Raw genomic sequence first — 57,671 nt, forward strand, 5'->3', positions numbered from 1 at the left:
AGAAACATTTAGGTCACCAGCTGGTTTAGTTAAGAAAATAGACATCCTGCCAAGTCCTGCTGCCCCTGCGGTAAAAGCAAACGATATAACAAATACCGTGACGGGAATAGCAAAGACCATGGAGTTCAGCAAGGATGGCGGGACAACATGGGCGAAGTATGCAAGTGCTGCTAGCTTGGGTGATATGAATGGAAACATTACGTTGTTGGTCAGAAAATCTGGAGTCCGTGTGACGATGCCCGGTGCCATAACAACACTTGAATTTACGGAACTGGAAGTTAATGCGGATTTGAATAAAGCATTAGGTGAGGCCCGAGGTAGCTCGGATACTTGATCGTCTTTTCACATGAATTTCTGGTTTCTCAAATGTGGCAGCAGAAGACGGTAAAATCGTCAGGTTAGTGAACTTACAGGGGAATAACACGCAACTAAGGCACCCAATCGGGTGCCTTTTGGTTTCGCTCTAAATACGTTACGGTGAGCCTTACCATAAGTAAGGCGAGATTTTTATAATGAAAACCCTTATTTGGTGCGAATGACTCATAGAGATGAAGCAGGAAAGAAACGGTGCTTAAACTAGCTAAACGATTCCACCAACGCTTCAACTCTGGGCATTGCTCCAGCACATTTAAGATGATCTGCAACGCTTAGAGCAAGACGATGAACTTCTTACTATCACACAGATGTTAGCCAAAAAAGAAAGCCCCCGATGGAATCGGAGGCTGACAGGCGGGCTATTCCCAGATAATGAGTTCGTCTGTAATAAATTCCTCAGATAAGAACGTCACTTTAATTTTAGTTCTGCCCGGTTTAAGCGCCGTAAGATAACCATTGGCATCAATTGTGGCCAAGTCCGGATCTTCAATTTCAAACGTCGCCCAAGCGGTCGCCCCTTCCGCTAAGTCGTCGTCAAAGAACGCCGTGACTGTGACGTTAGCTATCATCCCTACTGCTAGTGAGACTGATGACAACGAGGCGGAGATGGACTCCAATTGACGCGCTGCTATTACCATTACAGGCACATTCTTTGTTATGCCGTCATAGGTGACGACGATGTTCGTGGTTCCGTTTGCGACTGCCGTAACGACGCCCGAATTACTGACCGTCGCGATCCTCGTGTCGTTGCTCTCATATTGCGCCTCTGCGGTTACATTGATCGATGTGTCATCATCGAAGCCCGCTGTAATGACGAGCGACGCTGTCGCACCGACTTCCGTCAACATTACATTGGCCGGATTAGATGTCAGAAGCGTCAAGGTCGGAACTAGCGGCGTGATCGTCACCGTATATTGCATAGACGCTGTTGCCGGAGTTGTTGCCGAGTCAGTGGCGCGAATCGTAAAGCTATACGTACCGCTCTCGCTTGGAGTTCCAGTAATCGCACCCGTACTTGGATTCAAAGTAAGTCCCGCAGGGAGTGTTCCATTCGTCACTGCATAACTAACGGCTCCTGTTCCTCCAGACAGCTTCGCTACGCTGCCGGTATAGGCTTGTCCCACAATCAAAAGCGAATCGGATTGTACTGACTCTGGCAACTCTATTGGCAACGTGACTGTATATTCGTATCTCGCAACTGAGCTACTCGTCCAGCCAGCCTTAACAGCGATGGCTTTGATCGTCATTGCATTCGTAATCGTGATGGGGGAGCTGTAAACCGTGCTGCTGGTGCTTGGCGTGGTGCCGTCCGTCGTGTAATAGATCGTTGCCCCTTGCGTCGCGTTAATTAACGATACGCTCGTGCCTACCGGTACAGCTCCGCTTGGTAAACTAACTGTCGGTGTCGCCACCACGCTCGGCGGAGTGACTACCGGCGGCACAACCTCAGAAGCTCCAACCGTAACAATTTTAGTAGCAGTAACTCCGCTAGGCACGTGTATTACAGTAATGGAAATTCGATCACCTTGGATTCTTGACCAGGGATCCGCTATGACAGCCATGCGATTAATGTCAATATAAGCAGGAACCGTAGCTTGGACTTCGAATTTAGAGAAATCATCGACCGCTTCACCAAACTGATTGGTAGCCTTAAACGGGATAACGGCCGGTTTCAAGGCGACAACCGTGTCGGACGCAGAAGTAAATTCAATCTTGGTGACTGTCTCGGCAGTCGCAGTTACGGTGGCGGTTGTGTTGCCCACTTCCGCGGCATTAAGACCGGTTAAGGTAATGACGTAACTTGCTTCCTCCAAATTTTTCGCGAAGGTCAAAGTTGCGCTTTTATTATCAGCAGCCCATTTGACTTGCGCACCTTCGGCATTTGCAATTGATAGACCAGCCTTCGTTGAATCGACGGGCTTATTAAAGGTCACGTTGATCTTCTTCATGCCTACTTGCTTCGCTTCCAAGATAGACACTTTCCCGGGAGAAACGTACTGTGCTTTGGCTTCGTATGCGCCTGTAAGGAGCAGATCGCGGGTTGCGTTGGCTTGTCCGCCGAACTTTCCGTCCGCTCCATTGTCCAACAACTTCAGGTCCAACGCCAAAGCAACATACCCACTCGCCCAGTCGGAAACAGTAGAGTCTTTTACGCCTGGCTCTGCCTTAGCGTCTTCGTCCTTGCCGAGTCCGCGAACGAGGAACGTCGCGAGCTGCTCCTTCGTCACCTGACCGGCGGGATTGAAATTATCATTGCCAACGCCATCCGTAATCCCTGCTTTTTTCACCGCCTCGATGTAATCTATCGCCCAGTGATCGGCTTTGACGTCATTGAATGAAGACGTCGGAAGGCTGTCGTCTGCTTTTAAACCGAAAATCAACGCTGCAACCTTAGCGAATTGCGCCCTGTTCATCTCTTCCTTAAGACCGAATTTTCCCTCGGCCACACCTTCGAATATACCAGCGGAGATCAGCGAGTCGAACTTGGCTTTCGTTGCAGCATCCAGATCCTTTAAGTCCGTAAAGTCAGCTGAAGTCTTCGTAGCTGCTGTTGCGCTATCAGCAAAGCAGATGGCAGAATTTAAGCACAGCAACACTGCCATCAATAATCGGACAATTTTCTTCGTCATCGTTCATTCCCCTTGGTATGATTTTTAAGAAAATTCGCTTCGTTATAACCTAACCAAACTTAACAAACCCTCAGGGCTTTACTCAATTAATTAATAGCTTAAGCATGAGGGCATTTATCATATTAGCATAGTAGATTAGCCCACGTATGAAACATAAAGAAAACTTTAAGTTCGCGATCTGAATGGTACTTATGCAGCTAGCGAGATCGATACAGAAGCGCAAGAACCGTATCGCAGCTTCTGGATCAAGCGAAGGGCCGAAGGCGTTCGTTGCCGTCCAAGCGGTAGCAAGTGTCATATCCCGCGCTGCGTGGTCTCCTAGTTTTGCCTGACCTATATAGGTTGGGGACTACTTGCGAGTAATCTAGTAAGCGCTAACCAAGTTTTCAAAATCAAGTGACTTTATTCGGCTTTGCTTGCTATAGTGAATATGATTATGTCGAAAAAAGTCGTTTATCCCAACATAGGTGAGGTTATTCATCGTGAAATGGTTTAAAAAATATTGGAATGGTATCCGACTCCCACACAAGCTAGTGCTCGTGTACATGCCGCTCATCGTTATTCCGACGCTGCTTGGCTCCTTAATGCTGATGCATAGCTATACCGCTTCAAGTAAGGAAGCTTCCCGGGACTATGCCGCCGATTTGGTCGGATTGATGGTCGAGCAGATGGACTACCGGTTGTCTTCCATCGAAGAGCTTGGCAAACAGATGATTACCGATAGCGAACTGCTTGACCTCGTGTCGCGCACAGACGTGACGACGTTCGAGCAGCTCGACAAGACGACGGCGATCAAGAACTGGATGAACCATTACTGGCTCAACAACAACATGAATGAATTCATTGTTGCGATGGTGCTCGACACGGGCAGCGAGATTTACCTTTACAACGAGAACGAAGTGAGCCAGTATCGCATACGCAACCCGGAATATAAGCAGGCCGTCCGTAACAATCGGGGCGGCGCCGTCTGGTTCGAGCCAGCCAGTTTTTCGAACAGCTTCCAAAAGTTCGAAGCCTTTCGGGTAGGCAGATTGGTGCGGGACAGCAAGTTGAATGAGGTCGGAATTCTGACGATTGTCATTGACGTCGAGGCCATTCGCTCGATTTTTAACCAGACGAAGTTGGATGAGAACGCGCTGATTCGGCTACAGACGGCGGAAGGTCGCATTCTTGTCGACAACGGCAACGAGGGTGGGGATGCGGGCAACTATCAGGACCTTCATCTCGATTATTCCGACATCCGGGAAGACTGGGCGCTGTCCGCTTCCTTGAAGATGGACGACCTGTACGCCCAGATCAACCGGATGATCCGTCTGACGATCCTCATCATCTCGGTTGTGTTCGTCTTTGGGCTTGTCGTCACCCGCTATCTCGCGATCGACGTTGTGAATCCGATCCGCAAGCTCATGAATAATATGATGTCCGGCGTTCAGTCCGCCAGTCCCCGCAAGCTAGTGAAGTTCAAGGGAGCAATTGAAATTCGGGAAATGAACGATATTTTTGTCTCGGTCATGTACGAGATCGAACAGCTGATCCAGCAGACTGTCAGCCAAGAGCAGAAGAAGCGGGCCGCGGAGATCGAAGCGCTGCGCAAGCAGTTGTCTCCGCATTTTCTGTATAACACGCTTAATTCGATCCGCTGGCTCGCCATCCTGCAAAAGCAACACAACATTAAAGCGCTCGTGGAATCCTTGTCCAGCTTGCTGAACTATACGCTCAGAGACGCCAACGAGTTCGTGAGCCTTCGAGAAGACGCGGAGAAGCTTGAGGATTACATCTCTATTCAGAAGATCCGGTACCGGCAGTTCGCGTATGCTACGGATATCGAGGAGCGAACGTTAAACGCCTCTGTGCCGAAGTTCATCATCCAGCCCCTTGTTGAGAACGCGCTCATTCATGGCTTAGAGCCGGTCGACCGGATGGGGCAGATAACGGTCCGCGCGTCGATTCGCGGAAGCGTGCTGAAGCTGACTGTTGAAGACAATGGCATCGGCATCGCCCCGGACAAGCTGGCCGAAATCCGGCAGCAGCTGAGTGGCTCGGCGCCGCAGGGAACGACGAAGCATATTGGCATTTTGAACGTGCATGAACGCATTGTCGCGCATTACGGTTATCCTTACGGCATGTCGATCGACAGTGAATCTGGCCAAGGGACGACGATTGAAGTAACTCTTAAATACGAGGAGCGATCGGAAGATGAATACTATCATCATCGTAGATGACGAATCATTGGTGCGGGTCGGCTTGCAGTCGATTATCCCGTGGGAGGAATACGGTTATACCGTAACGGGGGCTTACCATAATGGGCGGGAAGCACTCGATGCTTGCATGCGTTCGATGCCCGACGCGATCTTGACCGATATTCGCATGCCGGTCATGGACGGTCTGGAGTTCATCAAGAACGTGCGGAGCTTGTCGCCCCGCGTTCCAATCGTCATCCTGAGCAGTTACGACGATTTCGAATATACGCGTACGGCTATCCAGCTGGGCGTGCAAGATTACATTCAGAAGCACCGGTTGGAGCCTGAGGAATTGATCAAGATGCTCGACGGGCTGAAAATCGAGAAGAACGGAAACGGCGAGGAGGAGGCCCGGCAGCAAATCCAGCGGTTGAAGAAAGAAAAAGAGGAGCTGCTTGCCGCAGCATCGCGAGCGGAATCGGCAGGAAATCGGCGCTCTGAGCCTGTCCCGTCGGGAGTGTTTCCTGAATTAGAGAAGCGTATCGCCGAGCTCGGACCGTATGCCTGCTGGATGATGATTGTGCCGAATAGTCCATCCTGGCGGGAGGAAAGCCATCCGCTGTCGTATTCATTCCTCGTGCAAGAGGAACTGGAGCGTTATCGGCATACCGATTACCTTGGAGCGAGAGGCTCTGTCGTCCATGCGCTGTTTTACGCCGGGGAAGAGCTACCGGAGCAGGAAGCGCTGCGGGAGCATGTCTTGCCGTTCTGCGAGAACCTGTTGGAATCGTTGCGGCAAAAGTGCAATACGGAATTTGCGATCGGTATCGGCGGGCCGTCGTTGTTCGCAAATTACGAAGGCATGTACCGCGGGGCGAGTAGCGCGCTGGCTTCTTTGTTTTACGGGGAGAACGCCATTGTGTTCGAGACTGGCGGGGCCGAATGGACCAAATATACAGAAGAACAATGGATTGAAATCTATAAAACGCTGAAAAAACACATTCAGCAAGAAAGGTTCGATGAGCTGGTCGCCTGGTTAGATGGACCTTCTACGGAAGCGGGGGTTATCCAGCCAAAGGATTGGCTCCGAATTGGCGGCATGCTGGCGACACAGGTGACTGACTTCCTGATTGAGCATTACGCCTTGGATGTAGAGAAGATCAAGCAGCATTTCGGAGATCTTTGGCCGTTAGAACGGTTTATCGATCGGCCGCAACGCAAAACCGACTGGATCACGGCGATCCGGCTTGTTTTCGAGCGGACGAACGCGTTGATCGTTTCCGTGCGAGCGAACAAAACGTGGCTTATCAAGATCAAGGCTTATGTGAACGAACGTTACGCCGAGCCTATCCGCCTGGAAGATGCGGCTGCTCATGTCTATTGGAGCGAAAATTATTTCAGCCAGCGGTTCAGTCAGGAAACGGGGATGACGTTCTCGGAATACGTCGCGAGCGTCCGCATCGCGGCAGCCAAGGAACTGCTGAGAAACGGCGACCGTTCGACTGAGGATATTGCTGCTTTGGTTGGTTACGTAAACGCCAACTATTTTGTGAAAGTGTTCAAGAAAACCACGGGACTGACGGTCTCGGAATTCAAAAGCCAGCATAAATCGTAAATTTGTGCACGTAATCAGAAGATCGGGAATCGGCCGGGTGAAGGAGCGGAACATCTGGCATCAAAGCGAGGGGACTGTGCATGGAACAATACACGGATCGAACTTACAATCAAAGACATCGGGGAGCAAAAGAAATGTGGTGGTCTATGTACGTTTCGTTTAACAAGCGCTTACATGCTGCGGTAATCCTACTGCTGGTCGTTGTTCTAGCGGCCGGGTGCTCGAAGGTAGATACCTTGCGGTCCGGAGAGCAGGAGGCAAAGCCGAAAGTCGATAGCCGCCAGGTCCAGCTGCAAGTATGGGGAGACCTAGGCAACCAGTTTGCGCTGGAAGCTTCGTTCAGACGCATTAACGAGAACTTTATGAAACTTCATCCGAACATCCGCATTAACTACAAATTTGTTCAAACACCCGAAAGCCTCGATTTTGGCGTACTGTCCAATGAGCTGCCCGACATCTTCTATGTGCAAGGGAACAAGACAACCAAGATGAGAGAACTCGCCTTGAATGGGTACTTGCTGCCCCTTGATGATTACGGGTTCGACTTGCGGAGATATCCGGAAGGCGCCGTTCAGTACGGTACGATCGAAGGCAAGCTTTACTCCTCGTTGCCGGCTTTCATGGATACTCAACTTGTATATTACAATGAGGACATTTTCAAACGCTACAAACTTGATCCGCCTCGTACATGGGATGAATTCGTCAAGCTGCTCGACGTTCTCGTGTCCAAAGGCGTCACTCCGATTTCTATGCCCGGCACGGAGTACAAGGAACGTTCGTGGCTCAGCTACGTCTTCATGGCGCTGTTCGCCTCCGAGAAATCGGAAGCGCTTATGAACGATAAACCCGGCGTCCGCTTGACGGATCCCGAGTTCGTTCAAGGACTGCAGGCGTTCCGTGATTTTGCGGAAAAGAACTACTTTGGCCGCGACTACGTGACCCAGGACAGAGTCGAATGGCAGCTCTCGTTCACGAATGGCGCCGCCGCGATGATTGTGGATGGCAGCTGGAACAACCTGTTGTACGAAAACAGTGGAGTAAACGTGGGGAAATTTTACGTACCGGATTCGGAAGGCAAACGCATCGCCCCGATCAGCTACAACAACTGGACGACGTATTCGATATCCCGGAACACCAAGTACCCCGAGCAAGCCGTAGAGTATCTGAAATACTTGAATTCCAGCGAAGCGCAGCAGCTGTTGGGGGATGCGACAGGGATGATTCCGATACTCGAAGATATCGAACCGCAGGAAGCAATTCAGGATTTGATGAACTATGACAGGGCTGTCGATAACTTCACGACGATCATGGCTCATCTTTCTAAGAGAGACATGGACGCGCCCGCGCTTTACCGGCAGACCGTGCTGGCAAAGCTGCTGACCTCGAAGCTGAATGGTCAGGAAGCGGCCGAACTGCTGGAGACGGGAATCAATTATATCGACGATCCGGACAAGACTAACGATGTGACTAATCAGGGAGGTTCTAATTAATGAAAAAGAAAAAAATATTCGCTCTTGCCCTCTTAACCGCATTATCTCTTACCGTCAGCGCATGCGGAGGAGCAGACAAAGCACCAGCTTCAAGCGGAGGCTCGAACCAGGCATCGTCCGAGAAGGGCGATACAAAGGTGGAAATCAAATTTTTCGGCATGAACATGGCATACACTTCGATGGAAGAGATGGGCGCCGAGCTGCAGAAAAAAATGCCGAAATACGATATCGAGCTGCTGAAGGTTGATACCGGAACGATCGATGCATCGATTCGGACTGGCGTTGCTGGCGGAAGCCCGGCTGACATCTACTTCTACTGGCCGCAAAACATGGGCAACCTCGTTAAGGACGGACTGGCGCTTGATCTGACGCCGTATCTCGAAGCAAACAACGGCGAATGGAAAAACACGTTCACGCCGGAATTGCTAGACCTTGGTAAGATAGACGGCAAGTATTACAACGTGCCATTTGGAAGCGCTTACCCAGTGCTTATCGTAAACAACGAAATTTTCAAGCAAGCGGGCGTAGAGCCGAAGCAAGAAATGACTTGGCAAGAATTTATGGATATCAACGAGCAGATCAAGACGAAGACGGATGCGGCGCCATTCGCTGTGAGCTCCGAGCCTGACCGTCAAAGCTGGTTGATCCGTCAAGGCGTCATGAGTCTCGCGAACGGCGACGGCAAACTCGAAGCACTAGCTACCGGTGAAGTTGCTGCTGACAGCGGCTACTACGAAACGGCGCTGAACAACATCCAAGATTTATATAAAAAGAACTACTGGTATCCAGGTGAAGGCGCCCTGAATATTACGAGAGACGAGATCAATGCCGCTTTCCTGCAAGGCAAAGTCGGCATGTTGGCTGAAGTAGCCGGAGCGGCGCTGTCGATCTCCGAACAAGCCGAATTCGACGTAACAGTCGTGAAGTGGCCGGCGATGGGTCCAGAGACGGTCTTGCTGGGCGGAGCCAACGGTTATTTCATTCCAGCTAACGCGAGCAACCCGGACGCAGCTGTCGAAGTTCTGAAGACGCTGCTCGGTTCGGATATTCAATCGATTCACTTGGCGCATGGCTATCCGCCGGCGAACCAAACGATTAAGGTTGAGAACCCAGTGCTGCAGCAGATCATGACGTTCACCGAGGATCTGTATCCGTTCGAGTTCCATACGAAAGAAGCGAAGATGAAAAGCTACTATGAAGGCGAAATGGTTCCCAACTTCTTAATGGGAGCAAAAATAAAAGACGTGCTCGGCCAATTGGATACACTGCGCCAGAACGCCTTTAAGTAAGGAGAATGCGGAATGGCTCAACATCCGACGAGACGCAACCTTCTATTCGGCATCTTGTTATTAACTCCGGCGGCTGCAGCCATTATCGCGACGACGCTGCTGCCGGCTCTGTCCAACCTATTTATCGCTTTTCAGGATTGGAATGGCTTTGCAGCCGCGAAGTGGATCGGGTTTGACAACTTTAAAACCGCTTTTGCGGATGATTATTTTTGGAAAAGCATGAAAGCTTCATTCTTTATCGGGATTATCTCCACGTTGGGCGCCGTACCTCTCGGCGTCCTTCTCGCAGCCTGTGTCTTCAAAGTCGGCAAGATCGAAGGCTCGGCGTATCGGGTCGTCCTGTTCGTGCCGGTCATGATCCCGCTGGCGATTATCGGGCTGCTGTTCACGTTTATGCTGAACCCGGAGATGGGCTTGATCAATAAAATACTGGAGCTCATCGGCCTAGAGAACTTGCAGCGCGCATGGCTCTCCAATCCGGATACGGTGATGTGGGTTATCTCTCTCATCGGTGCATGGAGAATGGCTGGGCTGACGATGATGCTTAGCTTCGCCTCGATGATCTCGATTCCGACGGAATTATTCGAATCCAGCAAGCTGGATGGAGCGGGCTATCCTCGTCAGTTTTTCTCGATTATGCTGCCGCTCATTCGCCCGTCGCTGCAAGTATCCACAGTATTCTCGTTTATCGTGCTCGTGTCGACTTACGATTTGGTCTACATTATGACGCGGGGCGGACCGGGAACGGTGTCGCAGACCGTACCGATTTATATGATGAAAACGGCGTTTACGTACAGCAATTTCGGCTACTCAGCAACAATCGGACTATTGTTCTCCGTGGCGGGCATTCTGGTCATCTTCTTGCTGCAACGCCTCTTTAAGGGGGAGAACCATGAAATTTAGCCGAAATTCCGAGCGTATCGAAAGCTGGATTACGCGAATTATTTTACTCTTTTTCGTGGCGATTACAGTCTATCCGATTGTGTTCGTGGCGATTAACTCGCTGAAAAGCACGAGTGATTTCTATGCCAACGTATGGGCGCTTCCGAGCACGATTCACTGGAGCAACTATTCATCAGCTTGGTTTGACGCACAGATTGGAGAATATTTTACGAACAGCGCGATCATCGTTGTCAGCGCCGTGCTTGTCATTGCGGTATTCGGGGTCATGGCGGGATATGCGCTTGGCCGCTTGAATCTTCCGTATGCTGAAATGATTTTAATGTTCTTCCTAGCGATGAAAATGATTCCGCATGAATCGCTCATCATGCCGCTTTATCTGATGTTAAGCAAGATGGGCATCATCGGTGATCATATATCACTCATTCTGCCTTATGCCGGATGGGGATTGCCAATTGCCATCTATATTCTTAAAAACTATTTCCAGACGATTCCGAATTCGCTGCTGGAAGCCGCTCGGATCGACGGCGCTTCGGAATGGCTTACGTTCCGGAAAATCATGGTGCCGCTGGCGATGCCGGCAATTGCGACCGTCATTATTTTCAACTTTGTCTCGCTGTGGGGCGAGCTGTTATGGGCAACCGTAGCGTTGTCGACAGCAAAGCTGAAGACGCTGCCGCTTGGCATCATCGTGTTCCAATCTGAATTTGCAACCGATTGGGGACCGCTGTCGGCGGCGATCTGCATGGTTATGCTGCCGCTCGTCATTGTGTTTCTGTTCATGCAGAAATATTTCGTACAAGGCATTACCGCCGGCGCCAATAAAGGCTGATCCGGGGAGAGAGAAGGGAGAGAGGAACGTTGACCGACCGTATATATGAGCTTTTCTTGCAGCCTCCCAACGAATACCGGGGCAAACCGTTTTGGAGCTGGAATGGCAAGTTAGAGAAAGAAGAATTGCTAAGGCAAATTCACGTATTTCACCAAATGGGATTGGGCGGCTTCTTCATCCACTCCCGGACGGGACTTGTGACCGAGTATTTGGGAGAAGAATGGTTCGAATTTGTAGAAGCTTGCACGGAAGAGGCCGAGAAGCTTGGCATGGAAGTGTGGATCTACGACGAAGACCGCTGGCCAAGCGGCACGGCTGGCGGTATGGTCACGGAGGAGCCTCGGTTCCGCTTGAAGTTCATCGAACTGCGGGTTGTGCCCGCGGCCGAGTTCGATTGGCCGGAATCGGATGATTATATCGCGGTGTACGCGTGCCGTCTCGAGGGCGTTGCTTATTATGACGCCGTTCAGTTGATGCGCGGAGAGCTGCCTATTGCGGGTACATCGGTACTTGTATTCGCTATCGTTGAGATGAACAAGGATAGCTTCTACAACGGATATACGTACGTGGATACGATGAACCGCGATGCGACGGACCGTTACCTCGAAATTACGCATGACCGTTACAAAGAGCGTGTCGGCAAGCATTTCGGGCGCACGATCAAAGGCGTGTTTACGGATGAACCGCATCGCGGGGCTCTTATGGACGGCTTCGGCATCACGAATGAACATCGGCTGTGGAGCGCGCCGTGGACGTATACGCTGTTCGAAGATTTCGAACAGGCTTTCGGCTACGACCTGCGGGGCCGGTTGCCGGAATTGTTCCTGAAGCCGGAGGGCAGGCTCGTCTCTCAGGTGAAATGGCATTATGTCGAGCTGACGCAACGTCTCTTCATCGAGCATTACTTGAAACCGATGCAGGCATGGACCCGCGAGAACGGACTGCGCCTGACCGGCCATATGCTGCATGAAGATACGCTGACCGCTCAGACGGCCTACCTCGGATCGGCGATGCGCTTTTACGAGTATCAGGATGATCCTGGCGTTGATGTGCTGCGAGAAGGCAACCGTAACTATTGGCTCGTAAAGCAGCTGTCTTCGGCAGCCAGACAACTCGGGCAGAAGTGGCTGCTCTCGGAGCTGTACGGCTGCACGGGTTGGCAAATGTCATTCGAGTCGCATAAAGCGGTAGGGGATTGGCAGACACTATTTGGCATTAACGTCCGCAATCACCATCTGTCATGGTATACGATGGAGGGAGAATCAAAGCGGGATTACCCGGCGAGTATCTCCTTTCAATCGGCCTGGTGGGATGATTACGAATTCGTAGAGACGTATTTCTCCCGGTTTGGCTTGGTATTGTCACAGGGCAAGCGCAAATGCGACGTGCTTGTGCTGAATCCGGTCGAAAGCGTCTGGTGCCAAGTGTATCCGGGCTGGTCGATCGATATGAAGACGCAGTCCCAAGACGTGCAGAAGCTGGAGGACCAGTACCGGGATACATTCCACTGGCTGTCCGGGGCGCAGATCGACTTCGACTACGCCGATGAGGAAATGCTTGGACGGTTGCATGCCATTGAAGACGCGGTTAAGGGAGATCCTCTTTTCTGGGTCGGAGAAGCAGCGTACCGCGTTGTGCTTGTCGCCGGAATGATCACGATTCGCGAAAGCACGGTTACCGCGCTAGAGAAGTTCGCTGCAGCAGGAGGTAAAATCGTCTTCGCAGGCGAGGTTCCCCAGTACGTCGATGCAATGCCTTCTGACCGTTGCGTGCGTTTGGCGGAGCAGGCTGTTTCCGTTCCGTTCGACGGACCAGGTATCGTCGACACTTGCCGCGCCGGCCAGAGTGTCCCTATGCAGGTGATTGACGTTGCAACGGGACTTCCAGCGGCTGAGGTTTTCTGCCGGTTGAATGAGGATGAGGACGGACGCTTCTATTTCGCGCTGCTCAACGTCAATCCGGTTAACGCTTATGACATTCGGATAGAACTCGGCATTACTGGTGCCATCGAAGAGTGGGATTGCAAGAACGGCGACAAGAAAGCCGTCGCTAGTGAGGCGGGCGACGGAAAGCTAAGCTGGAACGTTCGTTTCCATCCGTCCGAGGAACATCTGTATGTTATTGATAGCGTCGCGCCTGCGGCAGAGCTGGCGGCTCCGATCTTGGAATCGTCAGCTTCAAATCGTCTAAACGAAGCTTATCCTTATCGCCTGAGCGAGAGCAATGTCTGCGTCCTGGATATGGCGAGCTACCGAATCGGCGATGGGGAATGGAGCAGGCAAGCCGAAATTTTGCAGGCAGACCGTAGCATCCGGACCGAATTGGAGCTACCGCTAAGAGGCGGACGAATGATTCAACCCTGGTATGCGGCGCTCTATCATCAAGAGCTTAATGCCTTGGCAACGCCGCTTGTTTTGGGATTTGCGTTTTCGGTGGCTGTCTTGCCGGACAGCGATTTGCATATCGCAATCGAGAGTCCAGACTTGTTCGAGATCGCCGTTAACGGCATTTCCTTTGATCGTTCGGACATGGACGGTTGGTGGGTCGATCCTTGCTTCAAGAAGATCAAGCTTCCGCGGGCTTTGCTGCGGACGGGTGAGAACGTATTGGAGCTGCGGACTGATTTCCGGAACGAAACCAACTTGGAGGCCGTCTATTTGCTCGGTGATTTCGGCGTTCGGTTGGACGGGGTACGTAGAACGCTCGTCGCCTTGCCTGAAACCGTCTCGTTTGGCGATTTGACCGAGCAAGGCTTCCCGTTCTATGGGGGCAAAATTCGCTATCTCATCGCCTCCGCCGCTTTCGGCTCGTTGCCGGAAGATGGTGAGGGAGCGACGCTGACATTGCCGGCGTTCGAAGCCGCGTGCGTGAAAGTGGGTGCCGCATTCGGGGGCGAGACGAAGATGATCGCTTGGCAGCCGTATGAAGCAGATATTACGGAGGAGCTTCGTAAGGGCGAACCGATTGGCGTGGAAGTCGTGCTGACGCGGAGGAATACGTTTGGTCCGCTGCATCTCGTGCCAACGCGAATTCCTGAATACAGGCCATTCCATTTTCTAACGCAAGGGGAGTCGTATTCCGAAGCGTATGGTTTGATTCCTTCCGGCATTCTCGGCGTGCCCGAAGTTTCGGTGCGTTACTCGAAGTAAACGGAAGCAAGGCTGCCCGGCCTGAATCGGCCGGGCGGCCTTTTTTGTTCAAAATTGAAAGGGGGATTCTCGATTATGAAATGGTTGATGGCGCCCGATTCTTATAAAGGAAGCCTCAGCGCTGTGCAGGTGGCGGAGGTGATGGTCCAAGCCGTGCGAGACGAACTACCAGGCGCGGAAGCGATTGGTTTGCCGCTCGCGGACGGGGGAGAGGGTACGGTGGACGCGCTCGTCACGGCGGGTGGGGGGGAGAAGCGGTTCGTGGAAGTGACGGGGCCGCTCGGCTTGCCCGTGCGATCGTACTACGGAACGATCGGACGAACCGCCGTGCTGGAAGCGGCAAACCTGTTTGGCCTGCCGATGGTGCCGGAGGCGGATCGCGATCCGCTGTGCACAACTTCGGCCGGCCTGGGGGATGCGATCCGGGCGGCTCTGGATGCCGACTTCGCGGAGTTCATCATCGGATTAGGCGGGAGCTCGACCAACGACGGCGGAATTGGGATGCTTAGGGCGCTTGGCGTGATCTTCCTCGATCACTCGGGCAATCCGCTGCACGGTTATGGCGCGGACTTGGCCGAGATTGCGTCCGTCGATTTCACCGGACTTGACCCGCGGCTCGCCGCCGCACGCATTACGGTTGCGTGCGATGTTATCAATCCGCTGCTCGGCGAAGCCGGGGCTACGTTCGTCTATGGCCCGCAGAAAGGGGCTTCGCCGGAATTATGCCGCCGGCTTGACGAAGCGATGGCGGCTTACGCGGACAAGGTCGAGGAGGGGCGCGCTTCGATGCGGAACGAGCCCGGCGCAGGAGCGGCGGGCGGCCTTGGCTTCGCGCTCCTAACGCTCGGGGCGAAGCTTATGCCCGGCGCGGAAGTGCTTGAAGCTTATGTCGGGCTGCGGGAGAAAATCCGCGACGCGGACTGGGTGATCACGGGCGAGGGGCGGAGCGATGGGCAAACGTTGTACGGCAAGCTTCCGCTCCACATCGCCCAGCTGGCCCGCGAATCGGGGACGAAAGCCATTCTGCTGTCCGGCAGTCTTGGACCGGACAGCGAGCGGCTTGCGCCGTATTTCGCAGGTTGCTTCTCCATTGCCGAAGGCCCGGCGACGTTGGCCGAATGCATGGAGAATGCCGAAGCCGCGCTATACCGATCGACCCGCCATCTGGCGCGGTTGATCGCCACGGCAAGCGGCTAAGAAGGGAATAAATCATACAAAAGGCACTCTCGGGGATGTAGGAGTGCTTTTTGTATGTCTTTTAAATTTCGCCTTACTTATGGTGCGTTGAAACTGTACATATTTTTGATGATATTTTGTTTACAAGATAAGTTGGTTCATTTCTCATTAACACACAGCTCATTCCAGTCAGCCACTATTGCTTTATCCCCGCGTAAGAGTCGAGTTTCCTTAAAAACGCAGCCCTCTGCCGTTCGTGGGATAGAATTCGCGGGAAATCAAGTTCGACATTGTGCTTCACTTTCGCTGTTCTCTTGTCATAATTATCAATGAGTCTACATATACCCCGGGGGAATCGAAGGAGCACCTTCAACATTTCGTAGTCCTCTCGCTTCAGCTTGAAGATAGTCTGATAGCCATCCAAAAATGATTGAGCGACGGAAAAGCGCCAGTTGTGGCACTGACAAAAGTTGTAAATAGCACGATTTAGATCATACGCACGCAGATCCAGTCTCAACGTCTCAAAATCGATCAAACTGTTACCTTTTCTCGTTCTGATCACATTGGTTGGTCCGAAGTCTCCGTGGCATAAAGTTGGCCTCGTTTTTCGACATATCGAACGGTAGCGGCTCACTTGTAATTGCCGCATAGAAGTTCCCGCCATGTTCAATAGTTCGCTGCCATGCTTTTGGAGCAAGCGGTCAAGCGGACTATTAAAGCCGTTTCTTCTTGCCTTCCGGATGTTGACGAGCAGCTTTCTCTGTTCAATGCGAAGCAAGCTGGGCCATGATCCCAACATATTTTGCTTTCCGAGAGCTGGAATGCTAATCTGAGCACCATTCTGATGAAACTTAGCAAGCAATATGCCGCATTCACTCATTTGCTTCCTCGAAGCCGATGAGGGCCAGGGACCTTTCAGCCATGGGGTAAGAATAAAAGTTGGACTTTTTCGTTTTAACTTGGCGAACAAACGTTGGCCCGGATTTTTGCGAAGGTTGCGCCAGCCGAGTTGAATTGACCCTTTGCGTCGTATCTGCTGCAGTGTCTTGTCAATCCAGCGAAGTTGATTGGGGGAATTAGGCATTTTCTTTAAACAATAATCTGCTCCACCCGCAGCCGTTATTCGATAAACGCCTTTTTTAATAACTTCCGTTCGTTTCGCTCGAATTCCGAATTTTTCAGAAAGCCGTTCGACTCCTAGATTAGTGCGCATGGTCGATCGAGCCTCTCTTATCGGAGGTGTTACTACCCTGGAGTTGTCGGAATAGGTGCTTGTACCGGTTGGCAGCCTGCGGCCATTGATAATGTGCCGCTAGCCGCCTACCAGCGGCAACCCGCTTGTCAGTGAGCTTTTTGTTGCTCCACATTGCTTTAATAGATGCAGCAATTGCTGTACCGTCCGCTCGGGGTATCGTTTGGGCTACGCTGCTGTTCACAAAATCGGCAAGTCCTCCAGCCCGGGTCGATACTAATGGAATTCCGCTGGCCAGCGCCTCAAGCGCGACCAATCCGAATGATTCCTCGGAACTGGGCATCACCACTGCACCATAAGTAGCATACATTTTCTGCACCTGGCTTTGACTGCGGAACCCAAACCAACGCACCTCGGACGATATGCCGAGCTTTCTGGCAAGAGCCTTTAGTTGGTGTACATAACGCTTAGAACCTGTTCCGATCAAATCTAGCCAAACCTTATTTCCATCTTGTTTCAATTTTGAAATAGCTTTCAGTAGAGGTTCTATCCCTTTTAACGGAACGAGCCTGCCAACGTATAAAAGGTGTCGCCGTGATAAACGCGTCTGTGATTTGTGCAAGACTACGCCATGGCTGACGACAGAGGCTTTTCCTGCGACGAAGGGATATAGCTTCTTCAACTTGTAGAGTTCCGATCGGCTTGGAATGGTGATCTTACTTGTCTTCTTAAACAGTAAGGCCTGTTGATCAATCCTTATCTGTTTTTTCTTACTTAGGGGACCCTTTTCTCGAGTAACCAGAGAGTGACTAGTATATATAATCGGAATCTGATATTTCGATTTATAATATTCCGATAAATTGGCGAATTGCAGGCTGTGAATGTGAATTCCGTTTGGTTTCTGGAACCCTTGATGCTTAATCCATCGCTCTATAGCGGCGGGATTAAACTGTTGTGTCTTCATTGAGTAGTAGGGTGCTCTTGTCGGGAAGCGCACGATATACAGCCGCCCGCTTTTGACAATACTGATTGAGGAATTACTGCTCAGGCTAAGGACGGTGGTATGAACGCCGCTACGCACATACGCCTCTGTCAAACTAGTAACTGCTGTCCCTAAACCCCCAATAATATATGGATGGTATTCATTCGTTAGAATCCACAGTCGTCGAGGTTGTCTCAAGATCATTCCTCCCTTATAAAAAACGGTTTATTCCGTTTTTTCTCCTTGCAATCATAACTGACACAATAGAATAGAATATGATGCGTTGAGACATTTGCTTGGACAGAAGACTAGAGGGGGAAATTAACTGTAGCAGTACAGGAAGTCGCTTCACAGTTTTAACGTTTTATCCTCCAATAGTGATTTTAAGCCAAAAGAGTTGTCCTTAAAAATTTCGTCCTACAAGCTCAAGTGCTCACCGTTCTTCTGAACTGCCCTTAATGACTCTTCGGATGCGGCGAATTATGTGAATCGGTCATATAGGTCGAGACGAGACCTTGATCAGGAATAGTTCTCCATCATTTGATATAAATAATTTCGAAAGTCTTCAACATAGGTTTTGGGCTCTACAACTACTAGATGGATGCCGAAGCTTGCTAATAATTGAAATCCCATACGATTTTGAGGGACATAAAGGGTTGCTAATAGAAATCCAGAACTATGGTCTTCAATACTTCTTCGTCCATACCTTTCGATGATTTGATCTTTTATGCTGGGCGATATCCGTGCCTTAATCGTGACGAATTGCGGTACATAACTTGCTTCGTTTCTTTGCTCGGGCCAATCGTCTCTCGGATGAAACGCGCTTTCATCCATAGTAATAGGATCGATCCGAGATAACTTGAATGTCCGATATCCCTGTCGATGTAAACAGAATCCTTTCAAGTACCAACTCGATTCGCTAAAATGAAGCTCATAGGGCTCGACCATTCTGTTCGTTACAGCCCCATCTTTATCTGTATAATCAAATGAAACCAGTCTTTTCCTTAAAATGGATTCTTGACATGTCTTTAAGGTTTCAAGAATCTCGGACCGACCTTCCCAATCATAAAACGACAGTTGAATGGTACGATTCAGAGACAATGGACTAACCATTGCCTCTATTTTTTTAATCGTTCTTTCAACTTCTTCAGTAAGGAGAATTTGTTCCAATCCGCCGAGTGCAGTTAATATATTCTGTAAATCGGAGCTGCTTAAAAGGCGTTTATCAACCTTGTATTCATCCATTATGCCGTAGCCGCCTTTGACCCCGGTGACAGAGTAGATCGGGATGTTCGATAAGCTCAATGTTTCCATATCCCGAAGGATCGTTCTTTTGGAAACATTGAATAGTTGCGAGAATTGCTTTGTAGAAACAACCTCTTTTTTCAGCAATATCATGATAATCGAAATGAGTCTCTCCACTTTGTCCATAATTACCCTCTTTTTTTCTACATGACTTCAGAATGGTGACAATAGGATGTCACCTTTTGTCCATTATACTACATGTATCACAAGAAGGAGGTTATATTCAATGTTTAATCCAACCGATTTTCCCAAGCCCACCTATATTTCAGTCAACGGTGTGGAACTCGAAGTCTTTGAAGCAGGCCGACAAAATGCCGGAAAACCCATTGTCCTCTGTCACGGCTGGCCAGAGCATGCCTTTTCTTGGCGTCATCAAGTGGCCGCCCTTGCCGCAGCGGGCTACCATGTCATCGTCCCAAACCAGCGGGGTTACGGCAACTCATCCCGTCCGACCGAAGTAACAGACTATGACATTGAACACTTGTCGGGTGATCTCATCGCACTTCTCGATCACTACGGATACGAAGACGCCATCTTTGTCGGTCATGATTGGGGTGCAATGGTCGTTTGGGGACTGACCTTATTGCATCCAAACCGTGTAAACAAAGTGATAAATCTGAGCTTGCCTTACCAAGAGCGCGGAGAAAAACCCTGGATCGAGTTCATGGAAGAAATACTTGGCGGCGACTTCTATTTCGTCCACTTCAATCGACAGCCAGGCGTCGCGGACGCCGTATTCAAAGGTAATACGTTCCGGTTCCTTCGCAACCTGTATAGGAAGAACGAGCCCTCCACAGAGCCTCAGCCAGGTATGGCGTTAATCAATCTCGCCAGAGCAGAAACACCACGGGGTGAGCCCTTGATGAGCGACAGCGAGCTGGCCGTTCTCGTCTCCGCTTTTGAAACATCAGGGTTCACGGGCAGTATAAATTGGTACAGGAACCTTGACCGCAACTGGCGCTTATTGGCGGAGGTGAACCCAACTATCCAACAGCCGACCCTCATGATCTACGGCGACCGGGATGCGGTTCAAAAGTCTGAAAACCTGACAAAGTTCGTGCCCAATGTGAAAGTGGTGAATCTGGATTGCGGTCATTGGATCCAGCAAGAAAAGCCGGAAGAAACAAACCAAGCGATTTTGAGATGGCTGGAACAGCAGGATGCCAAGGATTAGGACGCGTCTCCTAAAGGCGCGGACTTCGGTGTATGGGAACTATACATGGAATAGCCCGACCATCTTCACCACGGTCCCCACACGCTCCACCAAGCCAACACAAAGGAGAACGTCCATCATAGGCGTTCTCCTTTTGCACTTCGTCATGGAGGGAAATGAAATGGATAGTCTATCTAATACCTATTAAAATTTAATTAAGGGTGAATCATTCCTCTTACTTCAGCGAGATGAAGCCAACCTTGATCACGATCAAATCCTGCAATTCATTAAGAATCTATTAAGAAAAGCACATCTATTTTTTTAATACCTTTAAGTTCTTTGTCAGATACCAATCTTTCCTTGAAACTCATTTGATCGCCCCCTAAAAGTTGCATCCCTGATAAGGACGGTTCGGTAAAAGAACTGGGCTATCAAGGGGAGAGAGCAGTGAGTCCGGTGCTAATCAATAGGGTTGTCAATGTGGTCCCGATAGTAGTCAAAGTACAACTGGTTTTGCGTACCTCTCACGGCATAGAACACTTCGGATACGGATTTGTTCCGCTGCCGCAGCAACTGCTCCAGCCATTGGGTGGTCAGCCCGTTGTGAGCGAGATTGTCTTTCATAATTATACCGTCCATAATCAACTCGACAGGGAACGACTGAACGGCCGCGGCGTGTAGCTTCAAATCTTTGCGCGTCACCCACTCATACTCACTTTTCTTCTTCACGGACAGCTTCCCGTGATCCTCCATGCAAGCGTACTCGACCTCCGCCATATTGAAAATATTTTTTTCACGCAAAGATTGGGCTAGAGAGTCCAACGTGTAGCGGATTTTTCGCATGTTGTCCTCGAGAATTTTGCCGTTCTCGATGATGACGGTTGGAGTGCCGGATACCAGCCGATTCCATGCCCGGCTATTGAGCGCAATCTTGGACACGAGGAAAGAGATGCCGAAGAATATCAGCAGCGATACGACGATGAGCCAATGGTTAAGCTTCACATTTAACGCCAAATTCGACGCAATGGCGCCCAGCGTAATGCCGCTTACGAAGTCATGGAAGGTCATGTTGGATATCGTCTGCTTGCCAAGAATCCTCGACGTAATCATGAGGAGTGTAAAAGCGGCGATCGTTCGAATAATAACTTCCACGTATGCTTGCAATGGGCAGACTCCTTGTTTCAATTTGTGGGGGCTGTCGTACGGTCCGATAATAACAATATTGACGGTTGGAGCCGGTATTATAACTCTTTCGCTTTGCGGTAAGCTCTTTTCTCAGTTTTCGCTGATAGACCTGTTAAGCTGAACCCTATCATAAGTAGGGCGAAATAAAATTGAAGTTAAAACAGCACCATTCCAAATCAACTGGAATGGTGCTGTTTTTATGAGATAAACATTCCCTGAAGTAAAATCTCTAAATAATCAATCTCTAATTTCATTGTATTTAAATTTAATTAATCAATAGATAATTCTTACAATTTAAATGGATATCGTTTAATTTAAGTGATAAAATACGGAGATTATACAAATTAATTATCAAGATAAGTATAGAGCGCCTGTTTAAAAGTATTGAAGAGTTCCGAAAAAATAGTTTCTACTTTATACAAGTTGTTGAATCGACAGATTGGTGGGAATACAACAGATGCCTCGTATTTTTTATAAAATGATATATAAAATAGCAATTGCTTGTAAGAAGTTGCTAATACTGTTCATCCCACTGCATATAAGAAATAAGGTGAAACAAGTGGTGCTAGCTAAAGGGTATACTCAGGAAAGTGAGCAAGCCCTCAGCAAGCAATTCTATACGGAAAAGATAACTGGCGTAAACCTAATTGGGTACTCGCGTGCTGAGATGGGACTAGGTGAGTCATGTAGAATTGCTGCAAGAAGTCTGGAGAACTCGAAGCTACCCTACGATATTATTAGCTACATCGGGACAAGCACGGCAAGAATGTCCGATTTATCTTGGCAGCACAAAGAAGTGGATCAACCGAAGTACAACATTAATATATTTCATATTAATGCTGAGCAAATGCTAGAAACCTATATTCAATATGGAACTAGGTTGTTTGAAGGACGTTATAACATTGGGTATTGGCATTGGGAGCTTCCTGAATTCCCTGAGGATTGGATGGACGGCTTCAAATTTGTACACGAAGTGTGGGTACCCTCTAACTTCGTTGCACAATCTATCTCTATGAAAAGTCCAGTACCTGTCGTGAGGATTCCACACGGGATTGAAGTTAAAATCGATGAATATCGGACTCGAGCCTATTATCAGCTACCAGAGCTCGCATTTCTATTCTTGACTATGTATGACGTCAATAGCTATCAAGAACGGAAAAATCCGATTGCATCCATACATGCATTTAAGCAATCATTTCAGCCTAACGATATGACAGTTGGCTTGGTAATCAAAGTAAACAATGTTCATGCAAATAGAGAAGAAATAAAATTACTCCATGAACATATACAAGGCTACAATAATATCTACATAATTACACAAATATTAAGCAGAAACGATACAAATGCATTAATACAATGTACGGATAGCTATATCTCTTTACATAGAGGAGAAGGTTTTGGACTTGTCATGGCGGAAGCAATGTATCTCAGAAAGCCGGTTGTTGCAACCAATTGGTCTTCTAATACGGATTTTATGAACGAGAAAAACTCTTGCCTAGTGGATTATGAGCTAATACCTATTGGGAAAGATTATGGCCCATATCAAGCCTTTCAGAAATGGGCTAATCCTAATGTAGAGCACGCCAGTTCTCATATGAAGAGACTTGTGAATGATGCTGAGTTTTACAATAGAATTGCTTTAAAAGGACAACAAACGATTAAAAATGATTACTCTCCAAGTGTCATTGGCAAGATGATTGAGGAAAGATTGAACTATATTCAAATCAACTTAGGAGGATAAAATGACAATCGTCAGTTTAATATTAGCTGGAGGCAAAGGAGAACGGTTTTGGCCTAAAAGTCGTACAAATTTTCCGAAACAGTTTTTGAATATATCAGGTCAGAAATCAATGATTCAGCAAACAGTAGCACGATTGGAACGACTAATGAGTATAGATCAAGTGTTTATCATAACGAATGAAATGTATGCTGAACTTATTCGTATGCAGATTCCACACTTAAAGCAGGAGAATATACTTATCGAGCCTGTTGGTCGAAATACTGCACCTTGCATTGGACTTGCCGCAATTCAGATTGAGCGTAAGTTCCCGAATAGTACGATGATTGTATTGCCATCTGATCATATTATAAAAGATGAAGATGAGTTTTTGCGAATCATTCCAGTTGCAATCAAAGTAGCGTCTTATAATGATAATATTGTCACGCTCGGTATAACTCCACATTATCCTGAGACAGGATATGGTTACTTGGAAAGTATGGGTGAACACGAGAAAATTGATGACATGGATGTTCACCGTGTCCGTAGATTTATTGAGAAACCTACCTTAGAGGATGCTCAGCGCTACATACAAGCCGGAAGATTCTACTGGAACAGTGGAATATTTGTTTGGAAAACCAATACCGTTTTTAAAAATATTAAAAGGCATTTACCAGAAGTACATGATATCCTATCAAACATACAGCTAGTTCTAGGAGAGCCTAATGAGAAAGATGTCATTGGATCTGAGTTCTATAAAATGCCTGAAGAGTCAATAGATTATGGTATTATGGAGAAGGCGGATGACATTTATGTCATTCCTTGCCGATTAGGTTGGGATGATGTTGGAAGTTGGACGGTGCTAGATCGGATAAACGAACGTGATAAAGATGGGAATGTCACGATTGGCAATACGCTGGTTATTGACACGAAGCGAAGTATTATTGAGAGTAATAGCCACAAGCTAATTGCCACATTAGGTATAGAGGATCTTATTATTATAGATACGGATGACGTGACACTGATTTGTACGAAGGATAAGGCACAAGAAGTCAAAAGGTTGCTTAAGGAGCTTCGTTCTCAGCAACTTGAAGAATATTTATAATTTAAATGAGGTTGGGGAACGATAATGGGAAAAAGTACATTAGTAACAGGCATTACTGGGCAGGATGGTTCCTACTTAGCTGAGCTATTATTAGATAAGGGATATAAGGTGTATGGACTACGTCGTCGAACGAGTATGCCTATGATGGAGAATATAGGTCACATAGCAAAAGAAATTGAGTTCATTGATGGCGATTTAATGGATAAAGGCTCCTTAGATTATGCAGTTAAAGTATCTCGACCAGATGAGGTATATAATTTGGCAGCTCAATCTTTCGTGGGCTCCTCTTGGGATCAGCCCGCGCTAACTGGACAAATAACTGCAATTGGTGTAACGAATATATTAGAGGCTGTACGTTTGAATAAGCCAGATGCAAGATTCTATCAAGCATCTAGCAGTGAAATGTTTGGCAAGGCAGTCGAAACCCCACAAAAAGAAACAACGCCATTCTATCCACGTAGTCCTTATGGCGTTGCTAAAGTATATGGCCATTGGATTACCGTGAACTATCGTGAGAGTTATAATATGTTTGCATGTTCCGGAATTCTATTTAATCATGAATCTCCTCGTCGTGGACTGGAGTTCGTTACACGAAAGGTGACGAATGCGGCTGCTCGAATTAAGTTAGGCTTACAGGATGAATTGCGAATGGGTAATCTAGATGCGAAGCGTGATTGGGGCTTTGCTGGTGATTACGTTAAGGCGATGTGGCTCATGCTTCAACAAGAGCAACCAGAAGATTTTGTTGTTTCCACCGGTGAGACACATACGGTAGAGACTTTGATAGAGATTGCGTTTAGTCATGTTAATTTGAATTGGAGAGACTATGTGGTCATAGATCCTAAGTTTGTTCGTCCTGCTGAGGTAGATTTACTATTAGGAGATAGTACAAAAGCAAAGGAAAAGCTCGGTTGGAAGTTAGAGGTAGGATTTGAAGAAATGATTCGGATGATGGTCGAAAATGATCTGAGATTGAATCGTTAGTAGCAGCAGGTTCACTAGTTATATAAAGGCAAGTTTACTACAAGAAACTGTATCATATGTGAAGTATAGCGAGGAACCGCGTAATGTCGCGGTTCTTTTCATTTTTGCAGTATACTGGAAACATGTTCTATGTAATTGAAACAGCTGACATTGTAAGCATTGCTTGAAAAGATGGTGAAGCCAAGGTCAGAAAAAGTGCCATACTGCTCGGGATGATAGGCCTGTTCGCCATCGTTACGATCGTGAATACGACCGTCTGAAAGACGGATGAGGGGTTAGCACGTATCAAACACTATTAGGCTATTGAGGTGATTAGTTAATGAGTAATCTAAAATTTGATGTTGAAGATATTCGAAGAAATATGTTCTACGTTAAGAATAAGAACAGAGTAAATAAACAGATCGAGGACCAAGGCAGTAGTCAACATGATAAAACAAATCAGTTAATCGTTGAGCTTGGTTTGGTCAATCGATTATGGAATGTGAATCCGGAGCATGAGATAACATCTCATCGGCAAGTAGTCGGCAAATTTATTGTGTTTGGAAAAAAAGTCATGCGAAAAGTATTACGTTGGTATGTATCTAACACTTTTCATAAACAACGGGAGTTTAATGCTAGCGTTACTAGGACGTTAAATTTATTATATGGAAGATTAAATGAGTATAGCGAGAAGTTTCATGTCATGGATGAAGAAATCTCGCTGTTACAAGAGCGTATTCTGCAATTAGAAGCGGAACTTAATCGGCAATTAGCTGCTGAAGCAGATAGAAAAGCGAAGATTGAGGAAAATCGAATGGATTATGTAAAATTCGAAGATCAATTTCGAGGTACGAGAGCTTCTATCATTGAACGCCAACGGCAATATCTCCCGTATTTTATAGATAAAAAGAATGTACTTGACATTGGTTGCGGCAGAGGGGAATTTATACAGTTACTTCAGAGCGAAGGCATTTCCGCATGCGGTATCGACTTGAATGCGGATATGGTGAGATATTGCAAGAACAAAGGTTATGATGTGCATCAAGCCAATGCAATCGAATATTTGGCTACGGTAGACGACGAAACTTACGATGGGATTTTTATGGCGCAAGTAATTGAGCATATATCCTATGAGGAATATGTACCGCTTCTCAAAGAGATTTTCCGAGTATTGAAACCTAAAGGTGTTGTTGTTGTTGAGACAATTAACGTTGAAACGATTGTTGCCGTGACCCACTCTTACTATTTGGACCCTTCTCATGTGAATTTAGTACACCCTGAATTACTTCGATTCATTATGAAAGAGATAGGATATTCAGATATTGAACGTAGAGATTCGGCTCCAGTTGAATTCCGTCCACCGGTACTAACTTCTAATAGTGAAGATTCGCAATTGTTGCAAGCTTATTTCGAGCAGGTACATTCACTGCTCTATGGAAATAGGGATTATGCTATTGTTGCCACTAAATAATGGAATGAAGGGAAGCTTATTGTGAAAAAAAATAAAAAAGTTGCGATATGTCATGCACAAGTCCCCTTTGTGAGAGGCGGCGCCGAATTGCTCGTCGAGTCTCTGCGTAGCGAGCTGATTAAGCGTAATTATGATTCAGAAATTATTGCATTACCATTCAAGTGGTATCCTGATCAGCAGCTTGTTCAAAGTATGTTGAACTGGAGATTCGTTGATTTAAGTGAAAGTAATGGGGAACCGATCGATCTAGTGATTGCTACAAAGTTTCCTTCATACGGAATAACACATCCTAATAAAGTGACATGGTTAGTTCATCAGTTCCGACAGGCGTATGAATTGGTTGGCACGGAGTATAGCGCATTTGACCATTCGGCCGAAAGTTTAGCACTAAAAGAATTAATCATGCGATACGATACGAATACGTTGATGGAGTCGAAGAAAATATTTACGATAGCACATAATGTAACGGATCGTTTATGCAAGTTTAACCAGATCGAGGCAGATACGTTATACCATCCGCCCAAGCATGTTGGTAACTACTATTGTTCGCAGTTCGATAAATATATTTTGTCGGTTGGAAGATTGGATACGATTAAGAGAGTAGATCTTCTTATTAAAGCACTAAAAACGACGGATTCTAGCGTGAAGTGCGTGATTGTTGGAAAAGGGGCTGAAAGAGAAAATCTAGAGCGTTTAGTTGCGAGTCTGAAGCTCGAGAATAGAGTGAAGTTTCTTGGTTTTGTAGAAGATAAGCAATTATTGGAGTTATACGCGAATTGTACAGCCGTATATTTCGCTCCTTATGATGAGGACTACGGTTATGTGACACTAGAAGCATTCTTATCCGGTAAACCGGTGATTACATTAGCGGATTCGGGTGGCGTGCTTGAGTTTGTAAAACATGAACATTCCGGTATTGTAGCTAATTCCGTAAATGATATATCAGAGGCAATTAATAAGTTGAGTCGGAGTGCCGTGGCTGCTCAAGAACTCGGCCATAATGGCAAACTCGCCGTTCAACACTTTTCGTGGGATCATGTAATCGATCAATTAACAGCTACTTTAAGGTAGGTGAAACTTTTGAAAAAAGTCGCGTTTTTTTCCCCCCTCAACCCTATTCGATCGGGAATATCGGACTACAGTGAAGACATTCTTCCTTATTTGGAAAGAAACTTCGGAATTGATCTATATGTTTCTACGGGTTTTTCGATCGAAAATGAGAGTATTAAGAGTAAGTTTCCGGTGCGGTATTTTTCGGATTTTGAGAGAATCTACCGTAACCAAGGATATGATGCACTTATCTATCATCTGGGGAACAACGATGAAGCACATCATGAGATTTATGAGATGTTTCTTCGTTATCCGGGTATCGTTGTTCTTCATGATTATTCGCTCCATCATTTTTTTGCCGGGAAAACAATAGGTCAAGGGCACAACGAACAATATTGCGATGAAATGTCGTATAACTATGGGGACAATGGATTAGAAAAAGCACGACAAGTTTTGTCTAAAGAAATTCCTCCGTTATGGGAAACCTCATCTTTGACTTACCCGTTGAATCTAAGAATTCTTAATCGCGCCCTGGCGGTAATCGTGCATTCGGAATTCTCGGCTAAACTTCTAAGAGATCAGGTTTCTTATGTGCCGATTTCCTTGATTCCAATGCCGAGTCCGCATATAAGCAGACTAGAAGATTTACAACAGGAGAAGGAGACAGCTAGACAGGCACTAGGTATAGCAGACGATGACATTGTGATTGCGTCAGTGGGATTTGTAAATCCAACAAAGAGAATACACAAAGTAATCGAAGCATTGGGTTATCTAAAGAAAAACAAACAATTGCAGCGTTTCAAATACTACATTGTTGGGGAAGTGTCAACGTCTTACCATCTAAGAGAAATGGTAAAGAAGCACGGCCTTCAAGAGCATGTCGTTATTACTGGATATGTAAGGTTAGATGAGTTTGATACGTATATCGCAGCTTCAGATATTTGTGTTAACCTTCGTTACCCTACGCAAGGAGAGAGTTCGGCGAGCTTGTTGAAGATACTTGGGTATGGCAAGTCCGTTATTGCGACAAATATCGGTTCTTTTAGCGAGTTTCCGGACGAGATTGTACACAAAGTTGGTTATGACGATAGCGAAGTAAGCGATATCGCGAAGTCTATTGTACAAATTTGCGGTTCCGACCCATACGATACTCAGAGACGAGTACTAGAGTTTGTTAATCTTCATCATACATTACAAATATGCGCGGACCATTATGCTAAGTTGGTTGATGAAATAATCGAAGATAGGCAAGTGAACGTTTTTATTAGTTTGGAGAAAGTAATAGAAAACTACACAAAGAAGGTTATGGAATTCGAGACAGGGCAGACTTCCTTAGAAGAAAGTCTGCAACGATTCGCAAATGAAGTTGTTGATGTTTTTAATCGAGAGCATCCATAACTGTTCGAACTAGAAGTCATTTAATCATATTACAGGGGGGGATATTCATGAATGCCTTTTTTGATCCATTTTCCAGGTTCGCAGACTTAGATACAAAACTTCTAATAAGCTCTCCTTATTTTAAAGGGCAATACGGAGGCCTATTTGTTGTCGATTTTGCGCTGAAAAACATTAGCAAACTTGCATCAGCAGATTGCCGAGGGATTGCTAGAGATGATCAGTATTATTATGTTGCTACAAACTCGCACGGTATATTAAAATTCGATCACGAATTGAATAAAGTCGGTGTCTATAATAGCTCTGAGCTTGATTATCATGGCATGGCAATCGCACCAGATGGGTTGATTTACGTTGTCGAGACGGCACGTAACACAATTGCTATTCATGAATCGACTTCATTCCGTAAGGTAGACGAGATTGTCATTAATAAGAATCAAAATATGGACATCAATCATATTAACGACCTTAGTATTGTGGGAAACCGACTTTTTCTCTCAATGTTTTCGATGGATAACAATTGGGGAGAGAGTAGAGAATATTCCAAAGGTGTCATAGCAGAGTATGATCTGATTACAAATGAATTTGTTAAAACGCATGTTGAAAATTTGCTTATGCCGCATAGCGTTAAGATTATTGAAGATGAAGTCTTCTACTGTAATTCATTGGGGCTCAGCTTGAATAACGGGAATCATACTATTGCAAGGTTAGGAGGATTTACGCGAGGATTAACATATGACAGTTGGAATTATTATGTAGGCCAAAGCGAGATGAGGCACATCAGTCGTGCGTTGAAACATTTACCGAATTTTTCAGTAGACTGCGGAATTCATATTATTGATAAAACTAATAAATCGTCTCGATTTCTGCATATGCCGGCGGTCGGAGTATATGACATTGTTGTACTTGGTGAGAGTAGTTTCCCTGATTCTGTAGATCCGAGAAACGATAATGTAATGAAGATGTTCGTCTCGCTCAGCGATTGGCATTTTGTTGAGGATACACATGTATGGACGGCATCTAAGCAAGCAACAGTTAAACTCCATAAGCACCGTGGACGTGACCAGTTGATTCTGGATTTGCGGAATGGATACCCGGGCGAACTGGATTGCGATATATTAGTTAATTCTAAATTAATTGGAACCGTGAAGTTCACGGAGCTAGGGGATCAACAATTGCAATTTGCTCTTGACTCTGTTAATCCAGGACCGGTAGCAATAACGTTATCCGTATCGCGCTTATGGTCGCCGGTTGATGTCTTTGAGAGTACAGATAATCGAATACTTGGTGTTGCAGTTAAGTCAATTGAGATTAAATAAACAATGAGGTGGTGAATTATGGGGTCATCATACTTTAATGAAGTAGTAAATGGATTGATAACAGCTTTTTACGAGAAAGTTCTTAAAAGAAAGCCAGAACAAAGCGAAGTTGCTTATTGGGAAGAGTATATAGAACAGAATGGAAGCAATGTCGAAGCTATTCAGTCAGTGCTCGGGCATTTTTTATATTCAAGGGAATTTAAGGTGCATGCAATTAATAATCTTACTAGTCTTGAAAGCATGATAAATAAAACAGAGAGTAAAAAGAAGGTAGCTATTTGGGGTTCGGGAGAAGAAAGCAGAATCATTAAGGCAATAATTGAACACACATGTCAATCTATTTTTGAAATCAGTTATTTCATTGATGATGATTTCAAAAGAAAAGTTTGTGGCCTGCCCGTAAAAAAAATAAGGGAAATCGATAAAACAACCGATTTTATTATTATTTCAAAAACCGTAAGCGAAAAAGATAAAATTTTTGAACACGATAATCTCTTACGTTTATCTAGCATGCTTAGAAGTTTCGATAGCGATCGTTATTATTTGACTTTGCCAAACCCTGTAGACGGTAGAATAGATTCTATTAAATTAAGCGATCTGCTGAATGAAAATGTAGTTATTTACGCCGGTGGCGCAACAGGGGAGAAATTCGTTCAATTAATGAACGAACTAAATAATGTCTATCAACGTGTTTTTGATCAAACAATTAACATAGATAGAATTGTAGGTTCATCAAAGCCATCTTTATTAACATATAAAGCAGCAGGGCCCAATGTTAATAATAAAATATTAATTGCACAAGACGAACATTTTGAAACAGTAAATATGCTATTAGAAACTGGTGTTTCTATACATAATATTCACTTGATTAGATATTCCGACTTGAAGGCAAATCTAAGCGACGTGTATTTTAGAGATGAAAGTATTTTGGTTTATACAAAGACAAAAGTAGGAACCAGCAGTTTTTCGAACTCTTTAAATCATTATGGATTACCCAACCTCGTGACCCATTATATTATAGAAGATCCTTTTATGTATATGAAACAAGCATTTGATACAGTAAATAAGGGGTATAGAAATAGAGGTAATTTATTAGAGTATTTAAAAACAAATTGGTATGTGCTTTCCAATACGGTATATATTAACGAATATTTGCAACGGAACTTGCATAAGAAAAAAATCAGTGTTATTACCGGTGTCAGAAATCCGTTGGATCAGATGATTTCGTTTTTTTTTCAATGTTTCGATTCAGAGTGTTCTAGAGGACTTAGACAATACCCCGACAATTTGGATAGCGTAAAAGAAGAGCTTAAGGAATCTATATATACTCAGTTTCTAAATGAAGATTGGTTTATTCATGAGTTCAAAAAAAACTTGGATGTGAACGTGTACGATTATTCTTTTGATTGCTCAAAAGGATATCAAATAATAGAGGACAAAAATGTATGTACGTTAATTATACGGGTAGAGGATATGGATAGGGTTTGGAGTAAAGCCGTTACAGAATGGTTAGGGGAAGAACGGCTAAAAGATATTCCTGTGAAGTTGCACAAGGGAAATGAAGCGTCCCAAAAATCCATTGCCGACATCTACAAGAAAGTAAAATCTACCATTCAGTTTGATGCGGAACTGATCGAGGGGATTTATTCAACGCAGCATGCCAAACATTTTTATACGGATGAAGAGCTATCTCGGTTTAAACAGTATTGGTTAAACCGATAGATAAAAAATCGCCGCTCACTCCCTCATGGGAAACGAGCGGCGATTTTCTGTTAGTGTTCTATCGTTTCCGATGAAATTATCTAGGAGTTTTTAGTTAATTTAATATTATATAAATAAGAGTCTTGGGGGATTTTCGCGTTAATTCCATCGATGAAGAATCGTAATGTAGCATTCTTTATATTCTCGCTATCTGAGCTGAATTCAAAGGAAAAGTCATTAAACTGATCTGTCAGACCCCCATTATTGAATTGAGGCAGATCATCTGGATATAGATCCATTCTGAGTGTATGAAAACCTTTCGCTGTGTAAGAAAGCGTATAGCTTTGATTCGGTTCTAAATGTAAAGGTGTAGTACTTGTTAAATAGACTGTGGCACTACCGTCTGCTCCCTTATTTATGCGATATCCTTGTGTACCACCAATATCGATTTGATCGACATATTGCGTATTGGTTTGGAATTCAATGTTCTGGGGAGAAATTAAGGAAGCAGCATCATCAATAAAATCATATCTAGATAAATCTCCAATTAGCGCCTCGTTGACCTCTTTGATAATAATATCGTGATTGAGCACTTCTTTATTCCAGTCAATATGTTTTGGAATACCTAGGTCTTTGAAATCAGGTATACCGTTGGTATACTGTCGATGAGTGCTATAGTAATAGTATAGATCCAACGTTGAGAAGAAGTTATTTTCATTAAGTAATTGAATTAATTGAAAAGAGAAACTGCCACTTTCAATAGCAATCGAAGGTCGTGATGGGCTATCTTCCTTATCTATATCAATAATAGGTTGGGGAACAGTGTAATTCACAGGTGGTTTCCACAGATTCAGTAAATCTGCCAGGTCTCGATCAAATCCTGTCGGAACAACATAATCGATTGATTTTAGATTAAGTTCAGGTAGTGATAACGATGGGCTCAATTCGTTTATTTGTTCCGTTAATTTTTGAAGCGTAAAAAAAGCACCTGCAAGATTCCAATGAATGCCTCCTTTAGGGAAAATAGGGGTATCTCGCTTATTCTCCATAGAAATACGATGACCGTCGATATAGTTGATATGATACTTCTCAAGAAGAGGCAGGAGTAAATCATAATTTCTTGGTTCAGAGGATGAGGAGCGACTCGGTAGAAACTCTGGGTAAACGGCTGCTTTACTTGGCGTTATTAAAAAAACGAATGTTTTGCCGAGTCGGGTCACTTCGTCCTGTACAATTTTCATCTTTTGAACTTTGTTCTCTAAGATAGACTGATCCAGAAGTGGCGTCTGATGATTAAACTCGTGAATATATACGCTTTCAAATAATTGGTTTGATTTCCCTTCTACAATTGTACTATTGGGCGAGGCTTGACTAAATAACGAATAGTACAATTGGTTGTTCGTTTTTACTACAATATTCTTTATACTATTATGCTGATCTAACCAATTTTCCGTTTGTTGCTGTGCTTGACCTGACCAAAATGATTGTAGAGTAAAGGTTGGTTTTACTGCAGATTCGGTTACTCCAGTAAGCGAAACATCAGGGAAGATGTGAAATTTATATTGAATAATTGGAAACATAAAAATGATCACGACTAAAAGCAAAAAAACAAATCGAAAAGTATATTTTTTTTCGATCAAAACGACTCCTCCTACTAAAACCTAAAATAGATAAATGGACTGTAAGTAGATGATATACACCTAACCATGGAGACGATCAGTAACAGTAAAATGAGAGCGACTTTAAATGTTTCATTTTGAATAATGGCTGTTACCCTAAGGGAAAACGTATTATATAATCGAGTTGCAGGCATGAAACAGATGAGCACAGCCATGATCAAGAAGAATAGTCCTGCGTTCGTAAGGCTAGGCGAGAATAAGGTAGAACTATTATCAGACAAGAAAAACATTTTTTTCAGGTAGGATAAGGCATCCGGCAATGTATTTGATCGGAAAAATACCCATGCAATTAATACTAATAAGTAAGTATAGATGATGTTAATCCATTTAGGCAGCGATGCCGAGAACTTTAGCCAAACGATTCGATCTATAATTTGATAAGCCCCTTGAATAAAGCCCCAAATTAAAAAATTCCAGCTAGCTCCATGCCATATTCCGGAAATTAAAAATACAATCCACAAGTTGATGTATGTTCTATATTTAGCAAGACGGTTTCCGCCAAGAGGTATATAGAGATAGGATTTCATCCATGCTCCTAATGAGATATGCCATCGTCTCCAGAAATCTGAGATATTAAGAGCCAAGTATGGTCTGTTAAAGTTCTCGCCAATTTTAAAACCCATCATCCTGCTTAATCCAATCGCCATATCTGCATAACCAGAAAAATCAAAATAGATTTGCATGGAGTAGGCTATAATAGCAATCCATGCGGTAGATGTATGAAGACTGTCAATAGGAGAAGTGAAGACGCTGTCGACATAATATGCGATATTGTCTGCAATCCATACTTTTTTAAACAAGCCAATAGAGAAGCGGTATAGTCCGTTAAGGATATCGTCGTACTGTACGCTTCTTTTTTTTAATTGGTCAGATAAATGTTGATACTTAATAATTGGTCCTGCGATGGACATTGGGAAAAGCAATATGTAAATGAAATATTGGTTCATCTCAGTTGTTGGTTCTTTCGAACCATAGTATACGTCCAATATATAGCTGAGTTTATGGAAGACGATAAACGATATTCCTATCGGAAGGATAATGTAAGTCCATACGATTTGGTTTGACATGGGAAGTACAGCATTGAAATTTTCGAAAATGAAATTCGTATATTTAAAATAAACAAGTAAACCGATGTTTATTATTAATAATAGTGCTAACGTGAGTTTTCTTGGCACTTTGTCTTTCATGTTATGCATGGCATTAACTAAATGCCAATCGAGAGCTAATGATAAGAATAGAATAGGAGCAAAGGAAGGAGCACCCCAAACATAAAACAAAATGCTGCCCAATAAAATGATGGAATTTCTGTACTTTTGAGTGCTTAGGTAATAAATAATAAAGAATAGTGGGAAAAATCCGTATAAAAATAACACTGATGAGAAAACCAACGGGATACCTCCGAACATAATATAATTAATTCAGTAGATTCGTAGTAGGTTTAAATTATACCACTAAAAATAGTAGTAGTATCCACATGAATCAGGAAATTTTTGTTTATTGTAATAAAATGAGAACTTATGGCTGTTAAGTCGGAGTTGAAAGCGAAGAAGATTTCAGAGCGCTGAAGCAAAAAGGTTTTCAGCTGTTCCAGGGCAATTAGTTTGGTAGACCACAAGCCAATTGTAACAAAAGTATTGAAAGTTAATGAAGTGGAGAAAGACTTTAACAACATTAAAGAAACATTAATGTTGGCTAGAGTAGTTGGTTAAATTGATATGTAAAATGAAGAAAGGAGAATTAAATTATTAGAAAGGGGAAATCAAATATATATGAAATCATGTGTTAGTTTTCTTTGATATTTTTCAATAATTTAGAGTCAGCGGCTTGAGTGCTTTTCTATTTCGTCCGTTTGATGACACGCTGAACCGTACCATAAGTAACGGCAAGTTTTTTAGGGGTTGAACGATCAATAGATGGATTCGTTTTGTACTGGGGGACGCAAGATATATGAATCATAGCTTCTATCCGACCTGTATGGATACGGCAAACAAAGCAATAATGCCTTCATACAGGAGTTTCTACAGCGGGTGCAGCAAGAAGCGCTGGAGCGTTAATTCCGCAGATTCCCTCCTCCAATTGCTGATACACTATGATTGTGACCTTAATACACTAACATCATCACCAGACAACTATCATGGAGGTATAAACTTGAGAGAAAGGGTTGCTCCCATAAAGAAACGGGGCCGGCGTTTGAAGTTAAAACCCCGCCCCCTCCATTATCGGGTAAAAAAAACGATGAAACGAAAAATCAATGTGGTTGTGGACAACACTTCGCATCCAGTTGTTACCAAGACATCCAACCCTGTTACGACCATTAACTCCAATCCCAATGATACCTCAACATCCAACTCCACTGCCGCCAACACATCAAACCCCAGTGCCGCTAACACGTCCAATCCCATCGCTACAATGACGTCCAATCCCAATGATGCCAATACGTCCAATCCCGTCACCACCAATAACAACACCAATACGTTTAGTCCGACGATTAATGTGAATCCGACGATTACAGTTAATTCGACAACATCCGGACAGGGATTGCTGACGGAGTTTAATTTTGTACCGTTGGATTTCGATAACTCCCTAGCCGCACCTGTTAGATTTGCAACGCTAAACTCGACTCCACTAGTCTTTACTATCGATAATACGAGTGATCGGGTATGGCTCCAAATGTCCATTCAGTGGCGAGCTATCGCGCCGACAGAAGCAAGATTCCATATTTCTCGCAGAAGGCAAGGGGAGATCGTTTTTACCGATATATGCACGACGGACGACAGCACAAACTCTCCTGGTTCCGCTACGACCAGTTTAACTTGTGTGGACGATCAGCCGATCCTGACAGCAGGGTTTCAGCAAGTAGAATATCAAGTAACGGTTGAAGACAATAACATGGCGACTATTCTTATATTTACTGGAAACGGCATCTTGACGGGCGCAGAAATCGAAGCCAACAGTTTCTCGGCCCCCTAATAAAGAGAAGCGCGGTCCAAAGAAGAGAAGGCCATTCCCATGGATAGGAGTGGTCTTCTAAAACTTGCCGTTACAGCTAGCGCGGAGAACCGTACCATAAGTAATGGCAAAATGAATCACTCCTTTTACAATTGTTATGGTACATTTGTATGTAATAAGACTTATAGCTAAATTAAGTTATTGATATATCGCGTCAAGGCCATATTATGAAACAGTGCTTTAATAAAGGAGTTGTGTCAAATATATAAGAATAAAAGTACAGAAATGAATCGCTCTTCAAAAGCAGAAAACATTCTACCACAGATCAATAGTAAAATTAAGCTAGGCGACTTACGAAAAATCGCGAAGGACATTAAAATAGATCACGAACTATATGCAGATTCACACATTTGAAGAGCGAAATAACTTAATGGATTGGTTAATGGCTAATCAGCTTACCAAAGACAAGAAGAATATTGCATTGATGGAGTTATGGGAAAATAGTCCTTCTGCTCTTCAAAGGCGAGCCTTCTGGTATTATAAAGGGCGATTGAGATGGACTGGACAAACACCTCCTGATAATACCGAAGACTTATTATCTACAATTGAAGCTAATATTGCGCAGGAAGAACCGGAAGTTCAATGGGCTATGAATTTCACCGCAGGCTGGATAGGCGTTTATGATCAAAGGAATCGAGCACGTTGTATTGAACTTGGTGAGAAAACGGGTCTTTATAAAGATGAAATGGTATCAAAGGGCTGTACTCCCAAATATCTGCCGGAGTTCATTGCGATTGAAGTTAACAAACGAAATAATAATTAGTCACCCCTGAAAAATTCATTAGTGTTTGATGTGAAAATAAAGGAATTCAAAGCCTCAATATGGACAAAGGATCTGAAAGTAAGCTTCCAGATCCTTTTTGCTTATTTTACTTAAAAACTAGACCAGCTGCTAAGATGATTTTATTGACAAATATTTGCTGCTGAAATACGATATTGATAACAGATCTCGCCACGCATACCTGTAAGGGTTGCGCACCAAGGCGAGACATTTTTTTGTATGGACATAACGAGCGTTGGTGTGGTCGCTCTCAGGTCAGTTGACTTTCGATTGGACCTATTTAGTAACGATAGACAAACATTCTTTCGCGTTTTGCGAATATCATTATGAATGTTGCAACGTTTGTATTTATCTGTTGTGCTTCAGCCTCCGCATGCCGTGTCGGTTAATGCCATCATACGATGTTATTCTACTTTGCGGGAGAGCCCGCAGTATCCAAAGTTCTAATCATTAGAGTAGGAGAAAGGGGAACGATGATGAAAGGGACAGAAATTCGTCAGGGAAAGAAAAGGTTTAAAGCAAAGATAAGAGGTTACTTCATTTTGTTAACGATCATAGCTTCGTTAATGACATTAGCAGCTCCTGTATTTGCCGGATTAGATACAGGACCCAATCCCATACGGGTCGTGACTTATAACACGAATGGCGGCTCATATATTGACCCCGAATTTGTGATGCCCGGAGAAATAGTGGGTTTTCGATTCACTCCCACGAAGGCGTGCTACAGCTTCGAAGGCTGGTACTACGACAGTGCGCTGACGGAAGCCTACAGTTGGTCAGATCCAATCATTAAAGACATCACTCTTTACGCGAAATGGGCGGCAACGTGCGGAGTCGCTACAATAACCTCGACGATCGGTACGGTAAGTACCGGCGGGACGGCGAATGAGACGATTATCGTCGGGACCAACATCAAGTTAGATGCGTTGAAGGCCGCAATCTCGCCGTTAGCGAACGCAACGTTCGAGATCTACAAGGCAGACGGGATCACGAAAGCAACGACATTGGAAACGGGCACGAAGATCATCGTAACCTCGCAAGACGGAACCAACAAGGTTACGTACGCGATAACGGTGAGTTCTCCGAATTTAGTGTTAAATAGACCCGCGACGGCTGACAGTACGTGCAACACCCTTGAGACCGCGGCCAAAGCCGTGGACGGCAGCGTTACCAACGGCAGCAAATGGTGCTCTTTGTCCAGCGACCGTTGGCTGCAGATCGATCTCGGCTCCGTGAAACAAATAAGCCAATTCGTCATCAAGCATGCATCGGAAGGCGGGGAGCCCTCCACCTTAAACACGAAGGGGTACAACATCCAAGTTAGTGCCGATGCAATCAGTTGGAATACGGTGGTTAACGTAAACAATAATACGAGCGGCGTTACGGTAGACAATATACCGGATGCGCAGGCCCGATATATTAGGTTAAACGTTACCACGCCTACGCAAACTTCAGATGCTGTAGCAAGAATATATGAGTTCGACGTTTATGCGCAACAAAATTTGGCACTAAACCAACCTGTGACGGCTGACAGTGCGTGTAGCGCCTCGGAGATCGCGGCCGAAGCCGTGGACAACGGCGTCACCAATAATAGCAAATGGTGCTCCAAGTCCAGTAACCGTTGGCTGCAGATCGATCTCGGCTCCGTGAAGCAAGTGAACCAAGTCGTCATCAAGCACGCTGCGGAAGGCGGAGAGGCCACTGCCTTAAACACGAAGGCTTACAATATCCAGGTCAGCAATAACGGCACGGAATGGAGCACGGTAGTCAACGTAACCAATAATACAAAAAGCGTAACGATAGACAATATTGCCGCAGTATCGGCGAGATATATAAAGTTGAACGTTACGACGCCTACGCAAACCACAGACGGCTATGCAAGAATCTATGAATTACAAGTTTTTGGCCCCCAAAACCTGGCATTAAATAAACCTGCGACGGTTGACAGTATGTGCAACGCTCCGCAAACCGCGGCCAAAGCTGTGGACGGCAGCGTCGTCAATGACAGCAAATGGTGCTCCAAGTCCAGTAACCGTTGGCTGCAAATCGATCTCGGCTCCGTGAAGCAAGTGAATCAATTTGTCATCAAGCACGCATCGGAAGGCGGAGAGAGCGCCGCCTTCAACACGAAAGCTTACAACATTCTGGTCAGCATAGATGGTAAGAATTGGAATACATTAGTCAAAGTAACCAACAATACTAGCGCCATTACGGTAGATAAAATTACTGAAGTATCCGCCCGGTATATTAAGTTAAACGTTACGACGCCTACGCAAACCACAAACGCTGCGGCAAGAATCTATGAGTTTGAGGTATACGGACCACCGAACATGGCATTAAATACAGCCGCGACGAGTGACAGTACGTGTAACGCCTCGCAAACCGCGACCAAAACCGTAGACGGCAGCGTCATCAATGACAGCAAATGGTGCTCCAAGTCGAGTAACCGTTGGCTGCAGATCGATCTCGGCTCCGTGAAGCAAGTGAACCAATTCGTCATCAAGCACGCATCGGAAGGCGGAGAGAGCGCCACCTTCAACTCGAAGGCTTACAATATCCAGGTCAGCACCGATGGCGCGAACTGGAAAACGGTGGTCAATGTAACTAACAATACAAGCGGTATTACGGTAAACAAAATAACTGAAATATCGGCTCGATATATTAAGCTGAACGTAACAACGCCTACGCAGACCACAAACGCTGCAGCAAGGATTTATGATTTTGAGGTATATGGAACAGGTGTTACGTCATAACCTTTTCGTCATATGCAATAGAAAAGGATTTATTGCCTCTGAAACTTTAAGTTTCAGGGGCTTTTTATACGTATAGGAAAGTATATGATTTTTCTTATACTTTCTCTATACGTTTCGACGAAACGCGGGCGCCTATAGAAAGGACGCCGTCAGGCGTTTCTTCTTATTTATAAATTAGCGAAAGGATTTCAACTGCTTAAGTCACACGCAACCAGTGGCTGCAAAGGCTCGAAATTATAGCGGTCTTTTTGGGTTAACTATCGATGTGTTATTATGGAATTTAAATTAGCGCCAAAAGGTTATTTTCTCACTAGACAAGCGCACAGATTCATGACCCGCCTCTTTTGCTTTCCCGATTGCGAGGATCATGACCGGAACATACCGTTCGTCGTCCAGATCAAATACGCTAACAACCTTATCACGTTCAAAACCAGCCATAGGATTGGTGTCATAACCATGCGCACGGGCTACCAGCATTAGCTGCATGGCAAATAAACTTGCATCGACTTTGGCAATTTCAATCTTTAATTCTCTCGGTATATGAGGAAACATGCTCATAATTTGTGTGACCTGCTTATCGCGTACATCGCTAGGCATTTTCCCTAGTTCCACAGCAGTATTATAAATTTCTTCTACATATAATTCACTTTGCGTATCGCCCAAAATAATGAGCATTGCCGCAGATGTATCATTTTGTCGCGTATTAAACTGTACCAGTGGCCGAAGTTTGCTTTTCCCCTCAGGAGAATGAACGACGATAACACGCCACGGCTGTATATTCGCAGAAGAAGGCGCTAAGCTTGCTTCTTGTATGATCGCTTGCATTTCTTCCTTTGAAATTTTGACGTCCTGATCGTAAAGTTTTACGGAACGCCGGCCAGTAATAATGTTAGCAAAGTCGTTATTTTGGATATGTTTTAACATGTAATCTCTCCTTTTGATGTGACCAGTTACGTTGACAGCAGTGATGTCTCTGGTTATCATGTTGTAAGTATGAACTATGAACCTAGGTTTACAGCAAACAAAAATTAAGGTGCGTTCTGAAGGGAATATATGATGAAAGCCAATGAGGTTTCTAAGATGACACAGCTGCCCATATCCACCTTGCGATTCTATGAACGCAAACAGTTGATTCCGGAGCAGTTTCTATCGAGGGATGCAAATAATTATCGCGTATATGATAAAGAAGTGATCAATTATTTGCAGGATATAAGAATGCTACTTACGTTAGGATTTACGATTCAGGAATTAATTTTGCTTATAAATGAAAATTCCCATATAGAGAAGAAAGTATTGGTAATGGAAAAAATCCAATATATTCAGGAGCTAGAAGCAAAATTGGAAGCATCAAAAACATTCTTAAAGGATTTGCTAGAAGGCAAGGCAAACTTTCAGACCCATTGCAAATCTAAGCATTAACCGATATGGCAACTATAGAATATTCCCGGGGGAGGTAGATTATTTGGAACAAAATATGATTACTATTGCTCAGGGTTTATCCGAAGTGCTTCAACGCGGAAAGGTACTTCATTTAGAGCAAGGGTATATGACAGATGCGGAGCGTGGTTGGTCTGGAGCGGAAGTACGTCGTATAGAGGTTACTTACGAAAATGGTAAAAAGGAGAGCGTAATAGTTAAAGAAGCTGCTCTAAAAGAACGCATGACGATGAAAACGTTAACGGACCAGGGCCATCGGAATACGCCCGCCGCTTATTCACTGGATATAGAAACAGATGAGCCTAGATGGATGGCGATAGAAGATTTGGGTCATGTAAAATCTCCGCCGCCTGGCGTAGATTGGTCGCCAAGAGTTGCTAAGGCATTAGCCAGAATTCATGCCCGTAATATGAATAGAGGCTCGGAGATGCTGTGGCTCCCCCATGCTGACCATCATTATTGGAATAACTATTTAGTTACGCAAGTCTCTGTGGACCATTTTGAAACGCTTATGGAGCAAAATCCAGAATTTCGTAAGGAATTTGGTGCGTATCTGCCATCATTGCGTGACAAAGCCAACGCTTTTGCACGTGATATGGCGACTTTGTACGATGAGAAGGAAAGCCTGACTCTCACGCATGGAGATTTGCAGTCGGTAGATGGTTCCCACATCCATTATGTTAATGAAAAACCATATTTTATTGATTTCGGATGGTGCTATTATGCGCCTTTTTATATTGACCTAGCCAGTTATTTTAACTTTGAGGATGCCAAACTTTATTATAACGAATTAATTGCAAATGGAATTTTACTTAGCTATGAAGATTTTTATGAAAGATTGAGGGCAGCATTCCGTTACTCTGGTTTGATATATCTATGTCCCAGTATTATACAGTGGTCGCTCGGGCCTACAGAAATAACGGGCAAACGGCTGCTTCATATGTTGAAAATTGTACTTACAGGCGATTTTCCTGAGCGCAGAATTGATTACTCTAGTGAGCTTTTCGCAAAGCTGATTAAGGAACATAAGAGCGGCGTACTTCATAGGCACAAGCAGTAGTGTTTTTGCAAGAGCCGCGGTATATTAAATATAGATATATTTGGATTACTGCAGCCGTGGAGGTCATAATGTCAATATTGTTAGTCGTTCTTCAAGGGCCAAGCGCTTCGGGGAAAAGTACAATTCAATCTATGTTAGGACTTCCTCGCCTTGTGACTTGGACCTCACGTTCTCCTCGTCAGGTAGAGGTTGATGGGGTTGGGGATTTGGAAAAACTGATGTAAAAATGTGAGATCGTGCTGTTGTACGATTTATATGATAGGGGCTTTCCGATTTAATGGTAAAGCCCCTTTTATTGTTGCCACGCAGCCTAGAAAATATGGAACTCGATTTAAAATAGTTGGCGACGAGCGTGTTTATTTTCTGCTTATTTGACGACTTTCTATTTGCTATCGCTGGAGATCTGCGGGTCGTATACAAGTTCAAAAGTGAAGCCCTTGCTGGTGTTCAAGGTCACGTTAAGGATGTTGCCGTTCGTTTTAACGGGAATTTCCTGCACGCGCGCGCCATTCAGCGTCAGCTTATATGCTCTGTACGCGCTCGCGGGGCGATCCGTAGTCAGTTGAAACTGTGCTTTTTGCTGCTTCGCGAGTGTCGGAAGTGTGCCTTTGTAATACTTTACTTCGCCCGTCTGCAAAGTGACACGCTTTTCTCCTGTTGCCGCGACATCGGTCTTGTAGATCAGAAGCAACCGATTGCTATTCTTGAGCGCTTTCCCATCCAACGAAGAGGCGAAGAAAGTGCCTTTGTCCACGTCAGCGGTTACTGTCGCACGACCAAGCTTGAACGTATGGTTGTTCATCGTGCCCGCAATGGCAATCGTTTTCGGTGTACTGACGAGGTATGTATTCAAATTTAAGTCGAACACGAGCTCTCCCGTATCGGACAGCAGCTTGTTGTTGTTCAGTGCGGACAGCATTGCGGCTTTCTTATTGTTGTCACTGAGGGAATTTATGAACGTCTTCGCCACTTCGCGATCGGTCATCGCCTTCGTTATATTCAGCTTGTTCGCCGCTGGCAAATTGCCACTCGCAATCTGCTTTGGTGTCAATTCTTCCGTAATCTTGTAGACGGTGAATGGCTTGCCCGGTCGATCTGCATAGACGGATACTGACTTGAACAAATGTGGAATATACATCATGTTCGCAATATACGCTTCTTCATCAGCGGCAGCGCCCGTATCCCTTGCCCACGTGCGGTCCCAGACGAACACAAACCTCGGCTTGGCTTCATTCACTGCCCCTGTGCGGAACAATAATGTCGCTTCCGCCTCGGACAAAATTGCGAATGGATCGCTCGTGATAGAGAACTGCTCTGAATTGCCCATCGGCAAATTCGCGTATCCGTCGCTGATATCGCGCCCGAACGAGAAGCGATTCATCATATCCCAGCCCTGATAGGCGCCGATCGCCCCGTTAAAGATGCCGATCTCTTCGCGTCCCTTGGCCGGAAACGTATCCTGGAACTCCGTCAGCAGGAACGGCTTCGCATACGGCTGTCTCAGCGAGAGCGCAGGATAATAGCTGCTGTAATGGCGTTCTGTCGCCCAATCCTTCGGATAGTTCGTTGCGGTTGCAGGATCGAACGCCATGCTGAGACGCGGATCCTTCAGCGGATTATACGTGTAGCCAGAGCGATTATTCTCACTAAATCGATCGTCCACGAACTGATAGTAGCTATGTGTTTCGTGAACATCGGAAGCGGCGCTTCGCCAGTAATTCACATTCGGACTGTCGATGAAGTTTAATCCGCCAATTGGCGCATGAATGCCAAGCCGCTGCTTCAAATACGTCCTCATTGCGTTGGAAACGGTAATCGTTTTTTTAGAATAATAAGCACTCAGCCGATCGAACATTTTGCCGTCCGCGCTCCAGTATGACGATGGGATCGATGTAACGGGCGCGTCGCCGAGCGTTGCCAGAAAGCTATTGAAATCCTTAAGCATATAATTGCGGAAAGGCTGCTTCATCGCATTCAGATCCATATTGAGAAGCAGTGACTCGTTCCACGGACTGACACCGACCAACACCGGATCGTCCTTCAGCGCGAGACCAGTATACGGATTGACGTGAGATAGCCACTTTGTTGCAATTTCCTTCCACATACCGAGCGCTTGAGGGAGAAACGGCAGCAAATAGGGAGAATGGTCACCCTCTGCATATTCGCCAAGCCCAGGGATGTTGCTAAAGTTGTACAGATGGAACACATCAATCGCCACATAGATTCCATTAGCCTTCAGCCGCGAGATAAAATATTCCAGACGGTCGAGCTTATCTTTGTTGAATTGTGGGGTCGTTGATCCATTCTGCAGAAAAATACCGGGCGCCCAATCGGTCATTGAATCAGCCGGATGAATGCGGACGACGTTGTAACCGATACGCGCGAGCCTATCTACGGTCAGATCCGCTTCTTCGCGCGTGCCGTAGTACATATTCCACGTCACATTGGCGCCGTACAATTTGACCTTCTTCTGCGGCGTCCGCTCGAAATTGTAGTTTCCATTCACGTCTTGTTGAATAAAACCATATTTGCCGGCTGGCACGTCGTTTAACCCCGACAAGTCTAGCGCACTGCCTTTCACAATCATTGGTGCCGTATCGATCGGTAGCCAGGTCGCAGTTTCGTCCGCGTGCGCAGTCGATTGGCCCCACAGTCCTACTGCCGGTGCAGCCAACACGATCGCAAGCGTGGCAATCAAGCCTTGGCGAAACCATATCTTCATTATTTTGCTCCTCTGATAGCATGACTTTCGACATCCCTAGGTTTTAGATTGCTTAGTTCGTTCAATATACCATGGACCAACTTCCCAGCCAATGAACTTGGAGGAGGACATGCTGTGAAAAATATTATCTCTACGATATAGTAGATAGGACAACTCACTATAGAGAGGGATTATCTCATGCAAAATCAAATTGTTACACCAGGCAATGTGCTGGGGAGCGATGGCTCCTTGTCGCAGCATGGGTACTCGACACAAGCTGTGCTGGGCTTCAATCGGGATGGGATTAAAGCACCCTCGCATCGAATTAAGGAATGGGATTTCTACCAGGTTTCGAATGACCATTATTGCTTGCAGCTAACGATTGGGCATGTTTCCTATGCAGGGGATGTATCAGTGAAGCTATTTGAGTTTGAGACCGGCAAGCGATTCGATTTCTCAAACATGCTGGTCCTGCCGTTCAGTGGGCTGAATATGCCATCATCTGCAGAACAAGGCGATTTAACCTATAGCAAGAAAGGCTTTCACATGCAATTTCAAGTAATCGATGGTGAGCGCAGGCTCATTTGCAAATCGGAAGGAAGCAGCAAGTCTCCGACAATCGATATTGATATCCGGTTAACTCAGCCGGATCGCACGTCAATCGTGTTGGCAACGCCTTTTGATGACGACAAACGGTTCTTCTACTACAATCACAAAATCAACTGCATGCCAGCAAGCGGCTTTGCTCGAATTGGGGAGAAGGAATACCCATTCGAGTCCGATACAGCCTTCGGGCTTTTGGATTGGGGCCGGGGTGTATGGCCGTTCAGCCATGAATGGTTTTGGGGAAGCGGCAGCGGTTATGTAGACGGCAAGCGGTTCGGATTTAACATCGGTTACGGCTTCGGGAATACGTCAGCCGCTACAGAAAATATTTTGTTCTATGACGGTACTGCGCATAAGCTGGGTCATGTATACTTCGACTTGCAAGGAAGCGGCGGATACATGGCTCCAAAAGTGTTCACGAGCGACGACGGAAGATTCGAAATGGAATTCACACCTATCTATGATCGGCTCACGAAAACGAAGCTGTTGATCGTCGATACGCAATGCCACCAAATTTTCGGCAAGTTCAGCGGTAAAGCTGTATTGGACGACGGAAAGACGATTATAGTCAAAGACTTGGTCGCTTTCGCCGAGCATGCGGTCAATCGCTGGTAAGCGTTATTCATGATGTGCCGAGTCGTTAAGGCGAATTCTTTACTGATCGTTCTCAATATGCTATATTGATGACTGGAGGGAGATATAAATGGCGAGAAGCAAGGAGTTTGAAGAGAACGCGGTATTGGATAAAGCGATGAGACTCTTCTGGGAACAGGGTTACGAGAAGACGTCCATGACCGATCTGGTCGAGCGCATGGGAATCCATCGAAGAAGCTTATATGACACATTTGGAGACAAACATATGTTGTTTCTAAAAGCGATGGATCGTTTTGGCGAGAAAATCAATGCCGAGCTTGCATCTGGAATTAAACGTTCCAAGACTGCAACGGAAGCTCTTCAGTTTATATTTGGCTTCATGATTGATGGACAAGCAGACTCGCCTTCCGGCTGTTTAATGGTGAATTCCGCAGTAGAATTGGCAGTACGCGATGCCGAAGTTGATGCCAAGCTCACTAAGGCGTTTACAATAGCAGAGCAGCAACTCAAGGAAATTATTCTCTGGGGGCAGCAGGACGGTGAATTCACCACGGATTACGATGCCGGAGAATTGGCGGAATACCTGCATAATGTGTGGGTTGGTTTAAGGGCAATGGCAAGAATGTCGGTAGCCAAAGAAAAACTTCACGGTATCGCACATACATCGATGAAACTATTAGAGAGGTGATCGTTTTTTTTTTATTCAAACTAGAACGATCGTTCTCAAAATCGAACCGAAACTAACAAGGAGGAACCAGTCAATGTCTAAACAAGCAAATATGAGAGTTATGGTAATGGACAAATACGGGAAATTCCCGCTCAGATCAACTGAAATTCCATTTCCCGCAGCAGGCGAGCACGATGTGCTGGTGGAAATCCATGCGGCCAGCGTGAACCCCCTCGATCTTCTTGTGCGAGATGGTAAAATCAATGTCCTGCTGAAATACGATATGCCCCATGTATTAGGATATGATCTTGCGGGCGTTGTTATTCAAGCGGGAAGGAGGGTTACAAAATTCAAGGTTGGTGATGAAGTATACGGCCGATCAAGCAAGGGTGGAACCTTCGCTGAATATGTCTCTGTAAATGAAGACGATATTGCCCTAAAGCCTCGCAACCTTACCTTCGAGGAAGCGGCGTCCATTCCATTGGTTGGGCTTACCTCCTATCAAGTATTGCATGAAAAATTGAAATTAAAGGCCGGACAGAAGGTATTGATTCAAGCGGGTTCCGGCGGAGTGGGTACTTTTGCTATCCAACTTGCCAAAGCGATGGGACTTTATGTCGCAACAACGACGAGCGAAGCTGGAGCCAAATTGGTCGAATCGCTTGGAGCCGATCGAATCATCAATTACAAAACAGAACAATTCGATACGCTGTTACAAGATTATGATGCCGTCTTCGATACCAAAGGCGGGGAGACTTTAGAGAAGGCTTTTAAAATGGTCAAAAAGCAAGGTCAAATCGTATCCGTCGTAGGGCCGCCCAATGCGCGCTTCGGAGAAGAGGAGCGGGTCGGCTTCGTCAAAACGAATCTATTTCGATTGGTTGCCCGGAAGATTACCAAATTAGAGAATAAATATGAGGTCAAGTACAGCTTCCTGTTTATGAAACCAAGCGGCAAACAATTAGAGATGCTTACCAAATGGATTGAGAACGATAAAATAAAGCCTGTTATTGATCGAATTTATCCTTTTGAAGACACCCAAAAAGCGATTGAGCACTCCGAATCAGGCAGAGCAAAAGGAAAGATCATCGTAAAAATCAAGTAACCGCCAATTTAAAACAAACCATGCTAAGGAGCGAATAATTATGAAAATTTCTGAACAAGTTGCTTTTGTCACCGGCGCGAACCGAGGTTTTGGCCGCCATCTGGCTATTGAACTTATATCCAGAGGAGCTAAGGTGTATGCCGCGGCTAGAAATCCGGAATCCATTGACATCCCGGGCGTAATTCCAGTCAAACTGGATATCACTAACCCTCAAGAAGTAGCTGAAGCTGCTGCTATCGCGAAAGATGTAACGATTCTGATCAATAATGCAGGCGTATCTACAGGCGCTTCCTTGCTTGACGGCGATCTCGATCACATCCATCTGGAATTCAATACGCACTTTTTCGGGACCCTATCTATGATTCGTTCTTTCGCACCCATCCTTGCGAATAACGGGGGAGGGTCCATACTGAATATTCTCTCGGCCTTATCTTGGTTAAGCACGGGAAGCATAGGAGCCTATTCGGCTGCGAAGGCGGCTGAGTGGGCACTGACGAACGATCTGCGCATCAGTCTGTATCCTCAAAAAATTCGAATAGCCGGACTGCATGTTGGATACATGGAGACAGATATGACCTCAAGCGTTAATGCTCCTAAGTCAAACCCTGCGGAGATCGCAAAAATCGCTATTGATGGAATCGAATCCGGAAGTCTTGAGATTCTTGCCGATGATTTGAGCCGCATGATCCAAAGCGCGTTGGCCGGCGGTGTAGCTGCGATTTATCCGAATTTGGCATAACACAACACCATGTAAATGCGTATACGGGGCATAATCTACACAGCCTAAGCACAGGAATTAATGACTAGTATGTCGAAGTTACTCCTAATTACTCATTTTCTGTATTATGGAGGGCTTTCGATGATTGCCGCAACGAAGATACACATCCCTTATGAACGGCATACCTTGCTTGCTCGTACCGATCTGCTTCGTCTGCTTGACGAGGGCATGGACGCGAAGCTGACGCTCGTATTTGCTCCATCTGGTTATGGGAAAACGACGGCGCTAAGCGAATGGGCTAAACAAAGCGGCATGCTTGTCGCTTGGGTGTCACTGAGCAAGCAGGACGATGATTGGATCACCTTCTGGAACATGGTCATCGTTTCGATCCAGAATCATGTCGACGCCTTTGGCCTGACCGTGTTGCCTCTGCTCGCGGAGGGGCCATCTGCATCTTCCGCATCGATGGAGCCGGCGATGACTGGGCTGCTTAATGAGTTGAACCAACTGCCGGGCGAGCTGGTCGTCATGTTCGACGATTATCATCTGATGACGATGCCGGCAATCCAGAAGTCGATGAGCTACTTGCTGGAACACCTCCCAAACCACATTCATTTATATATTGCAAGCCGCAACGACCTCCCCTTCCCGACAGCAAGATTATATGCGAAAGGCGAGATGCGGAAAATTACGATCGAGCAGCTGCGATTCCGACTAGAAGAAGCCGACAATTTCTTCCGAGAGACGACGGAGTTGCGACTGTCGGCTGAGCAGCTCCATATGCTGTATGATCAAACCGAGGGTTGGATTTGCGGCTTGCGGCTTGCGGCCATTTCACTGAAACGAAGCGGAAATATGACGGAATCAATCCGTCAATTCAGCGGCCATCAGCAGCACATATCTGATTACTTGCTGGAGGAAGTCATTCGCGATCTGCCAGAGGCGATGCGCTATTTTTTGCTGCAAACTTCCGTGTTAAGCCAGATGAATTATGCATTGTGCGAGGCGGTGACCGGTCAAGCGGGAGGTCAGCAGCAGTTGGAACAGCTGGAGCAGCTTCAGCTATTCATCATTCCTCTGGACGATGGGCGCAACTGGTATCGGTATCACCATCTGTTGTCTGATTTCCTGCAGTCGATGCTTGCTCGAACATTCCCTGAGCTGTGGGTTCAGGCGAATACGCGTGCAGCGCAATGGCTCGAACATAACGGGTATATTGTAGAAGCAGCGGAACATTATTTGGCGGGACGGCAATATGAAGATGTCGCTCGCCTAATCGAAGCGCATCTGTACGAGCTTCTTGGAGGCAAGAACACCGTCGTTGCTCGTTGGGTGATGCAAGTGCCTGAGCAATATATAGCGAGCCGACCGCTTGTTGAGCTTTTTTATTTGTTCGTGATGGTCGGCGTTCGGCAGTTTCATCACATTCCGGATCGCGCGGAACGGCTTCGTATCCGTTTCGAAGCGTTGAAGGATCAAATGGATGCTTACGTATGGCGTAAGACTATGGGGGACATCTATTATTTCTGCGGTACGGCTGCCTATGTGAAAAAAGATCTTCAAAGCACGGCTGACTATTTTATCCGAGGAGATACGTTTGCGCCCGCACACGAACAAAGTTTGTTTATTCAAGGAGGAAATAATAAGCACTATTCGGTCGAAGAGTTTGAAGACCATCTGAGCTACATTAACGATTACCAGGGCGCGGCACAATTTTTCATAAGAATGATCGAGTATTGGCGAGAACAGGTTAACCATCCGAATGCGACGCCGATGTATGCTTCCTATGCCAAAGTATTGTACGAGTGGAATCGGCTGGAGGAAGCGGAGGACTGGCTGAACCGCGTAATGCATGCAGACGGATTCGATCCGGTTCCTCGCAATCGGTATCCACTCGTTGTGGCTGCTTCTAGAATTCAGCATGCAAAGGGGAACTCACTAGAGGCAGCCGCGCTGCTAGAACAACTGAAGCAGAAGATTGATTCACCCGACTATGAAATCTTTATGCGCAAAATCGAAGCGGAGCAGGCGAGTCTGGCGGTGCGTCAAGGCGACATGGAGTCGGCTCGTCGGTGGTTGGAGCATTGCGGGCTGGAGAGCTCGGATGAGGCAACGTTGGACAAAGTTTCTGAACAATTGGCGCTCGTTCGCGTGCTGGCTGCATGCGAACAATTCGAATCGGCGCTATCTCTCGCGGAGCGAATCTATCATCTGTTAAAGAAGGAAGACCGTCTGCGGGACCGCATTCACATTCTGATCGTACAGAGCATGACGTACTATCGCGACAATCAGATGGAGTCGGCGCTTGCGAAGCTGAGTACCGCTTTGCGTCTGGCCAAACCTCAAGGGTTCATTCGCAGCTTCGTGGACGAGGGTTCCGCAATGGCAGAGCTGTTGTCTATTTATGTGCAGTCGTATGGAGACAAAGACGCGGGATCGATGGATGCATCAAGTTATGCGCGTCTCGTCCTGCAAGCGTTCCATGCTAACGATACGCATGCCGAAAGAGGAATGACCTTGTTAGAAGATAAGAAGAAAATAGTCAAGGCTTCTCTAGTTGATCCGTTAACGAGTCGTGAAAAGGAGATTATACATCTCATGGCCGAGGGGCTGTCCAATAAACAGATCGCCTTGCATCTGAAGATTACGGAAGGCACTATCAAAAGCCACGTCAATAACATCTACGGCAAGCTGCAAGTAAACAGTAGAGTGCAAGCGTTCAAAAAGGCTTTGGAGCTTCAGCTAATAAGCGAATAACGAGCCCCATATCAAAAGGCTATTGCTGATTTCATTCAGAAATCGACAATAGCCTTTTTGCATACGCAATTTTTGTCGATTTCTATAACTTTCTATAGATGTGTATCTATCATTATCCATCTAAAATTGAAAGATAAGGACAATAGGGGGGAAGCCGGACGTGAATAAATGGTATAAACGCACAATAGTTTTATGGCTTATCGTTTGTTTGACGGTGTCGTTAATACCGATGGGTGCAGTTGCCGCTTCAGAGGATGGGAACAGCTCTTCTACGCCAATTACTTGGCATGATGCGACACAGAATGCGGGGACAGCGCAACATTCTTTTCAAGACGTTAAACCTACGGATTGGTTTTATAATGCTGTAACCTATGTGCAGCAGAATGGAATATTCAGCGGGACAGGAAATAATAGCTTCTCGCCTCAAGGTACAATGACTCGCGCCATGTATGTAACGGTGCTGGGACGAATAGCAGGCATCGACGCGAGTAAATATACTTCTTCTGCATTTACAGATGTGCAGCAGGCGGCCTGGTATGCGCCTTATGTGCAATGGGCAGTGGAGAAAGGCATTACAAGCGGCACAGGTCCTAATATTTTTTCACCGAACGCTTTGATATCAAGAGAACAGATGGCGACGCTGACCTTGCGGTATTTTGAAATCGAGAACATCGCTTATCAGACGGGCGACGGCGTAACGACGAAGCCGAACGACCTGGCGGACATTTCTCCTTGGGCGGTCGACGCGGTCGTAAAGCTGTGGCAAGCAGGCGTGCTTACTGGAGATGCGAACGGTAATGTCAATCCTCGCGCCTATGCATCTCGTGCGGAAGCGGCTGTTTTTTGCATGCGCAGCAACGAAGCGGTGAAGGGGTCGGGCAATCAGATTCCAGTCGATCCGACACCAACGCCCACGCCTACTCCCACGCCCGAAGGTGAGAATGCCGGAAGCGGCGATGGCGGCAGCTCAGGAAACACCAACGATGGTACGTATACCATTACCTTTGAAACCAATGGCGGATCGGCTATTGCCAGCCTCAAGCTGCGCAAAGGCGATCCTCTGAGTAGTCTTCCGGCTCCAACGAAGCCAGGGTTTATTTTCCAAGGTTGGTACAAGGACAGCGCTTTTGCCAATGTGCTCTTCGAAGGTGATTCAGTCACCGGCAATATGACGCTGTATGCCCGGTATATTACAAGCCTCGATAGCGCTGTGACGACTGTTCCAAGCGTATCGGTGCTGGATCAAGCGCCGAGCTTTACGGTTCAAGTGAAGGATGCTACGGGCAAAATGACGGCAGGCCAAGTGCTAGCCGGAATAAAGTTCGAGTCCCCGGCGAATCCCGCGTTTGCGGGTATTGTCGTCACGGGCTCGAAGGGTCAATTCACAGTAGCGGCCAAGAGCGGCGCGTTCGAGGAAGGCAACACGTATCAGCTCAAGCTGACGGATACGAATCTGTCTTTCCAAGGCCAGGATAAGACGACGACCATCTATGTGTTTAGCATCGCCAAACAAGCAGTCATGAAATTGCCGCTGAATCCGGACATGATCTATCTATCGTTCGCGGACGTATCGAATATGATGCTGAATGGCGAGGGCGTTGACGCACCCGCAATTCCGGTCATTACGACAGGGATCGGCGGCAGCGGGGCGGATCTGAACGAGGCGAACGCGAGCAGCGGATCCTTTGATTATACCGGAGACGCTAGCATTCAATCGGGGGATATCGTCGCGATCTATGAAGGGGTTCGTCCTGATCTGCGTTCCGCTGAGGATGATGGCAGCGTCGCTTATGTACAGATCGCGGCGATCAACGGCAACAGTTATACCTACACCCATGCCGATTCCAAAAAAGTGCTGGTCAAACCGGATGTTCTGCCCGTAAGTACGGAAGCGGACACGGATGGCGACGCGACGAATCACTCGATCACGGTAGAGCATGTGGTAATGAATTTTAGCGACAGCAAATATGCGCCGTTAGGTCTGAATGAGCTTACCGTTGTCAATGAGGGCGACTTTATCGCCTTTTACAATGGAAAATTCAACAGCAAAGCGACTTCGGCGGGTTATAGTCTCATTACGTCAATTACGCGTGACGCAGAGATGCTTATAATTACGTATACGGATGTCACACTAGACCAAGTGACGAGCGCTCTGGATGTCTATCAGCAGCAAGCGTTCGATGGCGATGAATTATTGTCTGGTGCGGATGTCGCGAGATTGGAGGGGCGGATCAAGCAGCAAGCGGTATCGAGCGGATTCGTCGATCAAGCCGCCGATTATTTGTCCCAGATGGCGCTGCACACCGACAGCTTCCAGCAGCAGTACGATGCGCTTGCGCCAAAGGCTGCGGCAAGCTCCTTTTCCAGAGTTAGCGTGGAAAATCTGACCGTTGTGCCGTCCATTAGCAGCACGTTGAATAACTTATCCGGATCCGGTGTAAGCGTCGCTCTTCAAGTAGGCGCCGACATTGTCATTCAAATCAATGATGAGAGCGACATTGTTATCCATCTGGTCGGTACATTTGTCGAAGAGATTAAATTGTCTCTCAGCATCAATGGCGATACAGAGTGGGGCTTGTACTGGATTTTCCCATATCTCAAGGATTATGTCATAACAGCAAACTTGGATGCCTACACCTTTACCGGTATTAATATCACGGCTGAGATCACAACCGTCTCGCATGATAAGCTGGATGATGTGTTATCGGACTGGCTGCAAGCCGAGGACGTTCAGAACATAGCGACGGAGCTTCAGGCGTTAATTGATGGCGTGGAAGATACCGGAGTGGACGCGACGACACTGAAGGAAAGCTACAAGAACTTACTGGAGGTAGAGACGGATTGGGTTCCGCTCCTTACCCAAAAGCTCGTTGATAAAAGCGTAAGAGTATGTCTGGGCATCATTGAGGTCAACTTTGCGGTAGATTTTGTTGTCAGTGCCAATGTGAATCTGACGGTCGGTATAGAGTTCAATTATAAGAGCGCCAAGCGCTACTCCGCTACCGTACGTATTTTTAGCTTCACGGGCAGCAGCAACACCGTAAGCTTGCCTGGCGATGGAGACTATCAATTTAAGTTCTACGTACTCGGCACCTTGGGATTGCGCGCGGGTGTTCAGGTCACGCTCCAAGCAGGGATTGGGAAGGTCGATTGGAACAGTATCGGCATCTCCGTTGAGCCTGGCGTCTATTTGAATTTGTGGGGATATTTCTACTATGATCTAAAGAACGCGGGCGGCGTAAAAACAACCACAACGATCGGCGCGCTTTATTTGGAGCTTGGCATTTACTTGGAGTCCCTCGTCCGAGCCCAGGTAGGCGATGGGCTGCTCGAAGCCACTTTGCCTATATACGACAACACATGGCCTCTATTCTCTGCGGGGACACAAAACAATGTTGTTGATTTCGCATACTCGCAGCACCAAGTGCCTAGCTATGATCTAACCGGACGAATGAAAGGCGATAATCTTCCTCAATTATCAGGCAACCTGATGTACATGGAAGTCATGGACATCAAGACGGGGGAATCGACAAGAAAGCTATTCGATCGATCAAATTTCACGATCACGACGGATAGCAGCGATTTCGTTTATGATCCTGTCAGCAACTATATCGGGATTTCAGAACAATTGAGAAAAAAATGGTATGATGGAGAGCCTATCAATGCTCGCGGCAATATCATCATCACATGGAACAATGAGACAGGGTCTCTCTCCGTAGCTCCAACCCGTTCCATTCCGGTGTCTTTCACTGCTAAAGTGGGTGATACTACATTTGTGCTGTTCCCGATGAATGAGGGGGCTCCGAGCATCACCCTTACTGGTCAATTTGGCACAGCCATTGATATTCCCGCCGATCCTGTATATTCAGGCCATACCTTTGCCGGGTGGTATACGGCGCAAACCGGCGGTACGAAGTATACGATCCCAAGTAAGATGCCGGCGCCAAGAGAGAGTCGAACCCTGTATGCGCGATGGACCCTAAGGACGGATACTCCTTACAAAGTGGAGCACTACTTATTTAAACCGGATGTCGTGAATCCGTATAATCCGAGCCCTGGGGATGCGAAGCTGGCTGCGACAGAGAACCTGACGGGCACGACGTATTCGAAGATTACCGTTGCCGATACGAATCGGTTCAATGCTCAGGGGTATCGTTATGGTTTCACTCAGAACGGAAGCAATGTCGGACCTGGATATTTGATGCATAATGGGTCGACTGTAGTGAAGGTGTATTACTTTCCGGATTTGAGAAAGCTCACCTTCAAAACGGGCTATGGCGGCAATGCGGTTGTGGGTACGCTAACTGATGAAATCGGGTCCAAAGTCTCATGGATACCTGTTATGTCAAGACCCGGCTATACGTTTGTAGGATGGTCGACACCTGTTCCGAGCGTAGTTCCGAGTCAAGACACCACATATACCGCCATCTGGAGGGCCAAAGACGATACGCCTTACAGAGTCGTGCACTTGCAACAGGACATTGCCAAAACGAAACTGGGACTTCCGATTCTCGGCAACACGTACACAGTCGTTGATCAGGAAGAGCTTACAGGCACAACAGATACTGTAACAAACGCGGTAACGCCGAAGAGCTATGAGGGCTTCACCTTCGACAGCAGCGTTACGGGCACATTGCAATCGGATCACATATCGGGCGATGGCTCTACGATTCTGAAGCTGTACTATAAGCGCAATACGTATACCGCAACCTTCAATCTCAACGGCGGCACTATAGCGGGTTCAACGGCGCCTTATAAATTAACGGTTCCATACAGTGCCAGAATACCGCAGCCTTATGTGACCAAGGGAACGGATGTACTCACGGGATGGTCGCCTGCTATTCCGGCCACGATGCCGGTGCATGACGTTTCATTCACCGCACAGTGGAGCGAGAAGACGGCTCCGTATAAGGTGACACATTATAGGCCAGATACAACGGGACAATACACGATAACCGAGGTGGAAACGTTAAACGCCCCCGAAGGTACAACGGTCACAGCACCGCCGAAGAGCTATGAAGGCTTCACGGTGGACTCCGCTGTGACAGCTACAGTTGCATCGGGTGTAGTCGTCGATTCGACGAGCAGCCCCCTCCAATTGAAGCTGTACTACAAACGCAACGTCTACAACGTGACGCTTGATCTCGATGGAGGGACTGTCTATGCAGGGACTCCCAATGCCCGGACAGGCAGTTACACTTTTAGCATTCTATATGGGATTTCTCTCACGTCTATCCCCATTACGAGGGCAGGCTATATATTCACGGGTTGGTCCCCTGCTTTACCAGGGAAAATGCCTGCTGAGAATATCGCTGCTGTTGCACAATGGACGCCTAATCTCGCGATTTCTGGCGTGAGTATAAACAATATGGCGCCCGCAATAGGAGACATTCTGAATGCCCAAGTAACGATGGGTGATGGTGCTCCGGTAGGCAACCGTGTGACATATCAATGGAAAGTCGAAACGACAACCAGTGGAACGTTCGCGAATGCCACAGGCATGGGGAATACAACAGCGAGCTACACGGTCGCAGACGCGGATATGGGCAAGAGATTGCAGGTAGTGGTAACGGGAGTCAGTCCGATAACCGGCACAACAACCGCAACAACCAACGTGGTATCCGTTCCGA

39 protein-coding genes and 1 pseudogene (1 of these 40 running past the window's edge) are annotated in these 57,671 nt (G+C 46.2%); 30 read left to right on the plus strand and 10 right to left on the minus strand.

The window, feature by feature from the left end:
- Window positions 1-334, plus strand: a 334-nt coding sequence (locus tag V8F51_RS27880; RefSeq protein ID WP_337103780.1) for a hypothetical protein, incomplete at its 5' end; no start/stop codon positions are given.
- 400 nt (window positions 335-734) lie between these two features.
- On the opposite strand, the gene V8F51_RS27885 is transcribed toward V8F51_RS27880, so the two are convergent.
- On the minus strand, window positions 735-3,005 hold the full coding sequence (locus tag V8F51_RS27885; protein WP_337103781.1) for an S-layer homology domain-containing protein: 2,271 nt from the start codon (window positions 3,003-3,005) through the stop codon (window positions 735-737).
- A gap of 182 nt (window positions 3,006-3,187) precedes the next feature.
- Between V8F51_RS27885 and V8F51_RS27890 the strand changes: the two genes are divergently transcribed.
- The 9 genes from V8F51_RS27890 to V8F51_RS27930 all read left to right on the plus strand — a co-directional run bounded on the left by V8F51_RS27890 (window position 3,188) and on the right by V8F51_RS27930 (window position 15,657).
- Window positions 3,188-3,337, plus strand: coding sequence for a hypothetical protein (locus V8F51_RS27890; RefSeq protein WP_337103782.1), 150 nt, complete (start codon window positions 3,188-3,190; stop codon window positions 3,335-3,337).
- Window positions 3,338-3,487: 150 nt separating this feature from the next.
- Window positions 3,488-5,227, plus strand: a complete 1,740-nt coding sequence (locus tag V8F51_RS27895) for a cache domain-containing sensor histidine kinase (RefSeq protein WP_337103783.1) — start codon at window positions 3,488-3,490, stop codon at window positions 5,225-5,227.
- Window positions 5,202-6,800, plus strand: coding sequence for a response regulator transcription factor (locus V8F51_RS27900; protein ID WP_337103784.1), 1,599 nt, complete (start codon window positions 5,202-5,204; stop codon window positions 6,798-6,800). The genes V8F51_RS27895 and V8F51_RS27900 overlap by 26 nt, the downstream gene beginning before the upstream one ends.
- A gap of 80 nt (window positions 6,801-6,880) precedes the next feature.
- Window positions 6,881-8,290, plus strand: a complete 1,410-nt coding sequence (locus V8F51_RS27905; protein ID WP_337103785.1) for an ABC transporter substrate-binding protein — start codon at window positions 6,881-6,883, stop codon at window positions 8,288-8,290.
- Window positions 8,290-9,579 carry an ABC transporter substrate-binding protein gene (locus tag V8F51_RS27910; RefSeq protein ID WP_337103786.1) on the plus strand — a complete coding sequence of 430 codons (1,290 nt, stop codon included), beginning with the start codon at window positions 8,290-8,292 and terminating at the stop codon, window positions 9,577-9,579. The genes V8F51_RS27905 and V8F51_RS27910 overlap by 1 nt, the downstream gene beginning before the upstream one ends.
- A gap of 12 nt (window positions 9,580-9,591) precedes the next feature.
- Window positions 9,592-10,482 carry a carbohydrate ABC transporter permease gene (locus V8F51_RS27915; RefSeq protein WP_337103787.1) on the plus strand — a complete coding sequence of 297 codons (891 nt, stop codon included), beginning with the start codon at window positions 9,592-9,594 and terminating at the stop codon, window positions 10,480-10,482.
- Window positions 10,472-11,311 carry a carbohydrate ABC transporter permease gene (locus V8F51_RS27920; protein WP_337103788.1) on the plus strand — a complete coding sequence of 280 codons (840 nt, stop codon included), beginning with the start codon at window positions 10,472-10,474 and terminating at the stop codon, window positions 11,309-11,311. Before V8F51_RS27915 ends, V8F51_RS27920 begins: the two co-directional genes overlap by 11 nt.
- A 29-nt stretch (window positions 11,312-11,340) precedes the next feature.
- Window positions 11,341-14,460 (plus strand): glycosyl hydrolase, encoded by a 3,120-nt coding sequence (locus V8F51_RS27925; protein ID WP_337103789.1) that lies wholly within the window; start codon window positions 11,341-11,343, stop codon window positions 14,458-14,460.
- A 75-nt stretch (window positions 14,461-14,535) separates the two neighbouring features.
- A complete protein-coding gene (locus tag V8F51_RS27930) occupies window positions 14,536-15,657 on the plus strand; it encodes a glycerate kinase family protein (protein WP_337103790.1) in 1,122 nt (373 codons plus the stop codon).
- A gap of 175 nt (window positions 15,658-15,832) precedes the next feature.
- Here V8F51_RS27930 and V8F51_RS27935 read toward each other — a convergent pair whose 3' ends face one another.
- The 3 genes from V8F51_RS27935 to V8F51_RS27945 all read right to left on the minus strand — a co-directional run bounded on the left by V8F51_RS27935 (window position 15,833) and on the right by V8F51_RS27945 (window position 19,241).
- Window positions 15,833-16,849 carry a phosphotransferase gene (locus tag V8F51_RS27935; protein ID WP_337103791.1) on the minus strand — a complete coding sequence of 339 codons (1,017 nt, stop codon included), beginning with the start codon at window positions 16,847-16,849 and terminating at the stop codon, window positions 15,833-15,835.
- Window positions 16,839-18,008 carry a glycosyltransferase family 4 protein gene (locus V8F51_RS27940; RefSeq protein WP_337103792.1) on the minus strand — a complete coding sequence of 390 codons (1,170 nt, stop codon included), beginning with the start codon at window positions 18,006-18,008 and terminating at the stop codon, window positions 16,839-16,841. The genes V8F51_RS27935 and V8F51_RS27940 overlap by 11 nt, the downstream gene beginning before the upstream one ends.
- Before the next feature lie 321 nt (window positions 18,009-18,329).
- A complete protein-coding gene (locus V8F51_RS27945) occupies window positions 18,330-19,241 on the minus strand; it encodes a helix-turn-helix transcriptional regulator (RefSeq protein WP_337103793.1) in 912 nt (303 codons plus the stop codon).
- Window positions 19,242-19,341: 100 nt separating this feature from the next.
- On the opposite strand from V8F51_RS27945, the gene V8F51_RS27950 reads away from it, so the two are divergent.
- Entirely contained in the window at window positions 19,342-20,289 is a 948-nt protein-coding gene (locus tag V8F51_RS27950) for an alpha/beta fold hydrolase (RefSeq protein ID WP_337103794.1), read from the plus strand.
- 438 nt (window positions 20,290-20,727) lie between these two features.
- On the opposite strand, the gene V8F51_RS27955 is transcribed toward V8F51_RS27950, so the two are convergent.
- Window positions 20,728-21,432 (minus strand): DUF421 domain-containing protein, encoded by a 705-nt coding sequence (locus V8F51_RS27955; RefSeq protein WP_337103795.1) that lies wholly within the window; start codon window positions 21,430-21,432, stop codon window positions 20,728-20,730.
- A 571-nt stretch (window positions 21,433-22,003) separates the two neighbouring features.
- Here V8F51_RS27955 and V8F51_RS27960 point away from each other — a divergent pair.
- The 8 genes from V8F51_RS27960 to V8F51_RS27995 all read left to right on the plus strand — a co-directional run bounded on the left by V8F51_RS27960 (window position 22,004) and on the right by V8F51_RS27995 (window position 32,195).
- Window positions 22,004-23,194: a glycosyltransferase gene (locus V8F51_RS27960; RefSeq protein ID WP_337103796.1), complete on the plus strand. Its 1,191-nt coding sequence runs from the start codon at window positions 22,004-22,006 to the stop codon at window positions 23,192-23,194.
- Window position 23,195: 1 nt separating this feature from the next.
- A complete protein-coding gene (locus tag V8F51_RS27965) occupies window positions 23,196-24,275 on the plus strand; it encodes a mannose-1-phosphate guanylyltransferase (RefSeq protein ID WP_337103797.1) in 1,080 nt (359 codons plus the stop codon).
- Window positions 24,276-24,299: 24 nt separating this feature from the next.
- The gene (gene gmd, locus V8F51_RS27970) at window positions 24,300-25,259 is read left to right on the plus strand and encodes a GDP-mannose 4,6-dehydratase (protein ID WP_337103798.1); all 960 of its coding nucleotides are present in this window, start codon (window positions 24,300-24,302) and stop codon (window positions 25,257-25,259) included.
- A 319-nt stretch (window positions 25,260-25,578) separates the two neighbouring features.
- Window positions 25,579-26,709 carry a class I SAM-dependent methyltransferase gene (locus V8F51_RS27975; RefSeq protein WP_337103799.1) on the plus strand — a complete coding sequence of 377 codons (1,131 nt, stop codon included), beginning with the start codon at window positions 25,579-25,581 and terminating at the stop codon, window positions 26,707-26,709.
- Window positions 26,710-26,730: 21 nt separating this feature from the next.
- Window positions 26,731-27,780 (plus strand): glycosyltransferase family 4 protein, encoded by a 1,050-nt coding sequence (locus tag V8F51_RS27980; protein ID WP_337103800.1) that lies wholly within the window; start codon window positions 26,731-26,733, stop codon window positions 27,778-27,780.
- Window positions 27,781-29,157, plus strand: coding sequence for a glycosyltransferase (locus V8F51_RS27985; RefSeq protein WP_337103801.1), 1,377 nt, complete (start codon window positions 27,781-27,783; stop codon window positions 29,155-29,157).
- A gap of 47 nt (window positions 29,158-29,204) precedes the next feature.
- The gene (locus V8F51_RS27990; protein ID WP_337103802.1) at window positions 29,205-30,473 is read left to right on the plus strand and encodes a DUF4915 domain-containing protein; all 1,269 of its coding nucleotides are present in this window, start codon (window positions 29,205-29,207) and stop codon (window positions 30,471-30,473) included.
- Window positions 30,474-30,491: 18 nt separating this feature from the next.
- Window positions 30,492-32,195, plus strand: a complete 1,704-nt coding sequence (locus V8F51_RS27995; protein ID WP_337103803.1) for a putative capsular polysaccharide synthesis family protein — start codon at window positions 30,492-30,494, stop codon at window positions 32,193-32,195.
- 80 nt (window positions 32,196-32,275) lie between these two features.
- On the opposite strand, the gene V8F51_RS28000 is transcribed toward V8F51_RS27995, so the two are convergent.
- The 3 genes from V8F51_RS28000 to V8F51_RS28010 form a co-directional block, all read right to left on the minus strand.
- Entirely contained in the window at window positions 32,276-33,814 is a 1,539-nt protein-coding gene (locus V8F51_RS28000) for an alginate O-acetyltransferase AlgX-related protein (protein WP_337103804.1), read from the minus strand.
- A gap of 14 nt (window positions 33,815-33,828) precedes the next feature.
- Window positions 33,829-35,241, minus strand: coding sequence for an MBOAT family O-acyltransferase (locus V8F51_RS28005; protein WP_337103805.1), 1,413 nt, complete (start codon window positions 35,239-35,241; stop codon window positions 33,829-33,831).
- An 828-nt stretch (window positions 35,242-36,069) separates the two neighbouring features.
- A complete protein-coding gene (locus tag V8F51_RS28010) occupies window positions 36,070-36,255 on the minus strand; it encodes a hypothetical protein (RefSeq protein WP_337103806.1) in 186 nt (61 codons plus the stop codon).
- Between the two features lie 7 nt (window positions 36,256-36,262).
- Here V8F51_RS28010 and V8F51_RS28015 point away from each other — a divergent pair, with 7 nt between their 5' ends.
- The 3 genes and pseudogenes from V8F51_RS28015 (at window position 36,263) to V8F51_RS28025 (ending at window position 40,396) form a co-directional block, all read left to right on the plus strand.
- Window positions 36,263-36,823, plus strand: a complete 561-nt coding sequence (locus V8F51_RS28015) for a hypothetical protein (protein WP_337103807.1) — start codon at window positions 36,263-36,265, stop codon at window positions 36,821-36,823.
- 240 nt (window positions 36,824-37,063) lie between these two features.
- Window positions 37,064-37,625, plus strand: a pseudogene (locus V8F51_RS28020) (DNA alkylation repair protein).
- 491 nt (window positions 37,626-38,116) lie between these two features.
- Window positions 38,117-40,396 carry a discoidin domain-containing protein gene (locus V8F51_RS28025; protein ID WP_337103808.1) on the plus strand — a complete coding sequence of 760 codons (2,280 nt, stop codon included), beginning with the start codon at window positions 38,117-38,119 and terminating at the stop codon, window positions 40,394-40,396.
- Window positions 40,397-40,681: 285 nt separating this feature from the next.
- Here the strand turns inward: V8F51_RS28025 and V8F51_RS28030 are convergent, their stop codons facing one another.
- Window positions 40,682-41,320, minus strand: coding sequence for a nitroreductase family protein (locus tag V8F51_RS28030; RefSeq protein WP_337103810.1), 639 nt, complete (start codon window positions 41,318-41,320; stop codon window positions 40,682-40,684).
- Window positions 41,321-41,452: 132 nt separating this feature from the next.
- On the opposite strand from V8F51_RS28030, the gene V8F51_RS28035 reads away from it, so the two are divergent.
- A complete protein-coding gene (locus V8F51_RS28035) occupies window positions 41,453-41,815 on the plus strand; it encodes a MerR family transcriptional regulator (protein ID WP_337103811.1) in 363 nt (120 codons plus the stop codon).
- A gap of 43 nt (window positions 41,816-41,858) precedes the next feature.
- On the plus strand, window positions 41,859-42,893 hold the full coding sequence (locus tag V8F51_RS28040; protein WP_337103812.1) for a hypothetical protein: 1,035 nt from the start codon (window positions 41,859-41,861) through the stop codon (window positions 42,891-42,893).
- A 382-nt stretch (window positions 42,894-43,275) separates the two neighbouring features.
- Here the strand turns inward: V8F51_RS28040 and V8F51_RS28045 are convergent, their stop codons facing one another.
- On the minus strand, window positions 43,276-45,615 hold the full coding sequence (locus tag V8F51_RS28045; RefSeq protein ID WP_337103813.1) for a cellulase family glycosylhydrolase: 2,340 nt from the start codon (window positions 45,613-45,615) through the stop codon (window positions 43,276-43,278).
- Between the two features lie 177 nt (window positions 45,616-45,792).
- Here V8F51_RS28045 and V8F51_RS28050 point away from each other — a divergent pair, with 177 nt between their 5' ends.
- The 6 genes from V8F51_RS28050 to V8F51_RS28075 all read left to right on the plus strand — a co-directional run.
- Entirely contained in the window at window positions 45,793-46,815 is a 1,023-nt protein-coding gene (locus V8F51_RS28050; RefSeq protein WP_337103814.1) for a DUF2804 domain-containing protein, read from the plus strand.
- A gap of 88 nt (window positions 46,816-46,903) precedes the next feature.
- Window positions 46,904-47,482 (plus strand): TetR/AcrR family transcriptional regulator, encoded by a 579-nt coding sequence (locus tag V8F51_RS28055; RefSeq protein ID WP_337103815.1) that lies wholly within the window; start codon window positions 46,904-46,906, stop codon window positions 47,480-47,482.
- Window positions 47,483-47,573: 91 nt separating this feature from the next.
- Window positions 47,574-48,566, plus strand: a complete 993-nt coding sequence (locus V8F51_RS28060) for an NADP-dependent oxidoreductase (protein WP_337103823.1) — start codon at window positions 47,574-47,576, stop codon at window positions 48,564-48,566.
- Window positions 48,567-48,606: 40 nt separating this feature from the next.
- The gene (locus V8F51_RS28065) at window positions 48,607-49,305 is read left to right on the plus strand and encodes an SDR family oxidoreductase (RefSeq protein ID WP_337103816.1); all 699 of its coding nucleotides are present in this window, start codon (window positions 48,607-48,609) and stop codon (window positions 49,303-49,305) included.
- Between the two features lie 120 nt (window positions 49,306-49,425).
- Window positions 49,426-52,041 carry a LuxR C-terminal-related transcriptional regulator gene (locus V8F51_RS28070; protein ID WP_337103817.1) on the plus strand — a complete coding sequence of 872 codons (2,616 nt, stop codon included), beginning with the start codon at window positions 49,426-49,428 and terminating at the stop codon, window positions 52,039-52,041.
- Between the two features lie 160 nt (window positions 52,042-52,201).
- Window positions 52,202-57,671, plus strand: the 5' portion of a protein-coding gene (locus V8F51_RS28075) for an InlB B-repeat-containing protein (protein WP_337103818.1). 1,208 nt of this gene lie beyond the right edge of the window; only the first 5,470 of its 6,678 coding nucleotides appear in the window; the start codon lies at window positions 52,202-52,204; its stop codon lies off the right edge, out of view.

It is taken from the genome of Paenibacillus sp. YIM B09110 (genome assembly GCF_037167145.1).
Lineage (GTDB): Bacteria > Bacillota > Bacilli > Paenibacillales > Paenibacillaceae > Pristimantibacillus.

What these genes read in the sequence shown, in the direction of transcription:
- V8F51_RS27885 (WP_337103781.1), bottom strand. Translation starts at nt 3,005, where the DNA reads ATGACGAAGAAAATTGTCCGATTATTGATGGCAGTGTTGCTGTGCTTA.
- V8F51_RS27890 (WP_337103782.1), top strand. Translation starts at nt 3,188, where the DNA reads ATGGTACTTATGCAGCTAGCGAGATCGATACAGAAGCGCAAGAACCGT.
- V8F51_RS27900 (WP_337103784.1), top strand. Translation starts at nt 5,202, where the DNA reads ATGAATACTATCATCATCGTAGATGACGAATCATTGGTGCGGGTCGGC.
- V8F51_RS27905 (WP_337103785.1), top strand. Translation starts at nt 6,881, where the DNA reads ATGGAACAATACACGGATCGAACTTACAATCAAAGACATCGGGGAGCA.
- V8F51_RS27910 (WP_337103786.1), top strand. Translation starts at nt 8,290, where the DNA reads ATGAAAAAGAAAAAAATATTCGCTCTTGCCCTCTTAACCGCATTATCT.
- V8F51_RS27915 (WP_337103787.1), top strand. Translation starts at nt 9,592, where the DNA reads ATGGCTCAACATCCGACGAGACGCAACCTTCTATTCGGCATCTTGTTA.
- V8F51_RS27920 (WP_337103788.1), top strand. Translation starts at nt 10,472, where the DNA reads ATGAAATTTAGCCGAAATTCCGAGCGTATCGAAAGCTGGATTACGCGA.
- V8F51_RS27930 (WP_337103790.1), top strand. Translation starts at nt 14,536, where the DNA reads ATGAAATGGTTGATGGCGCCCGATTCTTATAAAGGAAGCCTCAGCGCT.
- V8F51_RS27935 (WP_337103791.1), bottom strand. Translation starts at nt 16,849, where the DNA reads ATGCGCACTAATCTAGGAGTCGAACGGCTTTCTGAAAAATTCGGAATT.
- V8F51_RS27945 (WP_337103793.1), bottom strand. Translation starts at nt 19,241, where the DNA reads ATGGACAAAGTGGAGAGACTCATTTCGATTATCATGATATTGCTGAAA.
- V8F51_RS27950 (WP_337103794.1), top strand. Translation starts at nt 19,342, where the DNA reads ATGTTTAATCCAACCGATTTTCCCAAGCCCACCTATATTTCAGTCAAC.
- V8F51_RS27965 (WP_337103797.1), top strand. Translation starts at nt 23,196, where the DNA reads ATGACAATCGTCAGTTTAATATTAGCTGGAGGCAAAGGAGAACGGTTT.
- gmd (WP_337103798.1), top strand. Translation starts at nt 24,300, where the DNA reads ATGGGAAAAAGTACATTAGTAACAGGCATTACTGGGCAGGATGGTTCC.
- V8F51_RS27975 (WP_337103799.1), top strand. Translation starts at nt 25,579, where the DNA reads ATGAGTAATCTAAAATTTGATGTTGAAGATATTCGAAGAAATATGTTC.
- V8F51_RS27990 (WP_337103802.1), top strand. Translation starts at nt 29,205, where the DNA reads ATGAATGCCTTTTTTGATCCATTTTCCAGGTTCGCAGACTTAGATACA.
- V8F51_RS27995 (WP_337103803.1), top strand. Translation starts at nt 30,492, where the DNA reads ATGGGGTCATCATACTTTAATGAAGTAGTAAATGGATTGATAACAGCT.
- V8F51_RS28010 (WP_337103806.1), bottom strand. Translation starts at nt 36,255, where the DNA reads ATGGGATTGGACGTGTTAGCGGCACTGGGGTTTGATGTGTTGGCGGCA.
- V8F51_RS28015 (WP_337103807.1), top strand. Translation starts at nt 36,263, where the DNA reads ATGACGTCCAATCCCAATGATGCCAATACGTCCAATCCCGTCACCACC.
- V8F51_RS28025 (WP_337103808.1), top strand. Translation starts at nt 38,117, where the DNA reads ATGATGAAAGGGACAGAAATTCGTCAGGGAAAGAAAAGGTTTAAAGCA.
- V8F51_RS28030 (WP_337103810.1), bottom strand. Translation starts at nt 41,320, where the DNA reads ATGTTAAAACATATCCAAAATAACGACTTTGCTAACATTATTACTGGC.
- V8F51_RS28035 (WP_337103811.1), top strand. Translation starts at nt 41,453, where the DNA reads ATGAAAGCCAATGAGGTTTCTAAGATGACACAGCTGCCCATATCCACC.
- V8F51_RS28045 (WP_337103813.1), bottom strand. Translation starts at nt 45,615, where the DNA reads ATGAAGATATGGTTTCGCCAAGGCTTGATTGCCACGCTTGCGATCGTG.
- V8F51_RS28050 (WP_337103814.1), top strand. Translation starts at nt 45,793, where the DNA reads ATGCAAAATCAAATTGTTACACCAGGCAATGTGCTGGGGAGCGATGGC.
- V8F51_RS28055 (WP_337103815.1), top strand. Translation starts at nt 46,904, where the DNA reads ATGGCGAGAAGCAAGGAGTTTGAAGAGAACGCGGTATTGGATAAAGCG.
- V8F51_RS28060 (WP_337103823.1), top strand. Translation starts at nt 47,574, where the DNA reads ATGAGAGTTATGGTAATGGACAAATACGGGAAATTCCCGCTCAGATCA.
- V8F51_RS28065 (WP_337103816.1), top strand. Translation starts at nt 48,607, where the DNA reads ATGAAAATTTCTGAACAAGTTGCTTTTGTCACCGGCGCGAACCGAGGT.
- V8F51_RS28070 (WP_337103817.1), top strand. Translation starts at nt 49,426, where the DNA reads ATGATTGCCGCAACGAAGATACACATCCCTTATGAACGGCATACCTTG.